Raw genomic sequence first — 57412 nt, forward strand, 5'->3', positions numbered from 1 at the left:
CTGCGCGGACTGGATCGCCGACTGGGTGATCAGCAGGCACATGGTGGCCAGTTGGCGGGGATCCCCGGCCCGGACGCGGTTGCCCCCCAAGCCGGCCTCTTGTGCGAGCTTGAGCTCCCCGGCCAGCGCATCGATCAGAATCTGCTGGCTGGTACCCAGCCGCTCGGCGATGTAGACCATCGCCACCTCGGGTGCGGAGTGCAGCACCGCCATGATCACCTCGTCGCGACGCAGCCGTGCGGCCACAGTGACGATGCGGTCGACCAGCGCTGCACGGCCCGGACCGCCGATCGCGGTCGTATCGAGAACACCCACGATCCGCGCGGTGAGCAGCGCGGCCAGGATCGACTGGGTGTCGGGGAAGCGCCGATACACGGTCGGGCGGCTGACCCCGGCCCGGCGGGCGATCTCCGCCAGAGTCACCCGGTCCACGCCGAAGGCCAGCACGCAGCTGGCGGCCGCATCCAAGATCTGGTCGCTCAGCGATCTCTCGTTACTGATTGACATCATGTGTAATACTGTAATGCATGACTCAGCCGGCCGAGCAGTTTCTGCCTCCGATGAAGTGGAATGCCTGGGGCGACCCGCAGGCAGCCAAACCGCTCTCCGACGGAATCCGGGCCCTCCTGCAGCAGGCGCTGGGCATCGATGCCGCGCCGCCGCCAGTGCCGACGCCCGAGCAGGTGCAGTTGCGGCCGTCGACACTGCCCGACGGTGATCGGAAGGCACTCGCCGCCATCGTCGGCGCGCCGCACTGCGGTACCGACACCATGTCCCGGCTGCTGCGCGCCGGTGGCAAGTCCACGTTGGACCTGTTGCGCCGCAACGATTCCGCCGTGCAGGATGCGCCTGATGCGGTGCTGCTCCCGGGTACCGAGAACGAAATAGCCGAGGTGCTCCGATACTGCACCGAACACCGGATCGCGGTCGTCCCGTTCGGCGGCGGGACCAGCGTGGTGGGCGGCCTCGATCCGCTGCGCGGTGATTTCACCGCGGTCGTCGCGCTCGACCTGCGCCGGTTCGACGCGCTACACAGCCTCGACGAGGTGACCGGTGAGGCCGAGCTCGGCGCGGGCGTCACCGGCCCACAGGCCGAGGCATTACTTGGCGCACACGGCTTCTCGCTGGGCCACTTTCCGCAGAGCTTCCAGTTCGCCACGATCGGCGGGTTCGCCGCCACCCGGTCCTCGGGGCAGGATTCGGCCGGGTACGGCCGCTTCGACGACATGGTCCGCGGCCTGCGCACGGTAACCCCGGCGGGGACGCTGGACCTCGGCCGGGCCCCGGCCTCGGCAGCCGGACCGGACCTGCGGCAACTGCTCCTCGGCTCGGAAGGGGTGTTCGGCGTCATCACCCGGGTCCGGGTTCGCGTGCATCCGGTGCCCGAGACCACCCGCTACGAGGCCTGGTCCTTCCCGGATTTCGCCACTGGCGCCGAGGCGCTGCGGGCCGTCACCCAGACCGGCACCGGCCCGACGGTGATCCGACTGTCCGACGAGGTCGAGACGGGGGTGAACCTGGCCACCACGGAAAGCATTGGCGAGCAGAGCATCACCGGCGGCTGCCTGGCCATCACGTTGTTCGAGGGCACCGCGGCGCACACCGAGAGTCGCCATGACGAGACCCGTGCCGTCCTGCAAGCCAACGGCGGTACCTCGCTGGGTGAGGCACCGGCCCTGGCCTGGGAACACGGCCGATTCAATGCGCCGTATCTGCGCGATTCTCTGCTGGCCGCCGGCGCATTGTGCGAGACGCTGGAGACCGCCACCACGTGGTCCAACCTGACCACTCTGAAGGCAGCGGTCACCGAAGCGCTGACCACCGCGCTCGCCGAATCCGGGACGCCGGCCCTGGTGATGTGCCACATTTCGCATGTGTACCCCACCGGTGCGTCGTTGTACTTCACGGTCGTCGCCGCCCAGCGCGGCAACCCGATCGAGCAATGGCAGGCCGCCAAGTCGGCGGCCTCAGACGCGATGGTGCGGGGCGGCGGCACCATCACCCACCACCACGCCGTCGGCGCGGACCACCGCCCGTGGATGCGTGAGGAGATCGGCGATCTCGGCGCCGAGGTACTGCGCGCCGTCAAGGCCACGCTGGATCCGGCCGGAATCCTCAACCCGGGCAAGCTGATTCCGTGAATCAGGTCACGGTCCTGACCAATCCCATGTCGGGACATGGCAATGCGCCGCATGCGGCCGAGCGGGCCGTCGCGCAGCTCCAACGACGCGGTATCGACGTGTGCGCGATCGTCGGGACCGACGCCGCGCACGCCCGCCGACTGGTCGGCGAGGCGCTGGACCGCGGCACCGACGCCCTTGTCGTGGTCGGTGGCGACGGGGTGATCTCACTGGCCCTGCAGGCACTGGCCCAGGGTGATGTTCCGCTGGGTATCGTCCCTGCCGGGACGGGAAACGACCATGCCCGCGAATACCGTTTGCCGACAGGCGATCCCGAGGCCGCAGCCGATGTCATCGCCGACGGCCACACCGAGACTGTCGACCTCGGCCGCATCGAGGATGTCTCCGGCGCGGTCAAGTGGTTCGGCACCGTGATGGCCGCGGGTTTCGATTCCCTGGTGAGTGACCGGACCAACCGGATGCGCTGGCCTCACGGCCGGATGCGCTACAACGTCGCGATGGTCGCCGAGATCTCTAAGCTACGACTGCTGCCGTTCCGTCTCACGTTCGATGACGGCCCGGAGATCCGCACCGACCTCACTCTGGCGGCATTCGGCAACACCCGCAGCTACGGCGGCGGCATGTTGATCTGCCCAGGTGCCGACCACTCGGACGGATTGCTCGACGTCACGATGATCACCTCGGCGTCCCGCACCAGACTGGTCCGCCTGTTCCCCACGGTGTTCAAGGGCACCCACGTCGACCTCGACGAGGTGACGACCAAGCGCGCCAAGACAATCCATGTCGAATGTCCCGGCATCAACGCCTATGCCGACGGGGATTTCGCCCTCCCGTTGCCGGTCACGGTGTCCGCGGTGCCGGGCGCACTGCGCTTATTGGTGCCCAAGCAGTCGTCAACTACCCGGCCATGAATGGCCAGGCTTGCAGCTGTTGTTCGTGACTGGCTGTCTCGCTTCACGCCGCGCTGGGGGCCGTTGACTGGGCCCAGGTGGTTGGTGCTCGGTGCGCGATGTTGTCGGCTCCGAGGATGTCTGCGTGTTCTGCAATGTATCCGCAGTCTCGACACACGAACCGGGCCTGGCTGGTCCGGTTGCGTCTGTCGGTATGGCCACACGCGGTGCAGCGCTGGCTGGTGTAGGCCGGGTCCACTTGGATGATCGGCACACCCGCGCGGGCTGCTTTGTAGGTGAGGAACGCCCCGAGTTGAGCGAAGGCCCAGCTGGAGTGGGTGGCGCGTTGGGGCTTGCGCAGCCGTACCCGTTCGCGGATCCCGGTCAGTTCTTCGACCGCGATTCCGCGTCCGGTGCGTTCAGCCTCGGCCACGATCCTCTTCGAAATCTGGTGATTCACATCCGCGGCGAAACGGGCTTCTTTTCGGGCGCGTTGGCGTAGCAGTCGTTTCGCCGACTTGGTGTTCTTCTTCTGCAGTTTGTGGCGCAGTTCGCGGTTGCGGGTGCGGCGGTCTTTCACGCTGCCCCGCCCGGCCGCACCGTCAGACGCTTGCGCGCGGTAGGTTTTCATCAGCTCCTGCGCTAAGGGCCGGTCACTGGTGACCGCGATGTTCTCGATCCCTAGGTCCACCCCGATCCAGCCGACTGCGGCGTTGAGATGTTCACCGTCGCGTACCGGCAGTTCGGGCAGATCAACGGTGGCGATCAGATACCCCACCAGTGGACCGCTACCGCGCCGTCGGCGGCGGCGGCGGCGGATCACCAGATCAGTTTCCCCGCTGCGATGCGCGCGTAGCAGGGCGATCTGCGCCGGTTCACCGACAAATCGCAGGTTCTTCAGCCTGCCGTCCACGGTCCAGATCGACACCGTCCCACCGGTGTCGGTGTCGGCGTCATGGTTCCAGGACAGACACCGGTCGTCGAACGGTTGGGCAGCCAACGCGCGGAACCGGATCGCAGTGGTTTGCACCTTCTTTCGCCGGGCACTGCCCGGCGGGCCGTACCGACCAGCCCGAAGATTGGTCCGCAGGGCGGTGTAGGAGTCGGCGACCTTGCGGATGCACGATTGGGCGACCTGGGCGCCCAACCCGGCGTGCTCGCGGGCTTGGGCGTAGGTGATCGCCCGCAGATCCCGCCCGCGAAACACCCGCTCACGATGCGCGATGCTCGACACCAAATTCGCCGTCTGGTTGCACACGTTCAGGGTGCGGATCAGCACATCCAACTGGCCGGCATCGGCCTCCAGTCGAACCTGCACCACCTGCTTCATACCCGCACCCTAACCGTGGCCACCGACACCGCTGGTTCGCCACAATCCAACGATGGTCTGTGTCACCACGGTGAGAACCAGATCCCGATGTTCGCAGGGGCAGATCGGTGGTCTACCACCTTCACGCCCATTTGGTCTTCACACCCACGTATCGTCGCGGTCCGTTCACCGGCGAGATCTTGGGCCGCTGCGAACAGATCATGGCCGAGGTCTGCGCCGACTTCGGCGCCGAGCTTCGCGAGTTCAACGCAGAAACCGACCATGTGCACCTGCTCGTGCAGTACCCACCCAAGGTCGCGCTCTCACGACGGGTCAACAGCCTCAAAGGTGTCTCTGCTCGACATCTATGCCAAGAGTTCCCAGGCCATATTCGCAAATACTTGTGGGGCCAACACTTCTGGTCGCCGTCATAATTCGCCGGATCCTGCGGCGGCGCACCACTGTCAGTGGTCAAGGACTACATCGAAAAACAAAAACGACCCAATTAGTCCGTGGTGCCAACGCTACGCGCCGACACCACGATCAGGATGCGATTCCTCCCAGCCGTAACGACCGGCGTTCCTCGCAAGATCACCGCTGAATGAACTCGACCATGCAGTCGCGGGCCTCACGGCTCTCCGGCAGAACGGCAGAAACGCCGGGAACGCGTGCGGCTCAGGTGACGGCGAGCGTTCGCAGTTCAGCCACTTTCGGGGATTCGGCGTGTTTGCCCGACACCGTGAACCGCACACGGTACGTTTCGTTCGGGCCGGGGTTTGAGTGGAGTGGACTGGTACGGAGCGTCATGGAATCGACCAAATACATCGGCCGCGTCGGCGCACTCGCCGTTGCTCTCGGCATCGGCACAGCCTTGACTTCCGGGAGCGGAATCGCCTGGGCCGAAGGCGGGTCCGGCGATCCTGGCAAATCAGCGGCGGGAAGCGCCGACAGCTCCACCTCGAGCTCGGCGTCCAAGAAAAACCTGGGCAAACCGTCGAACACCAAGAAGCCGGTCACCACTCCGTCCGGCACGCTGTCGAAGATCGGCGAGCGGATGCGCAAGGACGTCGAGTCCGGACTGAATGACGTCGGCGACGCGATCAAGCGGACACAGAACCGGCTGGATTCCGCACGTGCCCCGCTGCCGAACCGGACAACCAAGGCCCGGAGCAAGATTCGGGGCACATTGACCAATACCCCCGATACCGGCAGCAAGGCCGACGTCGGACAGAAGACCGATACCGCCCGGATCGTCCCGGAAGCCGCGACCACTGCGCCGGATCTGCGGCGCGCGCAGCGGCCCAACACCGTGGTCGTCCGGATGCGGGATACCGCCGAGGACATCGACCAGCGCGGTCGCGACGTCGTCTCCACGCTGCGCACCGGGTCCACCACGTTCGACATCCCCGACGTCGTACCGGAGAAGTCCGTCGTCCCGGCGACGCCGATCACCGGACCGAAGGTGGTCACCGCAGCGCCGGTCGTCTCGGCATTGTTGAGCGTCGCGGGGTTGTCACCGTTCGGCGCGGGTACCAGCCCGGGCGCACCCGGCCAGTCCCCCGCATTGTGGGCCATGATGGCGTGGACGCGAAGGGAAGTCGAGCGGACGATCAATCCGGTCGGGTCGCGCGTGATGTCGGCCAACGCTGCCGCTTCGGTGGTGGCCGAGGGTGAGATCCAGCCGATGGCGGCCACCCCCAACGCGGCGGTGCAGACCGATGACCTGACGCCCAAACCCCAGGTCCCATCATCCTTGGCGAATTTCACCGACAAGCTCGGGTGGGTCACCGGCCCCGGCGTCACCGACCACTGGTTCGTCGCGGGCACAGACCTGGGCATCATGTGGAACAGCGGTTACACCGACCCCGTGACCGGAAAACCGATCATCTACGCCTTGTTCGGCGATACCTACAGTGAGCCGGGGATGGCCGGCGACTGGCGCAACAACGTGTTGTTCCGCACCGCCGACACCGATCTGTCCAACGGCCTGCAGTTCAGCGATGCCGTGATCAATGCCGGGGCGCAGTTTCCCGGCGACCCCAACGGGGTTCATCAGTGGTATGGCACCGGGGGGTCGGCCGCCGGCGCTTCGCAGATCATCTACGATCCGGGCGGCCTCAACGGACTGTTCGGCCAGACCTACACGATGATCCCGACGTCGGCGATCGCGATCGAAAACCCTGACGCCGACGGCGGCTACCGGCAGTACGCCACGGTGATGTCGATCCGCACCTGGGACAACCCGGGCAGCTGGACCACGAACTACTCGGGGATCGCCTACTCCGATGACGGCGGCAAGACCTGGACCGTCGACAGTGACACCGTGCGGTCCTCCGGCTGGTTCCGCGCGGGCCCAGCCTATGTCCCCGGTGACGAGCATTTCCAGCAGAACGCGCTGGTGATGTCGGACGACCCGACCGACCCGTACGTCTATGTGTACGGAACACCTTCGGGCCGGCAGGGTTCGGCCTACGTGGCCCGGGTGCAAAAGGATCAGATCACCAACCTGGATGCCTACGAGTACTGGTCGGGTGAGGATTCCAGCGGTGCCGGGAAGTGGGTGACCGGTGACCCGTCGGCCGCCGCTCCCGTGTTCGGCTCCAGCAGTACCGATTTCCTGCCGACCGTGTACCGGGTCGCGGACTTCTTCACCTTCGGGTTGTTCACCAAGATCGCGAACGGCATCTGGGTCGGCGGTCTGCCCACGGGCGGCAATGTCAGCGAGATGTCGGTGCAGTACAACGAGTATCTGGGCAAGTACATCGTGCTCTACACCGACGGCGGTAACAACGTGGTGATGCGGGTGTCGGATTCGCCGCAAGGTCAATGGTCGGATACCACGGCCCTGGTGAACAACAACCTGTCGACCAACACCGGCATGTACGCACCCATGGTCCATCCGATGTCGGGCACCGACTACTTCAACACCGTCGATGCCAACGGCAATGTGGTGCAGGACAACTCGCAATACCTGTATTACAACTTGTCCTACTGGGACGACTACAACGTCCGGCTGATGCGCACCGACCTGTCATCGATGAAGACGGTGTCGGTGTAGGCCATGTACCGGGTGTTCGCGTCGATTGCGGCGGCCCTCATCGCGGCTGCCGCGCTCAGCACCACTGCGTGCGCGCACGCCGATCCGGAGCCGGCACCACCCGGTCCCGCCGACACCACGGCACCGCAACCGGACGCGTCGTGCACCGAAAGCCTCGCCGGCGCACTGACTCCGGCCGACCCAGGACAACTCGGCAACAACCGGCGCCTGCTGATGTGCGATGGCGTGATCTGGCAGGCATTCGGTGGTCCCTATCCGTCGTCGGACCGCTGGCTGACCACCGGGCCCCAATTGATCCTGCACGGACAGGGCCGGCGGAATCCGGAAGCAGCGGCGGGTACCTGGTTGGCGATCCCAGAGACCGCCGAGGCACGGTGCAGCGTCGAGGTTGTCGACGTCCTGGGTGCCGGCAAGACGTCGGAGCCCGAGACGTTCAGCGCCGGACCGGGCCAATCGCTGACCTTCGAGGTCAGCGACCACATGTTCACAGCGAAGCTCAGCGGCTACTGCCTCTGGACGCGTAGCTGACGAGCTACCCCACGCCCCGATTCAGCCACGACACCTCGGCGCCGTCACCGCCGTTGCGGTAGGGCTCTAGGGACTCGTCCCACGCGGTACCCAGCACGGTGTCGAGTTCGGCGGCCAACATGTCGGCACCGCCGGCCATCAGGGACCGCAGCCGCATCTCGCCGACCATCACGTCGCCGTTGGCACTCATCGCGCCGCTCCACAGACCGAGGTGGGGGGTGTGGCACCAGCGGTGTCCGTCCACTCCGGCGCTGGGATCCTCGGTCACCTCGAAGCGCAGCACTGACCAGGAACGCAGGGCATTGGCCAACTGCGCCCCGGTGCCGACGGGCCCAACCCAGTTGGTCACCGCGCGCAACTGGCCGGGCATGGCCGCTTGCGGGGTCCACTTCAGGTTGGCCCGCGCCGACAGGGTCGACGACAACGCCCACTCAACATGTGGGCAAACCGCCGCGGGTGAGGCATGGACATACACCACGCCTGTCGCCGCGTCGGCGAACTGGTTCGACGCACGCATCTGCTACTCCTTCGGATACGAGGGACGTCTTCCCCAACGGCCTGGTATTCCGATCGAGCATGCAGTTGTGTGTGCCGCGCGTGTCTATTGTGCCCTGTGTGGCCAGTGTTGCGCTAGTCTGTCCCGCTTTCTCTCAGGACACCATCAGATATTGCCGGCCATAGCGGGTAGGTCCAGTCCCCGAAGTCGCGGTCGGTGAGCACCACCAAGGCCAGGTCAGCGGCCGGATCGACCCACAGAAACGTCCCCGACTGACCGAAATGCCCGAACGTGCGCGCAGAGTTAGCCGAGCCCGTCCAGTGCGGAGATTTGCCGTCCCGGAGCTCGAACCCCAGTCCCCAGTCATTGGGGCGTTGCACCCCGAACCCCGGCAACACCCCGTCGAGCCCGGGAAACTGCACCGTCACCGCGTCGTCGTGCAGTTCCTGTGACACCAGCGCCGGCCGAAGCAACTCGGCGGCGAACACCGCGAGGTCGGCGACGGTCGACACACCGCCGAACCCGGCCGCCTGCGTTCCGCCCAACAGCGTGGACGCCGACATCTGCAACGGCTCGAACACCGCCTCGGTCAGATAGCTGCCGAACTCGATGCCGGCGGCCTCCTCGACGGCGCGGGCCAACAGTTCGAATCCGTAGTTCGAGTAGATCCGACGCTGTCCGGGACGCGCCAGCACCTCGGCCGAACGCATGGACACCCCCGACGCGTGCGCCAACAGGTGGCGGATCGTCGAACCCGGCGGGCCGGCTTGGGTGTCGAGTTCGACCGCGCCCTCTTCGATCGCGATGTGTACGGCCCTCGCCACGAGCGGTTTGGTCACCGAGGCCAACGTGAAGGGCTTGCTCGTGTCGCCGTGATCGGCCAACACCCCGGACGGGCCGACCACCGCAGCCGCCGCCGAGTCGACGGGCCAGGTATCGATTACACGGAGGACTTCGGCGACACTCATCGTCGCCAAATCTATCGGGCGGTCCCCAGGCTCCGCGAAAGCAATTCCTCGACCATGCCGGCCGCCACCGCATCCACCTCGGCGACCAGGCGCCGCAGCCCGACCACCCGCCGAACCAACTCCCCCGGATCGCCGTCGGTGACTGCCGAGAGCCGATGCACATCCAAGACCGCGCGGTAGGCCGACTCAGTGGATTCCGGTTCCGTGGCTTCACACCACCGCTGCATCGACTGTGTCCAGGACGACACCCGATCACCGGCGCCCCGGCGGTGCACCAGGTTCAACGCGCGGCGGTACACGTCTGCTGCCCATTCCACTGGCAGCGGTTCGTCGAGCACCGGAAGCAGCACCTGATCGAGGACGCGGTACCCGGCAGGGTCGCCGGCGGCGACCGCAGCCGTGCCGGCCAGCGTCTGCGCCAGTGTGACCAGGGCCGCGTCATTCAAGTTCTCCGCGATGGCGGCCAACTGCCGTGTCACGGTATCGAATTGCGTGTGATCGCCGGCGTCGGCGGCCGTGACGGCGAGCAGGTATGCCAGGTAGCCGTGCGCGGTGGTCTCCGGGACGCCGTCGAGCAGTACCTGCGCTCGTTGCCCCCAATTAGCGGCCGGCGCCACGTGCCCACGGGCCAACCAGGCCAGGCCGAGTTCGGCGGCCTTCATCGCCGCCTGCACCGGGTCGGTGCGCAGCAGGCGCGTGTGCACCTGTTCGTTGATCCGCACGGATTCGCGGCCGTGCCCCTGACGCCAGGCCGCGGCGGCGTATACGGCAAGATCGTCGGTGTCGAGGGCCTGCACCCCGTCGACACGGCTGAAGGATTCGTAGCTGGCACGCCAGTCATTTCGCCGATATGCCGAGCGTGCGACCACCAGCAGTTGGGTTCGATCGTCGACCACAACCCACCGTAACGCGCAGCTGCACCGCCGGGCCGAGATTCAGCGGACGACGGGATCCCGCCAGTAATTGGACACCTGTCCGGTTTGCATTAAGTTATAGGCATGCCTCAGACAGTGCGTGGTGTGATTTCTCGGAGTAAGAAGCAGCCGGTCGAATTGGTCGACATCGTCATCCCCGATCCGGGTCCCGGCGAGGTGGTGGTCGACATCATCGCCTGCGGGGTATGCCACACCGACCTGACCTACCGTGAGGGCGGCATCAACGACGAATACCCGTTCCTGTTGGGGCATGAGGCCGCGGGCACGGTCGAGTCGGTCGGCGAGGGTATCACCCACGTCGAACCCGGCGACTTCGTGATCCTGAACTGGCGCGCAGTGTGCGGTGAATGCCGCGCCTGCAAGCGCGGTCGCCCCCATTTGTGCTTCGACACCCACAACGCCGCCCAGAAGATGACGCTGACCGACGGCACCGAACTGACCCCAGCTCTGGGCATCGGCGCCTTTGCCGACAAGACCCTGGTCCACGAAGGTCAGTGCACCAAGGTCGATTCGGCGGCCGACCCGGCGGTGGCCGGCCTGCTGGGCTGCGGGGTGATGGCCGGCCTCGGCGCGGCGATCAACACCGGCGCTGTGACCCGTGACGACACGGTCGCCGTGATCGGCTGCGGCGGTGTGGGTGATGCCGCGATCGCCGGTGCCGCCCTCGTCGGGGCGAAGAAGATCATCGCCGTCGACACCGACAACAAGAAGCTGGACTGGGCCCGCGATTTCGGGGCCACCCACACGATCAACGCCCGTGAGCTCGACGCGGTCACGACCATCCAGGATCTCACCGACGGCTTCGGCGCCGACGTCGTGATCGACGCGGTCGGAAGGCCGGAAACCTGGAAGCAGGCGTTCTACGCGCGCGACCTGGCCGGCACCGTGGTGCTGGTCGGTGTCCCCACCCCCGACATGACCCTTGAGATGCCGTTGGTCGACTTCTTCTCCCGCGGTGGATCTTTGAAATCGTCCTGGTACGGCGACTGCCTGCCCGAGCGCGACTTCCCCACCCTGATCTCGCTCTACCTGCAGGGTCGGCTGCCGTTGGAGAAGTTCGTCTCCGAGCGCATCGGACTGGACGCCATCGAGGATGCGTTCCACAAGATGCACTCCGGTGAGGTGCTGCGGTCCGTGGTGGTGCTGAAGTGACCGGACCGGGAGAGATCCAGCGGGTGGTGACCAGCGGCAAGTTCGAACTCGACGGCGGCAGCTGGGATGTCGACAACAACATCTGGCTGGTCGGTGACGACAAAGATGTCGTGGTGTTCGACGCGGCCCACACCGCCGCCCCGATCATCGAGGCCGTGGGCGGGCGCAACGTCGTCGCGGTCATCTGCACCCACGGCCACAACGACCACATCACCGTCGCGCCCGAACTAGGCAAGGCGCTCGACGCCCCGGTGTTCCTGCACCCGGCCGATGAGATGTTGTGGCGAGCCGTCCACCCCGACGCTGAATTTCACAGTGTTCCGGACGATTTCGTCCTGCGCGCCGGCGGCATCGAACTGCATGCCCTGCACACCCCGGGGCACTCCCCCGGGTCGGTCTGCTGGTCGATCCCCGAGCTGAACGCCGTGGTCTCCGGCGACACCCTGTTCCAGGGCGGGCCGGGCGCCACCGGACGGTCCTACTCCGACTTCCCGACAATCCTCGACTCGATCTCGAAGCGACTGGGCCTGCTGCCCGGAGAGACCGTCGTCTACACCGGCCACGGCGACACCACCACCATCGGCGACGAGATCGTCCACTACGACGAATGGGTCGCCCGCGGGCACTGACACCAGGTTGCGATCACGCTGAGCCAGTTCCTTACCGGCAGTCCGCGGCGCGCCCATAGTGGCACCCATGACGAGTTCGGATGGGCGCACCGCGGCAGTGATCGGCGCCGGACAGACCGGTGTGACCGCAGCTCTCGGGCTGTTGGACAACGGCTTTGAGGTCACCCTGTACAGCGACCGGGACCAGCGCAGCCTGCGCGACGATGTTGCGGCCACCGGCACTGCCCTGATCTTCGGGGAGGCGCAGCGGGCCGAGGAGTCGCTGGGGCTCAACACCTATCTGGCCACCGCCCCGACGTCGACCGGTGAAAGTGTTCGCGTGGTCGACGGCTCCGGCCCGGACCGGTCGGAAGCGATTGCCTTCGATGTCGACTTCGACGGGTTCGTCGGGGTGGCAGTGGACACCCGACTGAAGGCCCACGATCGGCTCACGCTGTTCCAGCAGCGAGGTGGGCGGTTCGTGGTCGAAGCCGTCGATCCGGTGCGACTGGACGGGATCGCCGCGGGTGTCGACCTGACGTTGATTGCCACCGGGCGCGGCGGGTTGTCCGCTCTGTTTCCTGTCGATGCCGAGCGCTCCGCCTATGACCGGCCCCAACGCAGCTTGTTGACCGTGACGCTGGCCGGGTTACCTTACGGGCCTGAGGTTTTCGCCCATCGCAGCAGCGCCGGTGGACGCCACAGCGCCTTGACGGTGGTTTCCGATCAGGGCGAGGCGTGGTGGGGTGGGTACCTGCACAAGGATGCCGGGCCGACCTGGGCGTTTCTGGGCTGGGCCCGACCTGGCAGCGAGTGGGAGCGCCGCTTCGCCGGCGCCGAGGACGCGCAATCCGCGCTCGACATCGTCACCGCGTTGCACCGTGACTACATCGATTGGGACCTGCCAGAGGTCGGTGAGCTCAAGACCCTCGAGGCCGATCCGCACTCATGGCTCAAGGGTGCGGTCACTCAGGTGGTACGGGCCGGGGTTGGCCGTACCGCGAACGGCCATCCGGTGGCCGCCCTGGGCGATACCGCAGTCACCTACGATCCGATCGCCGGCCAGGGCGCCCAGGGTGGGCTGCTGCAGGCCGCGGCCCTGGTACGCAGGGCAGTCGCACACAATGGACCGTTCGACGAGGCCTGGCTGCGCAACGCATTCGAGGATTTCTATGTCGACCGGGCACGGGCCGCACAACTGGTGACCCGCTTGTTCCTGTCCGATCCGGCGCTGTCCGAGTACGGCAACCTGTTCTTCGCGGCGGCGCAGGGAAGCCCCCGATTCGCCTCGAAACTCTATGGCCTGCTTGATGATCCGAGGCCCATCGAATCGCTCCGCTCCGTGGCGGCTGCCAAGCAGCTGATCACCGAGTTCTCCGGCGAACCTGCCGACGCCTTACTGGAGCGGTTCGTCCCGGCCGGAACTTTCCAACGGTCCGGCTTGGCAACGCACGCCGCGTAGCGGCGTCAGCTTCCCAGGATCCGGCGCTTCTCCGCTTCGAACTCCGACTCCGTCAACGCACCGGTATCACGCAGGGCAGCAATAGTTTTGAGCTGCTCTAACCTGACCGCCTGGTCGTTGGGAACCTGAGACCCGGAATACGTCGGGATGTATGTCGGCGTGTCGGTCGGTGTGTACGTCGGCGTGTATGTCGGATACGTCCTCTTGCCAGAACGCTGCGCCCACACGATCGACAGGCCGAGCGCGACAGCGGCCAGGACCGCCATCCCGATGAACGGCCACATCACCCAGTAGTAGGGACTGCTGTGCCCGAAGACCAGCTGGGGATTCTGAGACGCGAAGACTGACGCCTTGGCGTCGATGCGGTAGGTACCGGCCTGCTTGATGTGGACCGTGAAGACCCGCACTGTGACTTCCCGGTTGGTCTTCGATGAACTGCTCATCGAATCGGTGATGAGGGGTTTGGCCACGCCGGACGGCGGAATGATGTCCAGCTGGATCGGCGGGACCATCACCCCCTTGCCGCCCACGGTCAGAGTGGTGGCGCGGTAGGCGATGTCCACGTCGCCGGCGGGCAGTTCCAGACTGGCCGAGCCCGGGATCGGCACCTCGCCGTAGGCGTCGTCATCCGCGATGACGAACGCGTTCACCATCACTGACCCGATGATGCCGAGAACGCCGATGGCCAAGGCGATGACGGACACGATGATCGCCGTCCGCGGGGCGCCCCCTCCGTTACTCATGGCCGAAGTGTGTCATAGCCGGCCGGAAGCGAGTTACCGTCGGGTATGCCTCGCGACGAGACGGAGACCGCCGAGACCACCGGACCGGCACGCCGGCCGGCGCTGCGTTACTGGGCGGCCCTGATCTTGGTCGCCCTGGCTGCGATCTTCGTCGCGCAGAACCGTGATCGGGTGGGTGTACACGTGCTGTGGGTGACCGTCGAGTCGCCGATGTGGTTCATCTTGGTCATCATTTTCGTCATGGGCCTACTCATCGGACTGCTGCTGCGCCGACGGCGGCGACCCTAGCCATGGCAAGGCCGCGCCGGGCCACACCCCGCCCGCATGCCGCCGGAATGAGTTCGGCGATCAAGCTTCTTGAACTGGCGGCGCAGACAGTGCCGATCCCGACACCGCCACAGCCCATCGTCATCGCTGATTACGGGGCCGGCACCGCGCACAACTCGATGCAACCGATCAGCGCCGCAATCGCGACCGTGCGCAGCCGCACCCGCCCCGAGCACTCCATTCTGGTGACGCACACCGATGTCGCCGACAATGACTTCTCCACGATGTTCCGGACCCTGGAGGAGGATCCACAGTCCTACCGGCACCGGGATCCGGCCACCTTCAGTTCGGCGATCGGCCGGTCGTTCTACAGCCAGATCCTGCCGTCCAACAGCGTGCACCTGGGATGGTCGGCCTGGGCGGTAGCGAGACTGAGCAAGGTGCCGATGCCGGTAGCCGATCACGTCGTCGCGGCCTACACCAACGACGAGCGGGTGCGCGCGGCCTATGCCAGGCAGGCCGCGCACGATTGGCACGAGTTCATCGCTTTCCGCGGCCGCGAGCTCCATCCGGGCGGCCGCCTGGTGGTGTTGACGACCGCACTGGACGATGCCGGCGACTTGGGCTATCGCCCGTTGTTCCGCGCTGTCGTCGGCGCATTGACCGAGCTGATCACCAGCGGTGTGGTGAGCGCCGAGGAGGTGACGCGGATGTCGCTGCCGATCGCCGGACGGCGCGCCGTGGATTTCACCGCACCGTTCGCCCCGTCGGGCCGGTTCGAGCGGCTGGAGATCCAGCACGTGGAGGTGGTCGACGCGGAGGATCGGATCTTCAACGCCTACCGTAGTGACAGGGACGCAAGCGCTTTCGGCACCCGCTGGGCCGATTTCCTCTGGTTCACCGCGTTTGCCGATCTGGGCGCAGCGCTCGAGGGTGCCCCGGACCGGTTGCCGGGCTTCTACGACCGGCTGCATGCGGGCATTGCGGAGCGGCTGTCCGCCGAGCCCGAGGAGATGCGCATTCCGATCGCAGCAGTGGTATTGGAGAAGCGCCGCCCGAGCCAGTGATCGACGCATCCGGTCATGCGGGCGACCAGGTCGGCAATGCGGCGTCGATCAGGTGTGGCCCCGGCTCGGCCAGGGCCGCCCGGAACTGATCGGCAAGCTCTTCCGCGGTGGTGGCCCGGGTGGCCGGAACACCGAATCCCTGTGCTATCAAAGAGAAGTCGATGTCGGGCCGGCTCAAGTCGAGCAGTGAGCGCGACCGCTCCCCATTGGCTTCCGTGCCCACCCGCAACAACTCAAGCTGCAGGATGGCGTAGGCGTGGTTGTTCAGGATCACCACGGTGACGTCGAGTTGCTCGCGGGCCATCGTCCACAGCGCCGAAATGGTGTATGCGGCACTGCCGTCGGATTGCAGGGCGATGACCGGGCGGTCCGGCGCGGCGATCGCGGCTCCCACCGCCACCGGCAGGCCCTGCCCGATCGCCCCACCGGTCAGGGTGAGGACATCGTGACGCGGGGCAGACGCGGTGGCGGCCGGCAGGAACACGCCGCTGGTGTTGGCCTCATCGGAGACGATCGCGTTCTCGGGCAGCAGTGCTGCGATCACCTGTGCCAGGTTCTGCGGGTTGAGCTCACCCGTGGGCAACTCGACCGGGCTGGGTTGCGATGGGCCGGGTAGTGCGCCACCCAATTCGTCTGCCAATGCGGCCAATTCATCCGCGGCCAGTGCACAGACGTCGGCGCCTTCGGGCACCAGGACACTCGGTTTGCCCGGGTAAGCGAAGAACGACACCGGCGACTTGGTTCCGACCAGCACCAGATGCGTTGCCCCGGAGAGCTGTTGGGTGGCCTGCTCGGCCAGGTAGCCGAGGCGTTCGATGGCGGGCACGCCCTGCCCACGGGCCAGCCGGGCCGGAAACGTCTCGACCAGCACGCGCGCCCCGGTGGCCGCGCCGATCCGCGCTGCCGCCCGCAGACCGTCGGCGTGCGTGGCGGCACCGCCGAGCAACACCACTGCACGCTCCCCCTCGGTGCGCAACAGTTCGGCCGCTTCCGCGACGTCCAGTTTCACGGCGGGATCGTCGCCGGTGTCCGAATGCCCAATACCTGGGTCCGGCAAAGGGTTCTGCGGTGCGCTGCCCCAGGAATAGTCGGCGGGCAAGATCACGGTGGCGACCCGCCCGGGCGTACCGGTCGCACTCTGCACGGCGCTGTGGACGGCGACGTCCAGGTCGGCGGCCGATTCGGGCCGGTGCACCGAACCGTGCGTCCAGCGCCCGAGCGCGTCGATGTCGGATTCCAGCGGCGCGTCGAGCGGTTGATGGTAGGTCGCATGATCGCCGACGACGTTGACCACCGGGGTGAACGCGCGCCGGGCATTGTGCAGATTGGCCAGACCGTTCGCCATTCCGGGGCCGAGGTGCAGCAGGGTCGCCGCGGGGGTGCCGGCGATGCGGGCGTACCCGTCTGCGGCTCCGGTGGCGACTCCTTCGAACAGGCACAGCACCGGACGCATGGCCGGAGTGGCATCCAGCGCGGCGACGAAGTGCATCTCCGAGGTGCCCGGGTTGGCGAAGCACACGTCGACACCTTCGGCGAGCAGGCGGTTCACCACCACTTCGGCGCCGGTGCTCATGAGACGCCTCCGGCGCCATTTTCACTTATCTGCCAGCCGTTGTGCACCCGTCCATATTGATCGGCCACCGGGCCGGATGCCAGTACCCGGCCTTGACTGATTATCAGTCAGTCTGTCACGGTGGGGTCTACATCCCAATGGGCTGAGCGGAGCCAGACATGCGACACCGTGGAATCGACCTCTCCGGCAAGAAGGCGCTGATCACCGGCGCATCCAGCGGGATCGGGCGCGAGCTGGCCCTAATCCTGGCGCAGCGAGGAGCGACGCTGGCGCTCGCAGCACGCCGCAAGGATCTGCTCGACGGCCTGGCCGACGAGATCGCCGGCCAGCGGGCACACCGACCGGTCGTGCTCCCCGTCGATCTGGCCGTGCCCGGTTCGGCGGCCGATCTCGGGCGCCGGGCCCTGGTCGCGCTCGGCGGGGTGGACATCGCGATCAACAATGCCGGCGCCAACCTGACCGGATCACAATCGCTCGTGGCCGACTCCACGGCTGCCCGCGCGGTCTTCGAGGTCAATGTCTGGTCCCCGGTGGCGCTCACCTCAGCATTGTTGCCGGCCATGCGGGCGGCCGGTTCCGGCGTGATCGTCAATGTCACCTCCACGGTTCAGGCGGTACCTCTCCCCCTGCTCGGCTACTACGCCGCCTCGAAAGCCGCGCTGGCCCAGGCCACGAAATCGCTTCGACTGGAGCTGGCCGGAACCGGCATCCGGGTGTTGGAGGTGGTGCCAGGTGCGACCGATACTGCGCTGCGCGACATCGATGAGCTGCCGTGGAAGACCACGCCGCCACCGACGTTTCCCCCGGTGACCCCCGCATCCACCGCGGCGGCCATCGTCCGCGGGCTGGAGCGTGGCGCAACGCGCGTCGTTCACCCGCGCTATTCACTTCTCCCCCTGGAGGTTCCGGTGCTCGGACGAACGATCGCCGCGGTCGGCGGCCGACGGGTCGATACCCTCGGCGCACTGGCCGAACCGGGCCGATGAGCACTCGCATCAGGCCGACCGATCGGCGTCAGCTCATCGTCGATGCGGCCCGAAAGCAGTTCGCGACGCGGCCATACGATCAGGTCACCACCGCACAGGTCGCCAAGGACGCCGGTGTGGCCTACGGCTTGATCGCCCACCACTTCGTCAACAAGCGTGGCCTGTATCTGGCCGTGATGAAGGAGATCGCGGAAGAGATCGCCGCGGCGCAGACGGCCGCCGCGCCGCCGGGTTCGAGCCTGGCAGATCGGCTACGCCATGCCCTGCGCAGCCATATCGCCCACATCGATTCGTACTCGGAAAGTTTCGTTGCGCTACTACGTGGTGCGCTGGGCGCCGATCCCGAACACCAGTCGGCCGTCGAACAGCTCCGCTGGTTGGGTGCTCAACGAATTCTGTTGGCGCTGGGCATCGTTGATCCCATCGCTCCTATCCTGCGCACCGCCATGCACGGCTGGATCGGTTTCCTCGACGAGATGATGATCGACCGCATCACCCACCGCGATGTGGACATCGATACCCTGGCCGACCTCGCCGCCGCCACATTGGCCGTTACGTTGCGCACCACTGCCACCCTCGACCCCTCGATCACCTACACCTCCGAGGCAGCGGCAGCCATCGACGCCATCACGTCCGGGTTCTGACCCAGCCATCCGCAGGTCAAGGTCTTGCCGGATGCAATTGACAAGATTCCTCAACAAACGTGCACCCTACGGGTTGCGCGTACTACGATGCGCTTACTTACGATTCCGTCAATTCAAGATCACAAGGGGGTTCACATGTTTCGTGCCTTCGTCGTCGCGGCAGCTCTGGTTGCCGGCGCCATCGGTGTGGCCCCCATGGCACAGGCCGACCCGCCCTATCGGTACTGCAAAGACGCGTACGCCGACGGCAGGTCCAACATGACCAAAGACGATCCCGGTTATGCCGACCACCTCGACAGAGACGGCGACGGCATCGCCTGCGAGAACAAGTCCTGACCAACCGTGACATCGACGATCGCGATCCGCGTTGTCGGTGTCGTGGTGTTTCTGATCGCCTTCATCACCCCTCCGGCGGTCGGGGCCGACCCCACCGCTACGACGGCAGAAGTACTGCGAGTGGTCGACGGCGACACCATCGACATCCGTGACGATGCCCGGGGCCGACTCCGCGTGCGAATCTTAGGAATCGACACGCCTGAGACGAAGAAGCCCGGTTACACCATCGGCTGCTGGGGTCCGCAGGCTACGGAGTTCGCGAGGTCGAACATGGCCGGACAACGGGTAGCCCTCCAGACCGATCCGACTCAAGATCGGACCGATCGCTATGGGCGCACCCTGGCGTACCTGGTCCGGGCCGACGGCTGGGATTACGCAGTGGAAGCAGCGAGGGCCGGGATGGCCCACGCATATGTCTACCGTGGCCACCCCGTCGCCCGTTACGACGCCATCGCGGCTGCCGAAAACGAAGCGAGACAAGCTCATCGCGGGCTGTGGGGTCCGCCGTGCGACGGCAACACCGAGTCCGTTCCGCGCTGAACGTCAACCCCCGGTATGACCGCCACCGGGCGCCGGCACCCACGGCAGGCCGGGGATCGTCGGATACGGGGCGGTGGGACTCCATGGCGCCTGCGTGGTGGTGGGCACCTGCGTGGTGGTGGTGGGCACCTGGGTGGTGGTCGGCGCCGGTGTGGTCGTGGGCGGCGCTTCCGTCGTCGTCGGCGGCGGCGGCGTCTCGGCCGGCGGCGGGTCCTCCGTCACCGGCGGAGCCTCTGGAGCGGGCTGCTCCACCGTCTGCGTCACGGTGTGCGGGGCCGGCGCCTCGTGCGTAACGGTCTGCGGCGCCTGGTCGGTGGCGGGTTCGTCGACCGGCACGGCAGGCGCCTGCTCGTCCGGAGCCGCGGTGGTCGACGTGACCGCCTTGGAGGTCGACGCCGGACGGGTGGGCTCGTCGCTCCCCATGACGGCCACCAATGCCGCCAGGACGGCAACCAGCACAACGGCGGCGCCGGCACCCAGAATCACGGGCGGCCGGAGATACCAGGGCCTAGCTGCGATCTCGTCGCGCTCGGTCAGCTCACGCTCACCGAACTCGAGTTGAGGTCGCGCCGTGGTCCGTCCACCCGCGGGGTCCAATCCGGTATCGAAGTCGGCCCCGTAATCGTCGCCGTAATTCTCGGCCCGGTAGTCCTCGACCGGCGCGACGTCGGGCACGTTCTCGGCATCGGACCAGGCCAGCGCCTGCGACGCGGCCGGAGGCTCGGGCGCCACCAATGCCGCGGCTTGCGTCGGCGGGGCTGCTGCCATGGAGGCCGGGGCCATGGCCGTCCTGCCGTCCTCCACGGTGCCACGCACCGCGATCAAACCACCACCGATGGCCGGGGTCAGCTCTGGTTGGGGCGCGGTGATCACCGGCAGACCGAGATGTTCGGACAACGTCGTCGTGATCGCGGGGATCCGGGCGCCCCCGCCGGTGGAGGCCACCGCCACCAGCTCCCCGGGGCGCAACCCGGTGCGTTCTATCGCGCCCTGCAGGACAGACATGAACTCGCGCAGCGGTTCGGCGATCACGTCATCGAGTTCATTGCGGTTCAGCCGCACGTCGCTGCGATGCCCCGGAAGTTCGGCGACCAGCGCCGTGACGGATTCGGTGGACAGACGTTCCTTGGCGCGCCGGCATTCGGCGCGCAGACGACCGAGCGAGCCGATGGCCGAGGTGCTGGCCAGGTCGATCGTTCCGGCCGCGGACAGGTCGTTCACCACGTGGGTGAGCAGTCCCTGGTCGATCAGGTCACCCGACAAGTCGGGATGCCGGATCGTCGGTGCGATCGGCTGAAAGCCGCGGTCGGCGTCGGCCAAAGTGATGCTGGTGCCGCTGCCCCCGAAGTCGCACACGGCGATCACACCGCGCGTCGGCACCCCGGGGTTGTCCTGCAGTGCGACCAGCGCCGCCACCGCGTCGGGCACCAGCACCGGATCACCGAAGCCTCCGATGGCAGCCAGTTCGGTGCGCAGCGCCTCCACCTGGTTGGGCCGCCAATGCGCGGGATGGGTGACGGTGATCGGGTCGGCGGGCGGACGTCCCCCGGTCAGGGTGCGGAGCAGCGCCGCCAGGGCGTCGGCCAGCACGGCCTCGCCCCGGTGCGAAGAGCCGTCAGGGGCCAGCATCCCGACCGGGTCTCCCACCCGCTCCACGAAGTCGGTGAGGATCAGGCCGCGCTCGTTCAGGTTGGGGTTCTCGCTGGGTACCCCCACTTCGGGAGCTCGGTGCGGGAACAGCGTCAGCACCGGCGACCGCGTCACCGCGGTGCGGCCCACCACTACCGCTGTGAGGTCCGTCGATCCGATCGACAACCCGATACCCTCAGCCATGTCACCCCGTTTCGAGAAGAACCCTATCCGGTAGTCCATCTCGATTGACGCGGCCGGCGTTACCTAGCGAATGGTGCCAAACCCGGGAATCAGAGGTAGATCCAGGGGCGTCACCCAGCCAGGCAAATGTTCGTTGACCGCGGGCACGGCGTTGAGCGCGCGCAGCCCGGTGGCCAGGCAGCCCGCGGCGGCGGCATCGCGTCCGGAACCGTCGGTGAACCGGAACGCGGTCTCCTGAGCGATGCTCGGGGTGCCTTCGATGTCGACGCGGTAGACGTCGTTGTCGTTTCCGGACGGCCAGTCCGGTGCGGCGTCCAGGCCGATCCGGTTGACGTGCTCGAGCTGGATCCGTGTCTCGCCACGGTAGACACCGTTGATCGTGAATCGCACCGCGGCGACGTTGCCGGCCGGGATGATGCCCTTGGCCGACTTGCGTTCGTCGGGGGTGATCCACTTGTCCCACGTGGTGGTGATCTCGTCGAGCTCGATACCCGCGGCGTGCGCGATCATCGGAACCGTTGCGCCCCAGGCGAAGATGAGGATGTCCGGGGTTTCGAGCAGGGCGCGGTGCTCAGGCGGTTTGCCGATGCCCATCTCGAATTCGTAGTCGCCGGTGTAGTTGGTGTAGTCGAGCAGTTCCGATGCCTGCACCCGACGCACCTCCGAGCACAGGCCCATCAGGGTCATCGGGAACAGGTCGTTGGCGAAGCCGGGGTCGATTCCGGTGGTGAAACAGGACGCCCCGCCGACCTCGCACGCCTCGGTGATGGGCTCGATCCAGTTGGGCGGGTTGAGGTGCATCTTGGGCCACACCCACGGGGTCATCGCGGTGGAACAGACGTCGATGCCGGCGCGCAGGAACCGGGTGATGACGTCGATGTTGGCGTCTGCGTGGGCTGCTGTCGGTCCGTAGTGGACCAGCGCGTCGGGCTTCAACGCGATCAGTGCGTCGATGTCGTCGGTGGCGGTGATGCCGATCGGGGCGCCCAGTCCGCAGATCTCGCCGACGTCGCGGCCCACCTTCTCCGGATTGCTGACACCCACGCCCACCAGCTCGAACAGCGGATGCCGCATGATCTCGGCGATCACCATGCCGCCTACAAAACCGGTGCCCCAGACCACAACTCGTTTCGTCACGGCGTTCACATTAGGTGTACTACCTACCTCCCCGTGGCGGTTCCGGCCAGCCCGCCGGCAGATGTTCGCGTAGTGATACCGGTCACAACCGGCATCAATATCGTGCGGCCGCATGTCCTTAGTAATCGATCGGTTCGCACAGCTTCGAACTCAGCATGAGAAGGACTCCGATGAGCACAAACACACTGACCGGACGACGCGCACTGGTGACCGGCGGATCCCGCGGAATCGGCGCCGGAATCGTGCGACGGCTCGCCGCCGACGGCGCCGCGGTGGCGTTCACCTACGGGGCCTCTGCCGCCGAGGCCGACAAGCTGGTCGCCGAGTTGAGTGCGGACGGCGCGAAGGTCGTCGCAATCCAGGCTGACAGCGCCGATCCAGCGCAGGTAGCGAACGCCGTCGAAGAGGCGGTGGGCGCGCTCGGCGGATTGAACGTATTGGTCAACAACGCCGGAACCGCCTACATGGCACCGATCGATGAGTTCCCGCAGGAGCAGTTCGACCGACTGGTCGCCATCAACATCGGCGGGGTGTACTCGGCCATCCGCAGTGCGGTCGGCCATCTCGGGGAGGGATCCCGCATCATCAACATCGGCAGCATCAACGCCGACCGCGTCCCGACTGGCGGAACCGCCGTATACGCGATGACCAAGGGAGCGGTGTCCTCCCTGACGCGCGCGCTGGCCCGCGACCTTGGACCCCGGGGTATCACCGTCAACAATGTGCAACCCGGTCCGATCGCGACCGATCTGAACCCCGACGAAGGTGAATTCGCCGATGTCGTAAGGCAAACCACCGCGCTGGGCCGCTACGGGCACACCAGCGACATCGCCGCCGTGGTGAGCTTCCTGGCCGGCCCGGAGTCGGGCTACGTCACCGGGGCGAACTGGAACGTCGACGGTGGCTTCACCGCCTGATCGCTCACAGGTTGATCGGGTCGGGCCGTTGCGGTTTCCTGGATGTGTCCTTCAGCGTGGACTTGAATTGCATTGCGCGGTATGGCCATCCGGTGTCGGTGCGCCACTGCGAGACCACCAGCCCGACACCGCCGGTGACGCCGAAGCGCGAACCCGGCAGCAGATAGCCGCCGTATAGCTGGGCGACCTTGCTGTCCGCCTGGTCCTCGGCGTCCCACGGCGATCCGGTGATCGGTGTCTGAATCGGGGTGGTGTACATGTTGGCCACTGGCGAGGACACCACCCGGTAGCCCAACGCATATGAGGACGCGAGGAATCCGCCGAGGACCCATCGGCCGGGGGCGGTGCGGCGGAAGGTCAGCTCGCCCCAGTGCTCGTCGGGTGGGGTGATCGGGGTGGCCTGGGTTCCCCACTGCCAGCGCCCGTTGACGAAGCCCCAGCTGGAATACTGCGACCGTCGGCCGATCTGATCGGGCCGGACCCGCATCAGGATGATGCCCTTGTCGCGCTGAAACCCGGTCGCCACCACGTACACCCAGCCGTCGTGGGGGTCGTAGTCCCACGACCAGCATTGGGCATGGCCGTCGTGCAGGTCCGCCGGAAACTTCGCCTGCTCGCCCAGGTGGGTCCAGGACACCCCGCTATCGTCGGAGCGCCAGATCTCGGTCCAGATGACCGTGCCGAAGCCGTGATTGACGATCGCGTGCAGGTACAGCGAGTCACCGACGCGCAGCAGATCCGACGGGATCACGGTGCTGATGCCGCCGCGCCGCCATCCGGATGCCTCGTCGTCGTGGAGGTAATCCCACAGTTGCCGCGCGTAGGCGGGGTCGGGCCCACCGGCGTATTCGTAGACGATCTCGTGGTTGGCGTCGCCGGTGCCGATCAGTACCACCGGTGAACGCCAGTCGCCCTGCCCGACGCGGCTGCCGGAGAACGTGTCACCGAACACCGACACCAACTTGCCGTTGGGGGCGATGATCGACGCGCCGAGATCGGTGGCGGTGACCCCGAACCGGTCGGTGCGTCCCGGCCCGGTGATGTCGACGACCTTGCCGTCGATCAACGGGACGGCACCGCTCACATGCACAAGCGCAGGCCCCAGGTCTGACAGTTCAGCGGATAGGTGTCAACCGGAATCTGCAGCGGCCGATCGTATTTCAAGGTGAACGGAAAGGTGTGGATCGCCGGCGCCAACGTGCCGCCACACGCCTCGTTGTTCGCGACGCTGCGGGTGCCGGTGAGTGCGATGTCGTCGAACTTGTAGGTCTCGTTGGTCGGCGCCCAACTGCCATCCGAGCACTGGATGCCCTCGAGCACCGCAGTTGAATAGACCCACTGTCCGCCGGTCAGCCGGGCATCGCCGCCCTTGGTGCCGCGGGTGGTTTCCACGTGCAGTCGGCACGCCACCGCCAACTCCAGAGGCTCGCGCAGATCTCCGACGGTCGGGACACAGGACGGCCAGACCGACCAGGACTCGTGCGCGAGGCCCTCCTGCGAGTAGTTGTAGATGCCCTGCATGAGCGGCTCGGCCTGTGCAGGAGCTGCAACCCCCAGGCTGAGTCCGATTCCCAGGGCCGACATCAGGGCGGTCGCGGCCGCCGTGCGCTTGAAGGTCACAATGGGTGAGTATCGCAGTCTTCATCAGCGTCGTCACCGGTATGGGCCCATACGCATCAATCCGGACCTGCCTGACGGCCCCAGCGGGTGAGCGCACTGGCGGATCGCCCGCGGTGATCCTGGAGAAATCGTGACCACACGACCAGCGGTGAAAACGTTGGCAGCAGTCCTGGTGTTCGTGCTGGCTGCCTGTACGACGGCCTGCTCCACCGGCAACGGGGTGAACCTCGGCGACGAATCGTCGGGCAACCTCATCGCCGCCATCGCCGGCGAACCCGATCAACTCGACCCGCACCGGACGAGTGCCTACTTCTCGTTCGAAGTCTTGGAGAACGTGTTCGACACGCTCGTCGAACCGGACGAGAACCTGCAGATGCGCCCCGCGCTGGCCCGGTCGTGGGAGGTCAGCGACGACCAACTGGCCTGGACCTTTCACCTGCGCGACGGTGTGCGCTGGCATGACGGCAGCCCGTTCACCGCCGACGACGTGGTGTATTCGTACCGGCGCATCATCGATGAGCAGCTGACCAATGTCGACAAGTTCAGTGCTGTCATCGGTGTCTCGGCGCTCGATCCCTCTACCGTCCGGATCACGGTCTGCCAGCCCACCCCGAACCTGCTGACCAATCTCGGCGGCTTCAAAGGCATGGCGATCGTGCAGCGGGCCAATGTCGAGAGCGGGCAGATCGCAGCCCATCCCATCGGCACGGGCCCGTTCTCGTTCGCCGCACGGCGTAGCGGCGACTCGATCACGCTCAAGGCCAATCCGCACTACTGGGGAGGCCCTCCCCCGATTTCCGGGGTGACGTTCCGCTTCATCTCCGAGCCGTCGACGGCGTTGTCGGCGCTGCAGGCCGGCGAGGTCGACTGGACGGATTCGGTGCCGCCGCAGCGCGTGGCCCAGTTGCGCGACGACGACTCCCTCACACTCGCGGTGACGCCGGGCAACGACTACTGGTACCTGGCACTCAACGAGGCCCGGCCGCCGTGGAACGACCCACGGGTACGCCAGGCCATCGCGTATGGCATCGACCGCGACGCGATCGCGGCGGCCACCAGCTACCGCACCGCCGCGACCAACCAGCTGGCGATCCCGCAGGGCAGCCCCTGGTTCACCGACTACCACCGCTACCGCTACGACCTCGATGAGGCAAAAAAGCTGCTGAGCCAGGCCGGTGCCGCACCACACGACCTGGACATGCTGGTGACCAGCGAGTACCCCGAGACGGTGACGGCGGCCCAGATCATCGCCGACAACCTTGCGCCCCTTGGCATCACGGTGAACATTCGCACCGTGGACTTCGCCACGTGGCTCGACGAACAGAACACCGGCCACTTCGACATGCTGATGATGGGCTGGCTCGGGAACATCGACCCGGATGACTTCTACTACGCTCAGCACCACACGAACGGCACCAGCAATGCCCAGAAGTTCTCCGACCCCGAGGTTGACCGTTTACTGGACGCGGGCCGCACCGAAACCGATGTCGCCAAGCGAAAAGACCTCTACGCCAAGGCCGCAACCCGGATCGCGGATGAGGTCAGCTACATCTACCTGTACAACCCGTCGGTGATCCAGGCGTGGGCCAACAACCTGTCGGGGTATCAGGTGCGCCGCGACGGCGCCGTCCGATTCCGCACCGCCGACCTGGATCGAGGTGAAATCAGGTGAACCTGGCCACTTTGAACAAGGTCCGTGCGAGCCATCCGATCGTCGAGTTCCTGGCCCGACGGCTGCTGTACTCGGCGGTGGTGCTCATCGGGGTCCTCATCGTGGTATTTGCCTTGGTGCACCTGGTGCCGGGCGACCCGGTCCGGATCGCGTTGGGCACCCGCTACACCCCGCAGGCCTACGACGCGCTGCGCGCGGCCAGCGGCATGGACCGGCCCATCGTCGAGCAGTTCTTCTCGTACCTCGGCTCGGCGCTCACCGGCGACCTCGGGGTCAGTTTCCGCAACGGCGACCCGGTCACGCTGACCCTGCTCGACCGACTGCCGGCGACGTTGTCCCTCGGGGTGGTCGGCATCCTCATCGCCCTGGTGATCGCACTGCCCGCCGGCATCTTCTCGGCGCTGCGGGAAGGCCGGGTCAGCGACGCGATCGTGCGGGTCGCCAGCCAGTTCGGCGTATCGGTCCCGGATTTCTGGTTGGGGATCCTGCTGATCGGGCTGTTCGCCTCGACGCTGGGCTGGTTGCCGACCTCGGGATACCGCCCCCTGCTTGCGGATCCGGGCGGCTGGTTGCGCCACATCATCCTGCCCGGGCTGACAGTGGGCCTGGTGGCCGGCGCGATCATGACCCGCTACGTGCGCTCGGCGGTGCTGGAGGTCGCCGCCATGGGCTATGTCCGCACCGCACGGTCGAAGGGCCTGACCCCACCGGTGGTCACCTTCCGCCACATCGTGCGCAATGCTCTGCTTCCCGTGTTGACCATCACCGGAATCCAGTTGGCCACGATCCTGGGCGGCGTGATCGTGGTCGAAGTCGTGTTCGCCTGGCCAGGTTTGGGCCGGCTGGTGTTCAATTCCGTTGCCGCCCGAGATTATCCGGTGATCCAGGGCGCGGTGCTGTTGATCGCGGTGCTGTTCCTGTTGATCAACCTGCTGGTGGATGTGCTGTATGCGATCGTCGACCCGAGGATCCGGCTGTCATGACCACTTCTGAGAATTACCGCGTCGCGTCATGGCGGCTGTTGTTGTCCAATCCGGTGACGGCGATCAGCGCCGCGGTGCTGCTGGCCGTGCTGGTCGTCGCGGTTGCCGCCACCTGGATCACGCCGTACGGCATCAACGACATCGACGTGCCCAGCGCGCTGCAGGGCCCCGGCACCGCCCACTGGTTCGGCACCGATGAGCTCGGCCGCGACGTGTTCTCGCGGGTGCTGGTGGCGATCGCGGCATCGCTGCGGGTCGCGGTGGTCTCGGTGGCGCTGGCCGCGGTGATCGGCGTGATGGTCGGTGTGCTCGCCGGTTACCGGGGCGGCTGGATCGACACCGTGGTGATGCGCGTCGTCGATGTGATGTTCGCCTTCCCGGTGTTGCTGCTCGCACTCGCGATCGTCGCGGTCCTCGGCCCCGGCATCACCACCACCATGCTGGCCATCGGGATCGTGTACATCCCGATCTTCGCGCGGGTGGCCCGGGCATCGGCCTTGGGCGTACGGGTGGAACCGTTCGTCGCGGTGTCGCGGAGCATGGGCACCGGCGACGGCTACATCCTGATGCGGCACATCCTGCCGAATATTGCCGGGCCGTTGATCGTTCAGCTGTCCCTGTCACTGGCGTTCGCGATCCTGGCCGAAGCCGCGCTGTCGTTTCTGGGGTTGGGCATCCAGCCGCCGCAGCCGTCGCTGGGCCGGATGATCTTCGACGCCCAGGGGTTCGTCACGCTGGCCTGGTGGATGGCAGTGTTTCCGGGCGCGGCGATCTTCGTGATGGTGTTGGCGTTCAACCTGTTCGGCGACGGGATGCGCGATGTGCTCGATCCCAAGCAACGCACCTCGATCGAGGCCAGAAGGGCGGGGCGACGATGACGGCACCGGTACTGAAAGTCAACGACCTGAAGGTGGCCATCGGCCGCCGCGAGATCGTGCAAGGTGTGTCGTTCGAGGTGCACCGCGAGCAGACGATCGGCATCGTCGGCGAGTCCGGATCGGGCAAGTCGATGACGGTGCTGGCCGCCACCGGTCTGTTGGACGCGCCGGGTGCGGTGACCTCCGGTGCGAGCACGCTGGCCGGTGGCACCCAACTCATCGGGGCGTCGGCGCGGGCACTGCGGGCCGTGCACGGTAGCCGGATCGGATTCGTCTTCCAGGATCCGGGGACATCGCTGAATCCACTGCTGACGCTGGAACGTCAGATCACCGAAACCCTTGAGACACATCGCAAGATGACCCGACGTCAAGCGCGCACCCGGGCCGGCGAGCTGCTCGACGCTGTCGGACTCCCCCAGGGGCGGCTCGATGCCTACCCGCATCAACTGTCCGGTGGGCAACGCCAGCGGGTGATGATCGCGATCGCCCTGGCCTGCGATCCGGAACTGCTCATCGCCGACGAGCCGACCACCGCGCTCGATGTCACCACCCAGGCCCAGATCATCGATCTGGTCGGCGATCTGCAACGGGATTTCGGCACCGCGGTGGTGTGGATCAGCCACGACCTCGGGGTCATCGGCCAGGTGGCCGACGAGGTCACGGTGCTGCGCGACGGAGAGGTCGTCGAGCAGGCTCCGATCCTCGATGTGTTCGACCATCCGCAGCGCGCTTACACGCGGGAGTTGCTCGAGGCCCGTCCATTGGTAGACGGGCCCGGGCCTGACTCCGCCCCCGATGACGCACCAGTTCTGTTGCAGGCCAACGGACTTGAGGTGCGCTACGGCGCGGTGCAGGCGGTCAAGGACGTGTCGTTCGAGATCCGACGGGCGACGACGTTGGGGATCGTCGGTGAATCCGGCTCGGGCAAGTCGACGGTGGCCGCCGCTCTGACCGGGCTGGCCGCACCGTCGGCAGGTACCGCAACGCTGGCCGGAGACGACGTATTCGCCGGCGGACGTGAGCTACGCCGGCGAATCAGCCTGGTGTTCCAGGACCCGTTCGCCTCACTCAATCCGCGAGCCCGGGTCAACTCCGCGATCGGTGAGCCGCTGCGCGTACACCGCTTGGCCACAGGGCGGCGCGGCCGCGCCGAACGGGTGGCTCAGCTGCTCGAGCTCGTCGGCCTGCCAACAGATTTCGCATCCCGCTATCCGCACGAACTGTCCGGAGGGCAACGTCAGCGCGTCAGCATCGCCCGGGCTCTGGCCACCGAACCCGACGTGTTGATCCTCGACGAGTCCACGGCATCGCTGGACGTGTCCGTGCAGTCGCGGGTGCTTGACCTGCTGTCCGAGCTACAGCGTGAGCTGGGCCTGACCTATCTCTTCATCGCACACGACCTGGCGGTGGTGCACCGCATGTGCCACGACGTGCTGGTGATGCGCGCCGGCGAGGTGGTCGAATACGGCCCCGCCGCCGAGTTGTTCGCCACCCCCCGGCACGAGTACACCCGCACACTGCTGGCCGCGGTTCCGCCGGCCAGGCCGCGTGAGAAGGTGTGAGCCATGACTGCTCTGGATGGAAAGGTCGCGCTGGTCACCGGTGCCTCATCGGGACTCGGCGCGGCGGTGGCCCAATTGTTCGCCACACGTGGCGCGAAGGTGTTCGGTGTGGCCCGAGACGCCGAGCGGATGGCGACGGTGTTCGAGGATGTGCCCGGCGGCGCGTATGCGTCCGTGGACATCTCCTCCTCGGAGGCGTGCCGCGACGCGGTGGCGCAGTGCGTCGAGAAGTTCGGCCGACTCGACGCGCTGATCAACGTCGCGGGCTTTCACCAGATGCGCCACACCGTCTCGGTGACCGACGAGGACTGGGACAAGGATCTCGCCGTCAACCTCAACGGCCCGTTCTTCCTGTGCCGGGCGGCGCTGCCGCATCTGTTGGAGGCCGGCGGCAACATCGTCAATGTCGCGTCGATCGCCGGCATCGAGGGCGAGGTGTACTCGGCGGGCTACTGCGCAGCCAAGCACGGACTCGTCGGGCTGACCCGCGCCCTGGCCATCGAGTTCACCTCGGAACGCCTCCGCGTCAACGCGGTGTGTCCGGGCGGCATGCTGACCCCGCAGACCACCGAGTTCGCCGCCCCGGAGGACGCGGACTGGAATCTGATCATGAGGATCGCCGCGCCCCGCGGAATGATGGACGTGGCCGATGTCGCCAAGACCATCGCGTTCCTCGCCAGTGACGACGCCTCCGCCGTGCACGGTGCGGTCTACATCGTCGACGCGGGTAAGACAGCGGGATGAGCACCGCCGTGCTCTCGCGCGCGACGCGTCGCAGCGGGACCTAGCCGCCCGGCACCACCAGGACCGGCCGGTACGTGCGCTGCAATGTCGCCGCCGCCACGCTGCCCAGCAGCACCTTCTTCAGCGCGGACCGCCCGCGCGAGCCCACCACCACAACACCGGCCCGTTGATCGTCGGCGAAAGCCACCAGCGCGTCGGCCGTCGCACCGGCACCCGATCCGCGGAACCGGGGTACGAGATGCGCAGCCTGGGCGGCGGCGACGTCGACCGCACCACCGTCGTCCACGCCGACCGAGACCACCTCACGGTCGGGGAATAGGGCGCCGGCCGCGGCCAGCGCCCGATCGGAACCCTTTGAACCGTCGACACCGACCACGACCGGCCCGTCGGCCACCGCGTCGTATTCAGCCGAGATCATGTTCTGGGACACCACGAGCACGGCGCGGGGTGCATGGTGCACCACCAGATCCGAGACGCTGCCCAGCTTCGAGTCACTCGCGCCCGCGCCGCGCGCACCGACGATCAGCACGTCGGGTTCGAGGTGTTCGGCCACCTGTGCCAGCCCGAGGCCTTCCCCCGCCCAGGTGCGCTTGACCAGCGCCTCGGGATTCCAGCCGGCGGCCCGGGCCAGGATCATGCCGGTGTCGACCAGCCGCGCGGCCTCACCCTCGCTCTCACTGTCGACGAGATCGATCAACTCGTCGACGTTGCGCGCCGAGTGCCGCAACCGGGCCCGCAGCCCCTTACTGCCGAACGGTGGCGTGCACAGATAGACGATTACCGCATCGGCCGCCGGGAACAGTGCAGCACCGTTGTTGATCGCCGCGTTGGCCGCCAGCGACCCGTCATAACCGAGCACTACCTTCATCTGCGTCCCCTGGTTCCGTTCGTGCGGCCGGAGTTCGTGTATCCGATTCCAGACTAAAGGGCCGATGGCAGTGTCCATAGGCTCCGGATCGACTTGGGACACCGACCGGAACACAGGTAGCCGACTACCCTATCGGCCGTTCGGGTTACGCGCGCAAGCTCAGCTCATGGACGCCACCGTCACCGGCTTGTCCCGCTACGCCGGAGCCGAACTGCGTGATCAGACCTTCAAGCGCTGGGTGCGCAGTGCGGCCGTGGTCAGCGCCGGTGGCGGCGGGATAGTCGGCGCCTTCCTGGCCTTCGCGGCCCCCATCGTGTTGAGCCCGGCCGACACTCAGCGCCTGTTGATGCGCGGCGGCACCGTACTCATCGTGTTCCTGGCTGTCGCGGTCCCGGTGATGATGCGGGTACGGCGTCACCGGTTCGCCGCCGGCACCGCCTGGCTCAGTGAGAACCGTCCACCCACTCCACGGGAACAGCGGATGACGCTGGGCGCCTCCGGGGAGGCGGTGCGGTTGTCGGCCGCGGTGTGGGGTGTCGGTGCGGTGGTCTTCGGGTCTCTGGCGCTGAGTCAGCAGGTGTCCACCGCGGTGTACATCTTCAGCGTGGTGGCGCTTGGCGGCATCTCGACGAGCGCGGTCTGGTATCTGATCGTCGAGCGGGTCATGCGGCCGGTGTCGGCTCGTGCCCTCGACGGCATCGCCTCGGACCGGCGATTCGGGCCGACGGTCGGGCGCAGGCTCGTGATGGCCTGGCTGCTGGCCACCGGGGTTCCGCTGTTCGGCGTCGCCGTATTGGCGGTCGGCTACCTCGCCGACGTCGGCTTCCGGGCTCAACGCACCTTCGCGGCCATCCTGATTCTGGTGGCGGTGGCAATCGTGGTGGGACTGTTCGCGATCCTGATCGCCATCCGGTCGGTCACCGAACGGGTCACCGCGCTGCGCCGCGCCCTGGCCCAGGTTCAGGCCGGTGACTTCCGTGCACGGGTCGAGGTCGACGACGCCAGCGAGATCGGGCGGCTGCAAGCCGGTTTCAACACGATGACGGCAGGCCTGGCCGAACGGGAGCGCATCCGCGACGCCTTCGGAACCTATGTGGATCGCGATGTGGCCGAACACATTCTGTGTGCCGCCGGGTCGGTGGAGGCTCAGGAGGTAGACGTCACCCTGATGTTCGTCGACGTCCGGGGATTCACCACGCTCGCCGAGCGGTTGCGGCCCACCGAGGTGGTCACCACGCTGAACCGGCTGTTCGAGCGGATCGTGCCGATCGTGCACGACCACGGCGGCCATGTCGACAAGTACGCGGGCGACGGCCTGATGGCCGTGTTCGGCGCGCCCCGGCACCAGGACCGTCACGCTGACGACGCGCTGGGCGCCGCATTGCAGATCGCCGCCGCCGTGCACGACGAGTTCAGCGGCACGCTATCGGTGGGCGTCGGACTGAACTCCGGGCCGGTCGTGGCCGGAAATGTCGGTGGCGCAGGCCGTTTGGAGTTCTCCGTGATCGGCGACGCGGTGAACATCGCCGCCCGGGTGGAAACCGCGACCCGCCAGACCGGCGACACGGTGCTGCTCACGGCTGCCACATTGAGTCAACTCACCAGGGACCAAGGCGATTTCGAGGCGCGCCCGGGGCTGGCCCTCAAGGGCAAGACCAATCCGGTGGCCGTGTACGCCCCGGCGTTTCAGCGCGCGCCGTACTCCAGGGGCGGTTCCGACGAATCGACTTTGCCGTAACTGCTGATGGTGAGTCCGTCGGGCCCAACCTCATAGCGTGCACCGTCGGCGGGGTTGGTGGCCACGAAGCCGTTGCCGGACCGTTCGGCGGTGGGGATCTGGAGATTGGCGCCGTCGCTGAGGCGCTCACCGCGGTAGGAGAAGGAGTCAGGGCCGCTCTGGCAGATCACCGCCAGTGAGGACGCGGTCCGGATCACCGCGGCGGGGGTGGTTCCCTCGAGGCAGCGCGCGGTGTGGTCGACGAAGCCCTGCTCGTCGGTGCCGCTGACGTCGGCCGTCGCCGAACCGGCCTTGGTGGTGCTCGTCGGCGCTTCGGATGTCGAGCTCGGCGGGGACGGTACGGCCAGCGTCTCGCGGGTGGAGGCACCATCGCCGCCACTCGCCAGAACTGCGGCCAGCACGGCGGCGATCCCGAACAGCCCCACCGACACCACGATCAGGATGAGCTGGGCCCGGCTGAACCGCGGCTTGCGGGCCGGGGCCTGCGGTACCTGAGGTGGGGGCGGCGCCGGCGGATACGGGGTGAATCCGGTGTGCTCCGGGTTCGGGTAGATCGAGGAGAACTCGCGGGTGCCCGGCGGGTGCGGATGTGGTGCTGTGGCTTATACACATTTGAAGGTGCCGACGAAGAGGATAGTGTAGTTCACGGTGGGCGTAGTGTATGTGATGTCTCGCTGTATGTTGATGACGGACTGTAGTGTACTAGACTACGTGTATGTGTGTGTGTTAGTTATGTGTATAAGGGACAGGGGGCGGGCGGCACCACCCGCCGCGCGGGCAGCCTTGGCCAGTTCACCAGCACTGGAATAGCGGTCCACGGCGTCCTTGGCCATCCCCTTGGCGACGACCTCGTCGAATGCGCGCGGTATGCCGCGGCGCATGATGCTGGGCCGCGGCGCCGGAGTGAACATGTGCGCACTCATCAGTTGGCGCAGATCACCGGTCTCGAACGGTGGCCGGCCGATCATCATCTCGTAGAGCAGGCAGGTCAGCGCATAGACGTCGGCGGCCGGTCCGACCGGGCCACCGGAGAACCGCTCGGGTGCCATGTAGGCGCTCGACCCGATCAGCACGCCCGTCATCGTGACGCTGGCCTCACCCCCGACGTGAGCGATACCGAAATCCACCAGGTAGGCGAAGTCGTCCGGGGTGAGCAGCACGTTCTCCGGTTTGATGTCGCGGTGCACCAGGCCGTCGGCGTGCGCGGCGTCCAGCGCCGCGGCCACCTGCGTGACGATGGCGGTGGCACGTCCCGGAGTGAGCGGGCCGTTGGTCCGCAGCAGTTCCTTGACGCTGGCGCCGTCGACCAGGCGCATGTCGATGTACAGGACGCCGTCGATCTCGCCGAAATCGTGCACCGGGATGACGTGGGGTTCCTGCAGCCGCGCCGCGACCCGGGATTCACGCCGGAACCGCGCCTGAAAGCTCGCGTCGGCGGCGATCTCGGTGCGCAGCAGCTTGACCGCCACCATGCGTTCCTTGACCGTGTCGTAGGCGCGGTACACCTCACCCATTCCACCGACACCGATGAGCGATTTCAGCTCATACGGCCCGAACCGGGTGCCGAGGCGCGAGGCACCGGGAGGCGGCGTCATTGCACGATCCTTTCAGCCCTCCCCGACTGTCGACGGTCCGCCGACCGTGCCGCACCGGCGCGGCGCATCGGGGTCCGGTGACGAGGATATACGTGCGCCGTCAGCCGAACGACGAGTGCGGGGCCCCCATGCCCGGGTCGATCTTCGTCGGCCCCGAGACCGACGGCGCGATCGGGAAATCGAAGATCGCCGTCGGGATGTACACCGTCGCACAGGCATTCGGGATATCGACCACGCCGGACAGGCGCCCCTCGATGGGTGCCGCACCCAACAGCAGGTACGCCTGCTCGGGGCTGTAGCCGAATTTCGTCAGATACTCGATCGCGTGCAGGCAGGCCCGCTGGTAGGACAGGTGCGAGTCCAGGTAGCGCTGCTCACCGTCGAGGGTGACAGAGGTGCCGGAGAAGGCGATCCATTCGGAGTACTGCGGATCGGTATTGCCGGGCATGAATATCGCGTTCTCGCTCACCCCGTAGGTCTCCATGCCGCCGGGGATGACGTCGACGCGCAGGTCGATGAAGCCGCCCATCTCGATGGCACCGCAGAAAGTGATCTCACCGTCGCCCTGCGAGAAATGCAGGTCGCCGACCGAGAGGTTCGCCCCGTCGACGTACACCGGATAGAACACCCGACTGCCCTTGGTGAGGTTCTTGATGTCCTGGTTGCCGCCGTTCTCCCGCGGCGGCGCGGTGCGGGCGGCCTCGGCCGCGGCCAAGGTGGCGGCGTCCCCGGTCAGCCCGCCGAGGATCGCGTCGCGCGGCTCCGGCGGCAGGGCCAACGGCGGCACCCGGTCGGGGTCGGTGGCGATCAGTGCCGCCTCACGGGTGTTCCACTTCGCCAGCAGGCCGGTCGAGGGTGCGGTGCCCATCAGCCCGGGGTGCACGATGCCGGTGAACTCCACGTGCGGGACATGGCGTGAGGTGGCCTTCTGACCGGAGAAGTCCCAGATCGCCTTGTAGGCGTCGGGGAACTGATCGGTGAGGAACCCGCCGCCGTTGAGCTTGGGAAAGATGCCCGTGTAGCCCCAGCCCTGGCCGGCCAGCGGCCCGGAGTCCTCTTGCGGGATGGGGCCGACGTCGAGGATGTCGACGATGAGTAGATCGCCCGGTTTGGCGCCCTCGACGGCGATCGGGCCGGAGAGCACGTGCACCGTCGTCAGCGGTGCGTTGAGGATGTCGTCGGCCGAATCGTCGTTGACGATGGCACCGTCGAACCACTCACGACAGTGCACCCGGAACGAGTCACCCTGCTTGACCGTCACCGCCGCCGGGATGTCGGGGTGCCACCGGTTGTGGCCCAGCTTCTCCTGATCGGTGAACTTCTTGGTCGAGTCGAGGGGAAATACGAGTTCAGGCATTGATCCTCCTTCACAGAATTCAGGGACGGGGCAACTTCTGATGGAGCGGGTTGGTGGTGACTTTCTGCCCCCGGCCACCGGATGGCGGTGCGGCCACCACTGCGGGACGGTCGGCCGACGTGCGTGTCGCGTCCTGAAGCGCCATGGCGGTCGAGGCGCCGCGGCCCAGGTTCGGCGAGGAGATCATTCGGCGGGCGGCCGCGCCGCAACTGGGGCAGTCGATGACGTCCGGACGCCCGCTCATCGAATACATCTTTTTCGTCACGCCGCAACCGGACGCACAACGAAATTCGTAGAGAACCAACAGATTTCCTCACGGGTCCGAAGGCGGAAACGACATATGCGACGTTACCCATACGTGCCGATCTTGGCGCGCCGATTCGGGGACATTCGGCACCGGACGCAGGAACGCCGGCCGACCCTTCCCTGCCGCATCCGACTGGGGCAGCGCGTCCTGCGGTAGCTTCACGCAGACGTGCCCGAAAACCAGTCGGCAGATCCTGAGGATGTCTCGTGAATGACGTCAAACCGTTCTCACCCTCGATCGACTGGAGTTCGGAGCTACTGCACTCGCTGTGGTGGCTGGCGCAGGCCTGGACCATCACCGCGGTCTGCACGCTGGCCGTGCTGGTCTTGCTCGCCCGTTTCACCACGTGGGGTCGGCAGTTCTGGGCCGTCACCGGTGCCTACTTCACCGGGCGCCACAGTCTCAAGCCGTGGCTGATCTTGTCCGCGATGTTGCTGTCGGTGATCATCGGCGTCCGGTTGTCGGTGTTGTTCAGCTACCAGACCAACGACCTGTTCACCTCCGCGCAGATCGCGGTCCAGGGTTTGGCCACCGGCAACGACGAGGTGAGAGACTCTGGCATCAGGGGGTTCTGGATCGCGCTGCTCACCTTCTCGGTGCTGGCCGCGATCCTCGTCACCCGAGTGATGGTCGACCTGTTCATGACGCAGCGCTTCATGCTGGCCTGGCGCACCTGGCTGACCGACCGGCTCACCGGTGACTGGCTCGACGGCCGCGCCTACTACCGGTCCCGGTTCATCGACCAGACCATCGACAACCCGGATCAGCGCATCCAGTCCGACGTCGACGTGTTCACCGCACTGTCGGGCCCACAGCCCAATACCCCGCACCAGACGAGCAACGGCACGCTGCCCTTCGGCGCGATCTCGGCGATCGTCTCGGTCGTGTCGTTCACCTCGATCCTGTGGAACCTCTCGGGTGACCTCAATGTCTTCGGCGTCGACGTACCGCGGGCGATGTTCTGGTCGGTGTTCGTCTACGTCGCATTCGCCACCGTGATCGCGTTCGCGCTCGGCCGACCACTGATCCGGCTGTCGTTCAACAACGAAAAGTTCAACGCTGCATTCCGTTACGCATTGGTACGCCTGCGCGACGCCGCCGAGTCCGTCGCGCTCTACCGCGGCGAGAAGGTCGAGCGGTCACAGCTGCGGGAACGCTTTGCCGCCGTCGTCACCAACTACAAGCACTTCGTCAACCGGACCATGGCCTTCACCGGCTGGAATCTGTCGATGAACAACATCATCATTCCGCTGCCGTGGATGCTGCAGGCCCCGCGGTTGTTCACCGGTCAGATCCAGCTCGGAACCGTCAGCCAGTCGGTGTCCGCCTTCGGTGCCATCCAGGACGCGTTGTCGTTCTTCCGCAACTCGTACGACACCTTCGCGGGCTACCGGGCGTCGATCATCCGTCTGCATGGGCTGGTTGCCGCCGACGAGCAGAGCCGGGAACTGCCCAAGCTGGATGTCGCGGATCTCGCCACGGACACCGACAGCCTCGTCGAGCTCGGCGACGTCGAGGTACGCAACCCGGCCGGCGAGCAGTTGATCGACGATCTCAGCCTGTCCCTGGCCGCCGGCGAGGCGATGATCATCACCGGCAAGTCGGGCACCGGCAAGACCACGCTGCTGCGCAGCATCGCCCAGTTGTGGCCGTACGCCTCAGGTTCGGTGCGTTGCCCGCAGGGCGACAACGAGACGCTGTATCTGTCGCAGGTTCCCTACATTCCGTTGGGTGATCTACGGACCGTGGTGTCCTACCCGCACCAGCCCGGGGAGTTGCCCGACACGGCGCTACAGGATGCGCTGCTCGCGGTCGCGCTGCCGCGCTATGTCGACCGGCTCGACGAGGACGCCGATTGGGCCAAGGTGCTCTCCCCCGGCGAGCAGCAACGCGTCGCGTTCGCCCGGGTACTGCTGACCAAACCCAAGGTGACGTTTCTCGACGAGGCGACCTCGGCGCTCGACGAACCGCTGGAGTTCATGATCTACAGCCTGATCCGCCGCGAACTGCCCGACACCGTGCTGGTCAGCGTCACCCACCGCTCCACGGTCCATCGCCACCACAACACCCACCTGGAACTGCTCGGTGACGGCCAGTGGCGCCTGGGCCGCGTCGACGACATCGAACCAGTCGGCGTGTAGCGCCTGTTGGCGGCGGCTGGCGGCCTATCGCCATACCTCCGTCTGGTAAGACGGGTGGGAACGACACCACGTAGTAAGGTAAGCCTTCGCACAATGCCCGACCGCTGCATCGTGCTCACCCCACCGACCACCAAGGGTTCCTGATGGCCGATTCCAGAGCCCCCCACACCGGGGTTGCTCGATGGATCCGTCGACTCGCCATTCCGGTGATTGTCGGCTGGATCGCCCTCCTCGCGTTTCTGAGCGTGACCGTTCCCCCGCTCGAGGTGGTCGGCCAGATGCGCTCGGTGTCGATGAGCCCCGACGAGGCACCGTCGGTGATCGCGATGAAGCGCGTCGGCAAGGTGTTCGACGAGTTCCACTCCGACAGCTCGGCGATGATCGTGCTGGAGGCCCAAGGGGACGGGGCCAAGCTCGACGCTGATGCCCACCGGTTCTACAACGACATGGTCGACCGGCTCGAGGCCGACAAGAAGCACGTCGAGCATGTCCAGGATTTCTGGGGCGACCCGCTGACCGAGGCCGGCGCCCAGAGCAATGACGGCAAAGCCGCTTACGTGCAGGTGTATCTCGCCGGCAACATGGGCGAGTTGCTGGCCAATGAATCGGTGGAAGCCGTCCAGAAGCTGATCGCGGAGCTGTCGCCGCCGCCGGGCCTCAAGGTGTACGTCACCGGACCCACCGCCCTGGCGGCCGATCAGCAGATCTCCGGCGACCGCAGCGTCAAGATCATCGAAGGCGTCACGTTCCTCGTCATCATCACGATGCTGCTGCTGGTGTACCGGTCGATCATCACGGTGCTCCTGGTGCTGGCGATGGTCGTGATCGAGCTGTCGGTGGCCCGCGGGTTCGTCGCATTCCTGGGCTATCACAACCTGATCGGCCTCTCGACCTTCGCGACACAGCTTCTGGTCACGCTCGCGATCGCCGCGGCCACCGACTACGCAATCTTCTTGATAGGCCGATATCAGGAAGCCCGCAGTGTGGGCGAGGACCGCGAACAGGCCTATTACACGATGTTCCATGGCACCGCCCACGTGGTGCTCGGCTCCGGTATGACAATCGCCGGGGCGACATTGTGTCTGCATTTCACCCGGTTGCCCTATTTCCAGACCCTCGGTATCCCGATGGCCGTCGGTATGACCGTCACGGTGCTGGCGGCGTTGACGCTGGGACCCGCGGTCATCACGGTGGCCAGCCGGTTCGGCAAGGTGCTCGAGCCCAAACGTGCCATGCGCATCCGTTTCTGGCGTCGGCTGGGAGCCTTCGTGGTCCGCTGGCCGGGTCCGGTGCTGCTGGGCACCATCCTGCTGTCCTTGGTCGGTCTGCTGACCCTGCCGGGCTACCGGACCAATTACAACGACCGCAACTATCTGCCGACCGATCTGCCTGCGCAGGAGGGTTACGCCGCGGCCGACCGGCACTTCTCGGCGGCGAAGATGAACCCCGAGCTGTTGCTCATCGAAACCGATCACGACGTCCGCAATTCCGCGGACTTCCTGGTGATCGACAGGATCGCCAAGAAGATCTTCGAGGTGCCCGGGGTCGGGAGCGTGCAGGCCATCACCCGCCCGCAGGGTGAACCGCTGGAGTTCAGCACCATTCCCGCTCAGATGAGCATGGGTGGGGTCATGCAGACCATGAACCGCAAGTACCTCACCGACCGCGCCGACGACATGTTGCTGCAGGCCGACGAGATGCAGAAGACCATCAACACGATGGATCAGATGATCACGCTGATGGTGGAGATGAGCTCCATCACGCACAACATGGTCGGCAAGATGGACACGATGGTCGTCGACGTCAAGGAACTCCGGGACCACATCTCCGATTTCGACGACTTCCTGCGCCCGCTGCGCAATTACCTGTACTGGGAACCGCACTGCTACGACATCCCGGTCTGCTGGTCGATGCGCTCGGTGTTCGACGGCCTCGACGGTGTCGACGCCCTGACCGACAGCATCCAGGAACTGATGCCGGACATGCACCGGCTCGACGCCCTGATGCCGCAGATGGCCACGATGATGCAGCCGCAGATCGAGACGATGCGGACGATGAAGACGATGATGCTGACCATGTACCAGACCCAGAAGGGTCTGCAGGATCAAATGGCAGCGATGCAGGACAACCAGACCGCCATGGGCACGGCGTTCAACGACTCCAAGAACGACGACACTTTCTATCTGCCGCCGGAGATCTTCAACAACGCCGACTTCAAACGCGGTATGAAGAGCTTCATCTCCCCCGACGGAAAAGCGGTGCGCTTCATCATCTCTCACGAGGGTGACCCGCTGACGCCCGAAGGCATCGGACTCATCGACGGGATCAAGCTGGCCGCCAAGGAGGCCATGAAGAACACGCCGTTCGAGGGTTCCAAGATCTACATGGGCGGTACCGCGTCGGCCTTCAAGGACATGCAGGAGGGCAACAACTACGACCTGATCATCGCCGGGATCTCGGCGATGTGCCTGATCTTCATCATCATGCTGATCATCACGCGCAGCCTGGTAGCCGCCGCGGTGATCGTCGGTACCGTACTGGTGTCGCTGGGAACCTCGTTCGGATTGTCGGTTCTGGTGTGGCAGCACCTGTTGGGTATCGAACTGCACTTCATGGTGATGGCGATGGCGGTGATCGTGCTGTTGGCCGTCGGCGCGGATTACAACCTGCTGCTGGTGGCGCGACTCAAAGAGGAATTGCCCGCGGGTATCAACACCGGCATCATCCGGGCCATGGGCGGCAGCGGATCGGTGGTGACCGCGGCGGGACTGGTGTTCGCGTTCACCATGATGTCGATGGTCGTCAGCGAGATGATCGTGGTCGCCCAGGTGGGCTCGACGATCGGGCTCGGCCTGCTGTTCGACACCCTGGTGATCCGGTCGTTCATGACACCGTCGATCGCGGCCCTGATGGGCCGCTGGTTCTGGTGGCCGCAACTGGTGCGTCAGCGCCCGGCGCGCGGTGTGGTGGCGCGAGCGATGGAGCGCACCGGCCGCTGATGGTTCTGGCGGCCCTCCGCGCCGCGTAGTGTCTACGACATCGGGACCACACCAAGGTGGCTCAGGCTCACTCCATCGAGGTGTCACGCATGACCAGAAGTACTGAGGCAAAACAGCTTTCGTTAGGCGTGCTGGCGCACTCCCGGAAGCCCAACGAGCGCAGGCTGCCCATTCACCCGGCTCATTTCAGCCGGATCGATCCACCGATGCGGCAACGGATCTTCCTTGAGCGCGGCTATGGCGAGGAGTTCGGCGCCACCGATGACGTACTGGCCGAGTTGGTCGGCGGCATCAGGACCCGCGAGGAGATCATCGCGGACTGCGACATCATCCTGCTGCCCAAGGTGCAGGCGGAGGATCTGGCGGAGCTGAGGGTGGGACAAGTCGTCTGGGGGTGGCCGCACTGTGTGCAGGATGCCGCCCTCACGCAGATCGCGATCGACCGGCGGCTGACGCTGATCGCCTTCGAGGCGATGAACCACTGGCAGGCCGACGGTGGATTCGGTCTGCACGTCTTCCACAAGAACAACGAGCTCGCGGGTTACTGCTCCGTGCTGCACGCGATGCAACTGGCCGGAATCACCGGCAGCTACGGTCGTCGGCTCCGCGCCGCCGTCATCGGATTCGGTGCCACGGCCCGCGGCGCGGTCACCGCTCTCAATGCCCACGGCGTCGATGATGTCCATGTCCTGACGAACCGTGAGGTGGCGGCCGTCGGATCACCCATCCACTCGACGCAGATCGTGCAGATGGGACGCGACAAGGAAACTCCTGAGCGGACGTGGGCCGACACCCCAGCGGACGGCGTGGTGCCGGTGGCTCGTTTCCTTGCCGAGAACGACATCGTCGTCAACTGTGTCTTGCAAGATCCCAACGCTCCGCTCATCTTCGTCACCGAAGACGATCTGCCCATGTTCAGCCCAGGCAGCTTGCTCGTCGACGTCTCCTGCGATGCCGGCATGGGCTTCAGCTGGGCGCGCCCGAGCTCGTTCACCGACCCGGTCTGCATGGTGGCCAACGACGTCTACTACTACGCCGTGGACCACAGCCCGTCCTACCTATGGAACTCCGCGACATGGGAGATCAGCGAGGCGCTGATGCCGCACATCGAGACTGTGCTCGACGGCCCGGCAGCGTGGGATGCGGACAACACGATCTCGCGGGCCATCGAGATCCGCGAAGGCACCGTACGGAACCCCGACATCCTGAAATTTCAGCACCGTCAGGACGCCTACCCGCATCACGTCTTCCGGTAGATCCTCAGCTGACGGGTTCGGTGACAGCCGCGGTGATCAACAGGTCCGCGGCCGCGTCGACCCGCGCCCGGTCGGTGGTCACCAACCCGTCCTGGCACAGGCCACGCAAACCGGAGACCACCAGTGTCGCGCGCGCACGCGCGTCATCGGGGCCGTAACCGATCGCTGACAACGCCTCGGAGATGGGGGCGATCATGACCTCGACGGCCGTCCGGGCGGCCTCGCCATAGGTCTCGGGGTCGGTGATCGCCAGGCTGAGGACCTGAAGCAGCAACCGCACATTGCGACGGTCACCGCCGCGGGTCAGCGCCCGCCACAACTTCTGTGCGGAATCGACGAACTCGCCCGGGTTGGTGACACCGCTGAACATCTCCCCCAGCTGCGGGCGGCTCGCGTCCAGCGCCTGAACCAGTAACTGGGCACGATCACCGAAGTAGTACAGCAACATGCGCTTGCTGGTGCCCAGGGCCAGCGCCATCGGCGCCAGCGACATCTCGCCGATGCCGTGTTGTTCGAGGTAGCCCACAACGCCCTTCAGCAACTCTTCACGTTTGGCGGGGTCTGCGGTTCGGGGCACCCCTTGACTGTACCGATCGGTACATTTATAGTCAATAGCGTACCGGTCGGTACATTTTAGTGATTGAGGAGAAACTCATGACTGGGCTCCGAGTTGCCATTGTGGGCGCCGGCATCGGCGGTCTGACCGCTGCGATCGCCATGCGCGCCAACGGAATCGATGCGACCGTGTACGAGCAGGCGCACGAACTCAAGGCGCTCGGCGCGGGCGTCTCCATCGCGACGAACGGGTCGCGCATCCTCACCCGCCTCGGGGTGGGCGACGCGTTGGCAGCGATCGCCGGGCCGGTCACGCACTACCAGTTCCGTACCTGGCAGGCCGAACCGATCGCAGGCGAGCCCTCGACTCTCGGCTTCGGGGACCCCGCGAGCACCTGGTGCCTGCACCGCGGCGAGTTCCAGAGGGCGCTTGCCGACGCACTGCCCGCGGGGGCCCTGCGGTTGGGTCGCTCCTGCGTCGGGGCCACCGAGCATCGCGACGGGGTCCGTGTCGAATTCTCGGACGGCACAACGGTCGACGCGGACCTGCTCGTCGGCGCCGACGGTATCCACTCCCGCCTTCAGGGCAAAGTCACGCCCGCGGCCGCACCCGTGAGCGAGGGAATCATGGCCTACCGCGGGCTCATTCCCGCCGACCGGCTGCGCGGCGTCGCAGATATGACTGCCAGCTCCATGTGGCTGGGCCCCCGCCAGAGCTTCCTGGCCTACCCGGTATCCGCCGGCGAACTCCTCAACATCGTGGCGTTCGTCCCCACCAATCTCACCATCGCCGAATCCTGGACTGCCCCTGGTGAAGTCGCCGAGCTCGCCACTGCATATCACGGCTGGGATCCCCGGGTGCCGGCGATCATCGACGCGATGGATTCCACCTTCCGGTGGGGAATCTACGACCGCGAACCGTTGGATCGGTGGGCCACCGAACGGATCACCCTGCTGGGCGACAGTGCCCATGCGGTCACTCCGCACCTCGGACAAGGAGCCAATCAAGCCATCGAAGACGCAATGACGTTGGCCGTGCTCCTGCGTGGCGCGAAGCCCGGCGAGATCAGCGCGCGTCTGCGGCGGTACGAGGACCTACGGATGGACCGCACCGGCCATGTGCGCCGGCAGGCGCGGCACGCCGGGCGCATCTACCGCTCCACCGATCTCACCCCGCGGGCACAGGCTGACCAACTGCACGCGATCCTGGACAGCGTCGCCATCAACACCTACGACGCCGAGCGGGTCGCCGAGAACGCGGGGCTGGCCGCCTGAGGGGTCAAGTCCGCCGTTCGGCCTCGATGTAGGCCGCGAGGACGTCGGCCAGGGTCTCCAGCTCTCTCGACGAATCGATCGGTGTCGGCCAGACCATCTGGGCCACGACCAGACCGCGCAGTGTCGCCCAGATCAGGTTTCCGATCCCGGCGCCCTGCGGCGCGGACAGCCCTTCGGCCAGGTAGGAGCCCAGCCGGTTCAGGTGCTCCATCAGCTCGGCCAGGTGGGTGTTGGCCGAACTGTCCCGCATCCCCCGCGTCGAGATCAGGATCTCCAGGGCCGCCATCGACACCGGGCTGGAGAACGCCCGCCAGACGATATCGACGATTACCGCGGTGCGGGCCCGGGTCGTCATGTCCTCGTCGAAGGCGGGTAGGTCGGCCAGCGTTTCGGCCAAATCACCGAATCCGTTGTCCACCACGGCCATCAGCAGTCCATCGAGGTCGCCGAAGTGGTACTGAACGACACCCCATGTCACCCCGGCCCGGCCGGTGATGTGCCGGACACTGGGCGGGGTGAACCCTTCGTCCAGGATGCAGCGCACCGTTTCGGCGATGACTGCCTCACGGGTGCGTTCGGCACGAGCCTGGCTTCCGGTGGCAGGCCGACGACGTGCGGTCATGGTCGCGATATCACCACATCACCCCGCGGAGGTGATCCAGCGGGCGCAGGTCATGGGCGGCCAGGATGCCGCTGGGCGCGGAGCACGCCACGTCGATCGCGTTGATGGCGCGCGCGGCCGTGGCGATCACGCCGCCCTCGTTGTGGTCGACGCCTGACCCACCGACGTGGGTGTTGATCTCGACGCCGGGGCTCCCCTCGACGACAACGCGGTGCACACCGGGGTGGCCGTCTGGCGGGTACGGCCATTCCGGGGCGGCCACCTCGGTCAATCTGTTGACATGTTCCATCGTGATGACCGCCGCGCCGTCGCGTATCCCCTCGACACCAAACCGGACCGCCGCCACCTGCCCGGGGTCGACGTTCATCATGGTGCACTCGATGGGTACGGCGGTGACCCAGGGCTCCCAACGCTCACGCACCTCGTCGAGTGTCACTCCCAGGTCGTCAGCCAGGCTGCGAACTTGCGCACCCCACATCGAGGCCAGCACACCGGGCAGGGACATCACCGGCCGGTGATCGGCGGGCGTGCCGAAACCGAAACTGGCACCGGTGAATTCGGCGTCGTCATAGGACCCGTAGTCAAAGACCTCCTGCACCGTGATCGCGGTGGCGCGCGCTGCCAGGCTCAGCGCGGCGTAGACCAGCGTGTCCCCGGAGAAACCCGGGTCGATCCCGTTGATGTACAGCGTGGAATTCCCGGCGGCACAGGCGTGCCGCAGTGGTCCGCTCAACCACTCCTCGGCCTGATCGGGTGCGACCATCCACACGAAGGAGGTACCGACGACGTTGGTACCGGCCCGCAGAAAGCGGGTGATGTCGGACAGTGCCTCGGTTGGGCGGGTTTCGGCTTGCGATGTGTAGACGACGCAGTCGGCGTTCAGGCCGACCAGTTGATCGATGTCGTCCGTGGCAATCACCCCGGTCGCTCCGTCGATGCCGCACAATTCTGCCGCGTCGCGCCCGATCTTGCCGGGGCTGGACGCATGCACCCCGACGAGCTCGAGGTCGGGGCGCTCGATGAGGCTGCGTAGTGCGTGCCGGCCCACGTTGCCGGTGGAGAACTGGATGACACGACGGGACAAGGGATCTCCTCAGAGCAGGTCGGTGATGGTCTTGAGGCCCGCCTCGTAGAGGACGCCGGGCAGCATGCCACCGTCGATCTCAATGGTGGTTCCGTTGATGAAATCGGCTGCTCCGGAGGCGAGAAACACGCACGTGCGGCCGACCTCGGCCGGCTCTCCGCCCCGCTTCATGGGGACGGCGCCGAAGTACTTCGAGCCCGTCGGATCGTCCTTGGGCAGGACGAAGGACCGGAAGTTCTCGGTGATCGTCGGCCCGAGCGCGACACAGTTGACCCGCGCCTTGGGGCCCCACTCCTCGGCCAGCGAGCGGGTCAGTTGGTTGAGGCCAGATTTGGCCGCACCGTAGGACACCAAGGTCGGGGAACCGGCCGGGTGCCCCGCCCCGCTGGAGACATTGATGATGCACCCGGTGCCGTCCTGGGTCTTCATCTCACGAAACACGCGGACCGCGAACCACAGTGGACTGATCAGGTTCATCTGGACGGCGAACGCGTGGAACAGCGCGGTGCGCTCGAAGTCGTCGCCGGAGGACGGCGCACCCTGGATCCGCGACACCAGGGCTGGAATGTCTTCGGCGTGCGGGGCAGGAACGGTGCCACCGGCGTTGTTGATCAGAATGTCGATGCGGCCGTAGGTGTCGGCCACCTGCTGCACGAATGCATCGATCGCGCGGTAATCACCTTGGTCACAGACCAATTGGGCAGCGCGATCCCGCCAACCGTCCTCGATTCCCGGAATCTGCGGCAGCGCCGATCGCGAGCACCCGACGACGGTTGCCCCGGCGCGAAGCAGTTCATGCGCGATGCCCACGCCCACACCGCGGCTGGTTCCGGTGACGACGGCGACTTTGCCTTCGAGTGATGCCACGAACTAGAAAATTACACGTTTAATGTTTTGGCGGCAATGGTGCGCTATCTGCCGTTGACCAGCAGCGCCGCTTCCTGCGGGGTGAGCAAGCGTTCCTGCTTGGCGGGATACCGCCGGCTCTTGATGGGGCACCGGATCAGCGAGAGGGCGATCCGTGCGGGTCGCGCGTCAACGGTTCGGCTGATGTACATGACGGCTCCTTACACCCCGGGCAGCATCGGGTAGGCGCCGGTGGGTTGTTCAACGGTGCCGACCGGTTGTCGAACAGCGGCGCCCGGCCCGCCGAAGCTCGGCGAAGTACCGCCGCCACCGGTCAGTATCGACAACAGGGACGCGTAGTCGTCGATGGCATTGACCAACGCGCCGGGGTCGAACGGCACCGCGGGTGCCTGATCATCGGACGGCAGCGGTGCCCGGGGCGTGGCGGCCGCCAGACCGCTGCTCACCGTCACTGCCGCCAGCGCGCCGGCGATGCTCAGCGCCGTATACCCGAACAATCGGCCGAAGGTGGTGTGCGCTGTCATGGTGTTCTCCCCGATCTGACGTGGCGTGCATCAGTGCACTTGTGTCACTCGGGCAACACTGGTCCGCAATGGTCACATTCAGGCCACGGCACCATCACAAATCGCACGCTATGGCGTGGCTTTACCTTTGCCCGCAACCTGCTGTGAGAAGGTGCCGCGCTCCGCGAGGTCAGTTGTCGTTCAATCCCAAGGCGCGGGTCATCGTGAAGAACAGGTCGGTCTGATCCGTCAGCCCGACGACGTTGGCCGCACTCGGACCGTAGGCCGCGATGCGCAACTGGGATCCGGTGTGGCCCTGGTCCATGGCGTCGAGGTTGTCCGACGTGCCGTAGGAGATGGTCAGGTCCTGTCCGTCCTTGCTGTGGAGCACGCGGGTCAGACCCGGGTAGATGGCGTCGCGGGTGACCTCGAACGGCAGCTTGGCCTCGGCCGCGGCATCGCGGACGTCGTCAAGGTTGATGGTCTCGACGATCTGGCTGCTGTGGGCATGATCGGCGGTGACGATGACCAGGGTGTCCTTGTTCTCCTTGGCGAAGTCGAGAGCCACCTTGGCGGCCTCGTCGAGGTCGACGGTCTCGCCGATCTGCCCGCAGGGGTTGGCGGCATGGTCCTGCTTGTCGATCGAGGCTCCCTCGATTTGCAGGAAGAATCCGTTCTCATTGCCCTTCAGCAAGTCGATGGACTTCCCGGTCATGGCAGCCAGCGTCGGCACCGATGCGCCACGGTCCGCGTTGTCCTTGCACTCGACGGCCGGCTCCAGGTAGCCGCCCTTGCTCGCGACCGGGCCGGTCCAACGGGTCGGCATGTTGCCCTCGGCGAACAGACCGAGCAACGGAGCATCCTGGTCCGCCTTGTCGGCCTTCCCGAGTTCGTCGGCGTTGCGCACGATGGTGAAGCCACGCTCCTTGGCCTGGACCTCGAGCGTCTTTCCTTCGTAGTCACCGGCTTTGGCGACCTGCTGGAAGGTTTCGGCGCCGCCGCCCATCACGAGGTCGGCGCGCGTGGTGAGCAGCTGTTCGGTGATCGACCCGTTGCCGCCCTTCTCCAGAGCATTGGTCGTGCATTTCGCGGTCGTCTCATCCGGCCCGTAGCACTTGCGCCCGGTGACGTGCGCGAGTTGCACTGCCGGCGTGGCGTCCTGGATCTCGGAGGTGGAGATGTCACCCGTCGCCTTGCCCGCGTCCTTGGCGAGCTGCAGCAGCGTCTTCTGATCCTTGCCGTGGATGTCGACCGAGACGGCACCGTTGTAGGTCTTGGTGCCGGTGGCCCAGGCCGATCCACTGGCGGCCGAATCGGTCACGTAGGTGGGCTTGCCGTCCTTGTTCAGGGAGTAGTGGGTGTACTGGCCGGTCAGCGGGAAGGCGTCGAGACCCGGGAAGGCACCGCCCGCTCCATGGGCATAGTTGCGGGCAACCGTGATCTCGGAGTCACCCATCCCGTCGCCGATCAACAAGATGACGTTCTTGGCGCCGGTGTTCTTGATGGAGTCGGCGATCAGCGTGCTGCGGTCGTCACCGGCGCGGGTCGCGCCGCCGTGCTCGGACAGGGCGCCCTTGGCGGTGGGATCGAGTAGCGGAAAGGAGGAGTTGCCAGCCGTGCGGTCAGCGCCGCCGCCGCACGCGGCGGCCAAGCTCGCCGTACACGCCACCGCCACCGCCACCGCGAACCGCTTGCGCCTCATCCGAGTCTCCGTATCGTCGTCATCTCCACCAAGCCCACACATGGTTGAAGCCACAGGTGAACCGATGTTTGCCCGACAGTCGACACCCGGGTAACGGCAATCAAACAGATAGCCGGCCTATCGGCGTCGACGGCTGCGACAACGGGTACGACGCGTTGTTGCAATCGGAACTACCTGGCCATTTCTGACGTCAATATTGTCCAAACGCCTTTGCCCGCATTGGTACCGTGCGGCGAGACGAACGGGGATGCCCATGACCAAGCACATCACCACCTGCCTCATCGGAGCGATGGCGATCGGCCTGGCCGCCACGGCGTGCAGCCCGGTGACCGAGAAGGCCGAAGCCACGACCACCACGACTGCGCCGCCGGACACTAATGTCACGACGACCGCGGCTGCGGGCGCTGGATCGCTGACGTCACTGTTGCCGACACCGGCCGACGTGCAGCAGACCAACGGACCCGACGACATCGCCGACGGCGGAATCCACCTGCACTACCAGGTCAACGGGGCGCCGGATGCCGTGATGACCGCGTACAAGAACGCGCTGCAGGACAAGGGCTGGGCCCTTACCACGATCATCTCCTCCAGCGGTGGCGGAGGCGGCGGGGCCACCTATACCGGCACTCACGGTGACGCCTACGGCGTATTCGACGGCGGTGGGTATGCCAACACCACCTACATCGACGTGTGCAGCTGGCCCGCCAAGCCGGCGAATCCCAACTGCAGTCGCGGCGATCGTTAGCGACGCTTCGCCTGGCCAGTTGCGCACCCGCTCGCCAAAGCAGCGCGGGCAGCAGCCGTCACCCGCAGGCAACTCATCAGATTCGACATTACGGGCTTCTGAAATCACAACGTAGCCAACGTGTTGCGTGCGATCTATCTATCGCCGACCGCTAACCCCTTTACGCTTGAGGGCATGTCGGGCCCGCCACCGCGGTCGCGGTCTACGGTTGCCAAGTTGGCCATGCACTGTGTGCTGGCCGGATTACTCGCGGCGGTGTTGATGTTCCCCGTCGTCGGCGGCATCGGCATCATGACGGCGCGGCTATCCGACACGGTGGCACAAGATTCCGCGGAGGTGCTCAAAGGTGACGCACCGATCGTCACCACCATGGTCGACATCTCGGGCAAACCGATCGCCTGGCTGTACGAGCAGCGTCGATGGGTAGTCCCCCCAGATCGGATCGCCGACACCATGAAGCTGGCAATCGTCTCGGTCGAAGACAAGCGCTTCGTCGAACACAACGGTGTGGATGTCCAGGGAACTCTGAACGGACTCTTCGGTTATCTGCGGGGTATCGACGCGGTCCGCGGTGGGTCCACCATCGAGCAGCAGTACGTCAAGAACTACAACCTTCTGGTCAAGGCGAACACCAACGCCGAGCGCCTGGCCGCGGTCGAGGTCAGCCCCGCACGCAAGCTACGCGAGATCCGGATCGCGCTGGCGATGGACAAGACCCTCCCGAAAAGCGAGATCCTCGCCCGGTACCTGAACCTGGTGTCGTTCGGCAACGGGTCCTTCGGAGTCCAGGCCGCGGCACGCACCTACTTCGGCGTCGACGCCGCCGATCTCAACTGGTCGCAAGCCGCGTTGTTGGCCGGCGTGGTGCGGTCCACCAGCGCGCTGGACCCCTACACCAACCCCGACGGTGCCCTGGCTCGGCGCAACCTCGTGCTCGACACGTTGATCGACTATCTGCCGGACCGTGCCGAGGAGTTGCGCGCCGCCAAGGCGGCACCGCTGGGGATACTCCCCCAGGCCGATCCGCTTCCGCAGGGCTGCATCGCCGCCGGGAATCGCGCTTTCTTCTGCGAGTACGTCCTGCAATACCTGGCACGCGCCGGGCTCACCATGGAGGACGTCGCGCGCAACGGGTACCTGATCCGCACCACGCTGGACCCCAACGTGCAGGACAGCGTCCAGTCGGCGATCGAGAAGTACGCAGACCCCAACGCCGCCGGTGTGGCGAGCGTGATGAGCGTGATCACGCCCGGCAAGAACACTCATCGATTGATCGCGATGGGCGACAGCCGCACCTACGGACTCGATCTCGATGCCAACCAGACCGTGCAGCCGCAGCCCTTCTTGCTCGTCGGTGACGGCGCCGGGTCGATCTTCAAAATCTTCACCACGGCCGCCGCACTGGAGATGGGCATGGGCATCAACTCCCCGCTCGATGTCCCCGGAACGTTTCTGGGCAAGGGGCTGGGCAGCAGCGACACCCCTGGGTGTCCGAAGGAAACCTGGTGTGTGCGCAACGTGCACGGTTTCCGCAGCCCGCTGAGTGTCACCGACGCCCTGTCACAATCACCCAATACCGCTTTCGCCAAACTCATCTCACAGATCGGGGTACCGCGCGCGGTGGACATGGCCGTCCGCCTCGGCCTGAGGTCCTACGCCGACCCCGGCAGCGCCCGCGACTACAACCCCGATTCCGACGAGAGCATCGCCGATTACGTGAAGCGGCAGAACATCGGATCCTTCACGCTTGGCCCGTTCGAGCTCAACGCGCTGGAGTTGGCGAATGTCGGAGCCACCCTGGCCTCAGGCGGCACCTGGTGCCCACCCAGCCCGATCGACAAGATGTTCGATCGCAACGGGCATGAAGTGGGCGTGGAGACCGTTCCGTGCGATCAGGCGGTGCCCGAAGGCCTCGCCAACACGTTGGCCAACGCTCTGAGCAAGGATGCCCAGAGCGGAACCGCCGCCGGCGCTGCGAGTTCGGTCGGTTGGAAGCTGCCGATGTCGGGCAAGACGGGCACCACCGAGGCCCACCGGTCATCGGGATTTCTCGGCTTCACCAACCGGTACGCCGCCGCGAACTACGTCTTCGACGACTCCTCGTCACCGTCGGGACTGTGCTCGTACCCGCTGCGCAAATGCGGCGACGGCACCCTGTTCGGCGGCACGGAGCCGGCGCTGACCTGGTATGCCGCAATGAGTCCCATCGCCGACGACTTCGGCTCCGTCGCCCTGCCTCCGACCGACCCGCGCTACGTCGACGGGGGTCCCGGTGGTCAGGTGCCGAGCGTGACCGGTCTGAAAGTCGAAGACGCGCGTAAACGCCTGCTGGACTCCGGTTTCCGGGTTGAGGACAAACCCACCGCCGTCAACAGCAACGCGTCGAAGGGTTCGGTGGTCGGGACAACCCCGAGCGGCAGGACCATTCCCGGCTCGATCATCACGATCAACACCAGTACGGGATATGTGCCTCCGCCGGTCTACATCCCCCCGCCAGAGGCGCCGCCTCCTCCGCCCGGGGACCTCCCCCCGCGTGACGGCCGACGTGCCCGCACGTTTGAAAATCGACGGAACTGGCAATTATTAGGTCCGACAGACCCGCAAGGTTCCTTCGTCGAATGGATTGACCATGATCGTGCTCGGCATCATCCTTCTGTTGATCGGCTATTTTGCCGGAATCTCCATCTTGTACACGATCGGCGGAATCCTACTGGTGATCGGCATCATCCTGTGGATTCTCGGCGCCGTCGGCCGTCCGGTCGGCGGGCGAAAAGTCTGGTTCTAGTTACGCCCGAACCACTGGCCGCGATGGGCTTCTGCCCGTCGCGGCCGGTGGTATCTGAGCCGGCCCGATCGCTCCGATACGCTTGCGGCTATCCGGGTCTGACGGCTCAACGGTGGCGTTCGAAATACTTCTGGTAAGCCTCGGCGGAAGCGGCCAGATCCGGTCTGGCGGCCAGCACGGGCTGCATCTTCTGTCGGGCCGCTTCGCGCTTGTACGGGATGAACTCGGTCGGGAAATTTCCCTCGTGCGGCTCGTAGTCCCGCAGCACCCGGCGCGCCACCGTGGCTTTGTGGACCTCGTCGACGCCGTCGGCGATGCCCATGGTCGGGGCGCCGGCGTACATCGCCTGAATGGGCGTGAGATCGGTGGTGCCAAGCGATCCGAGAATGTGCAAGGCGTTGAACGACACCTCGCGAAGCACCTTCGCCATGGTGAACTTGACCGCTGCGATCTCAGTGCGCGCTTCCTGAGTCGAGGTGTTGTCGATCTTCCACGCCGTCTCGAGGACGAACAGCCGCAACATCTTGATCGTCGCGTAGGACTCGGCGATCTTCTCCTGCACCATCTGATGTTCAGAGATGATCTTGCCGTGGGATTGCCGGCTCAATGCCCGCTCGCACATCATGTCGAACGCCAGGTTGCACTGAGCGATCGTGCGCATGGCGTGGTGAATCCGTCCACCGCCAAGGCGCCGCTGCGCCAACACCTTTGCCCCGTCCTCCGGGCCGAGCAGGTGGTCGAGCGGCACCCGAACGTCGCGGTAGACGATGTGGTTGTGGTTTCGCGGCTCGGGCATGATCTCCACCCCCGGCGTGGTACGCGGCACCACGAACATGCCGTTGGTACACATCACGAACAAAATGTCGGCGACCCGGCCCGCCGAGGTGAACCATTTCTCACCGTTGATCACCCACTCACCACCGTTACGCACGGCGTGCGTCTTGAAGAGGCTGGGGTCGCTACCGCCCTGCGGTTCGGTCATCGAATACGCCGAGAACAGGTCTTGGTTGAGAAGAGGCCCCAGCCAGCGTTCTTTTTGTTCGTCGGTGCCGTAGGCGGCGAGCATCTCCATGTTCCCGGTGTCCGGAGCCGATGCTCCGAACATGTGCGGTGCCCCCGCGTAGCGTCCGATGATCTCGTTGAGCAAGCCGAGCTTGAGCTGTCCGAAGCCGGGACCACCTAGCTCCCGGTCCAGGAAGATGGCCCACAGGCCCTGGCCCTTGACCTCCTGTTGCAGCTCGCGGACATACGATTTCACCACCGGATCGGGTGAACGCACCGCGTACGGGAAGACGTGGTCCAGCGGCTCGACCTTGTCCTCACAGAACTGCTTGACCCAGTCGAGCTTTTCCTGGAACTCCGGTTCAGTGCTGAAATCCCATGCCATACAGGCCTCCTCGACTGATGCCCTGACCGTCAGGCATGGCGGTGACTACCCGCGCGGTGATGGTGGGTCCACCTTCGAGGCGATCTGACCCGCGATCGTGGCGGCCGAGTCCGCCGGGTTGGCACTGCAGGTGTTGACGTCGACGACGACGTTGACGTTGGCGGTCAATGCCCGCCCGCACGCCCATCCGCCTTCCTTTGCCTGCAATTGGGTGGTGATGACGCTCAGCATGCCTGCCTTGTTCGAGATGGGACCGACCTCCCACTGGGTGCCGGACTGTGTGTGGCGGTAGTGGTGGCACTGGGACCACTGTTGTGCCGATGCGTCGTAGAAGGCCTTGGCCTTCTCGGCGTCGGGGAACAACACCACCGCCTGATGGGCGTAATGGGTGAAGTTGTCACCGTTTCGGAGCGACACATCACGCACATCGGTAAAACCGCTGTCGGCGTACACCGGAGCCTGCGCGGCACCGTCGATGGCCAGGCATTCCCGCGGTTCCATGGTGGCGCTGTCGTCCGGCAACTCGGATTGGGTACTGGTCACGGTCATATCCGGCGCCCCCGACACCGCACCGATCTGCTCAGGGGTGAGCAACAGTTTCGGCAGCGCTTTGTTCAACACCGGCGCCGGGGCGAATGACGTGATCATCGGCCTGTTCGGAGTGCTGGCGGCGGTCGGTTCTGGTGTCTCGCCGCAGCCCGCGGCAAGGGCACAGGTGGCAGCGATGATGATCACGGTTGTCGCAAAGCGCATTCGTCATTCCCCCATTTCTGCGCTCATACATCTGGTCCGCGGCGACTTTGGCCATGGTGGACACATCCAGAGAAACAGCAAGGTCGTATTCAATACAGAACATCACTCGTAACGTGTGAAGACTTTTCGAAACCGTAACCGAATCACCATCTGGCTGGTCACCGAACGTGGCGAGGGGCGCGCTCGTCAAACTCATCGGCGAAGGCATGCCGACACGGCACCGCTGCCGGTTCGGGGTGTTGAGTGGGGCGGGCGGGGCTCGAACCCGCGACCAATGGATTATGAGTCCACGGCTCTAACCGACTGAGCTACCGCCCCCGGGCGCGTCTGCGCCGCAATATGGTCGCACACAGCGCGGACGCAGACGCCAATGAGGGGCCGCAGGCAGGCCCGTCGCGGTTACGCTCACCGCATGGTCCGTTTTCTGCTGCGCATTGCGATCTTCCTGGGCTCATCGGCCATTGGCTTGCTCGTCGCTGCGTGGCTGGTTCCCGGTGTCGCGGTGTCGGCGTGGGGCTTCGTCACTGCGGTGGTGATCTTCGCCGTCGCACAGGGGATCCTTTCGCCGTTCTTCCTCAAGATGGCCAACCGCTACGCGTCGGCGTTCCTCGGCGGGATCGGGCTGGTCTCGACCCTGGTCGCGCTGGTGCTGGCCTCGGTGCTCACCCATGGGCTCAGCATCCGCGGAGTCGGCTCCTGGATCGCCGCGACCGTGGTGGTCTGGCTGGTGACGGCCGTCGCCACGGTGGTGCTGCCGGCGTTGTTCATCAAGAAGAAGGTTGCCTCGAAGTAGCCATGGGCGGTGGGATCATGGCGGGCGTGCCTTCACACGCGTTCGCCTCCGACAACGCCGCGCCCGCTCATCCGCAGGTGATGGACGCGATCGTCGCGGCAAACACCGACGCCGTCGCGTCCTACGGGAACGACCCTGTGACGCCGCGCGCGGCCGAGGCCATCAAGGCCGTCTTCGACTCCCCTGACGCCGAGGTGCTGTTCGCCCTCACCGGCACGGCCGCCAACGTCATCGCGCTGGCCTCCGCGGTGCGGCCGTGGCAGGAGATCCTGTGCAGCGATATCGCGCATTCACTCGTCGACGAAGCCGGCGGGCCGGTGCGGCTCTCCGGCGCCCCATTGACCGTGCTGCCCAGCGATGACGGCCTGATCGACCCGGCCGCGCTCGACGCCGCGGTGGCCCGCCGCGGGCCGGTGCACCACTCGCAGCCGCGCATCGTCAGCATCACCCAATCCACCGAGAACGGCCGCGTCTGGACCCCGCAGGCGATCAAGGACTTCATCGACCACGCCCACGATCTCGACCTGCTCGTCCACATCGACGGCTCGCGTATCGCCAATGCGATTGCCGCCCGGGATATCTCTCCCGCGGAGGCCGTCGCCGACGCCGACATCGTCACCGTGGGCGGCACCAAGAACGGCATGCTGATGGGCGATGCGATCCTGGTGCGCCGTCCCGAGTTGTTCGACGGAATTCACTTCGTGCAGAAGCAGATCGGTCAGCTGGCGAGCAAGCAACGCTTCGTCGCGGCCCAGTTCGAGGCGATGCTGCACGACGGACTCTGGCTGCAGACCGCGGTCCACGCCAACCGGATGGCAGCTCTACTCAGCAGCGGCTTTCGCGCTCTCGGGTTGACGCTGGCCGCCCCCACCGAGGCCAACGAGGTGTTCGTCGACCTCGAACCCGTGGCCTTCGCCGCGGTCTCGGCCGGCTACGCCGTGCACCGTCCCGACGCGCTGCGGCCCACGGTGCGGTTGGTCTGTTCGTGGGCGACCACCGACGCAGAAGTCGACGACGTTCTGCGGCTCGTG

At 66.3% G+C, this 57412-nt stretch carries 51 protein-coding genes, 1 tRNA gene and 3 pseudogenes (2 of these 55 only partly in view); 30 read left to right on the forward strand and 25 right to left on the reverse strand.

Going from position 1 to position 57412, the window contains the following annotated elements; translation table 11 throughout:
* Positions 1-510: the 5' portion of a TetR/AcrR family transcriptional regulator gene (locus tag HBE63_RS14030; RefSeq protein WP_166905283.1), read on the reverse strand. Its footprint begins 78 nt before the window's first position; only the first 510 of its 588 coding nucleotides appear in the window; its start codon is at positions 508-510; its stop codon lies off the left edge, out of view.
* A 50-nt stretch (positions 511-560) separates the two neighbouring features.
* Between HBE63_RS14030 and HBE63_RS14035 the strand changes: the two genes are divergently transcribed.
* A complete protein-coding gene (locus HBE63_RS14035) occupies positions 561-2141 on the forward strand; it encodes an FAD-binding oxidoreductase (RefSeq protein ID WP_208301450.1) in 1581 nt (526 codons plus the stop codon).
* Positions 2142-2167: 26 nt separating this feature from the next.
* Positions 2168-3052: a diacylglycerol kinase gene (locus HBE63_RS14040; RefSeq protein WP_166909776.1), complete on the forward strand. Its 885-nt coding sequence runs from the start codon at positions 2168-2170 to the stop codon at positions 3050-3052.
* 43 nt (positions 3053-3095) lie between these two features.
* Here the strand turns inward: HBE63_RS14040 and HBE63_RS14045 are convergent, their stop codons facing one another.
* On the reverse strand, positions 3096-4361 hold the full coding sequence (locus HBE63_RS14045) for an RNA-guided endonuclease TnpB family protein (RefSeq protein ID WP_166905285.1): 1266 nt from the start codon (positions 4359-4361) through the stop codon (positions 3096-3098).
* A 107-nt stretch (positions 4362-4468) separates the two neighbouring features.
* On the opposite strand from HBE63_RS14045, the pseudogene tnpA reads away from it, so the two are divergent.
* The 3 genes and pseudogenes from tnpA (at position 4469) to HBE63_RS14060 (ending at position 7926) form a co-directional block, all read left to right on the forward strand.
* Positions 4469-4849 (forward strand): annotated as a pseudogene (tnpA, locus tag HBE63_RS14050) (IS200/IS605 family transposase).
* A 296-nt stretch (positions 4850-5145) separates the two neighbouring features.
* Positions 5146-7398 (forward strand): DUF4185 domain-containing protein, encoded by a 2253-nt coding sequence (locus HBE63_RS14055; protein ID WP_243858645.1) that lies wholly within the window; start codon positions 5146-5148, stop codon positions 7396-7398.
* 3 nt (positions 7399-7401) lie between these two features.
* Positions 7402-7926 (forward strand): hypothetical protein, encoded by a 525-nt coding sequence (locus HBE63_RS14060; RefSeq protein WP_166905286.1) that lies wholly within the window; start codon positions 7402-7404, stop codon positions 7924-7926.
* Between the two features lie 4 nt (positions 7927-7930).
* On the opposite strand, the gene HBE63_RS14065 is transcribed toward HBE63_RS14060, so the two are convergent.
* From HBE63_RS14065 to HBE63_RS14075, 3 genes are all read right to left on the reverse strand, one after another.
* Positions 7931-8443 (reverse strand): DUF3145 domain-containing protein, encoded by a 513-nt coding sequence (locus HBE63_RS14065; protein WP_166905287.1) that lies wholly within the window; start codon positions 8441-8443, stop codon positions 7931-7933.
* 113 nt (positions 8444-8556) lie between these two features.
* A complete protein-coding gene (locus HBE63_RS14070) occupies positions 8557-9390 on the reverse strand; it encodes a serine hydrolase (RefSeq protein ID WP_166905288.1) in 834 nt (277 codons plus the stop codon).
* 11 nt (positions 9391-9401) lie between these two features.
* The gene (locus HBE63_RS14075; protein WP_208301368.1) at positions 9402-10286 is read right to left on the reverse strand and encodes a chemotaxis protein CheY; all 885 of its coding nucleotides are present in this window, start codon (positions 10284-10286) and stop codon (positions 9402-9404) included.
* A 102-nt stretch (positions 10287-10388) separates the two neighbouring features.
* On the opposite strand from HBE63_RS14075, the gene HBE63_RS14080 reads away from it, so the two are divergent.
* The 3 genes from HBE63_RS14080 (at position 10389) to HBE63_RS14090 (ending at position 13547) form a co-directional block, all read left to right on the forward strand.
* On the forward strand, positions 10389-11477 hold the full coding sequence (locus HBE63_RS14080) for an S-(hydroxymethyl)mycothiol dehydrogenase (protein ID WP_166905289.1): 1089 nt from the start codon (positions 10389-10391) through the stop codon (positions 11475-11477).
* On the forward strand, positions 11474-12106 hold the full coding sequence (locus HBE63_RS14085) for an MBL fold metallo-hydrolase (protein ID WP_166905290.1): 633 nt from the start codon (positions 11474-11476) through the stop codon (positions 12104-12106). The genes HBE63_RS14080 and HBE63_RS14085 overlap by 4 nt, the downstream gene beginning before the upstream one ends.
* A 67-nt stretch (positions 12107-12173) precedes the next feature.
* Positions 12174-13547, forward strand: coding sequence for a styrene monooxygenase/indole monooxygenase family protein (locus HBE63_RS14090; protein WP_166905291.1), 1374 nt, complete (start codon positions 12174-12176; stop codon positions 13545-13547).
* A 5-nt stretch (positions 13548-13552) separates the two neighbouring features.
* Here HBE63_RS14090 and HBE63_RS14095 read toward each other — a convergent pair whose 3' ends face one another.
* The gene (locus tag HBE63_RS14095; protein WP_166905292.1) at positions 13553-14290 is read right to left on the reverse strand and encodes an SHOCT domain-containing protein; all 738 of its coding nucleotides are present in this window, start codon (positions 14288-14290) and stop codon (positions 13553-13555) included.
* A gap of 45 nt (positions 14291-14335) precedes the next feature.
* On the opposite strand from HBE63_RS14095, the gene HBE63_RS14100 reads away from it, so the two are divergent.
* A complete protein-coding gene (locus HBE63_RS14100; protein ID WP_166905293.1) occupies positions 14336-14578 on the forward strand; it encodes an LPXTG cell wall anchor domain-containing protein in 243 nt (80 codons plus the stop codon).
* Positions 14579-14580: 2 nt separating this feature from the next.
* Entirely contained in the window at positions 14581-15624 is a 1044-nt protein-coding gene (locus HBE63_RS14105; RefSeq protein WP_243858647.1) for a class I SAM-dependent methyltransferase, read from the forward strand.
* 13 nt (positions 15625-15637) lie between these two features.
* Here the strand turns inward: HBE63_RS14105 and HBE63_RS14110 are convergent, their stop codons facing one another.
* Positions 15638-17197, reverse strand: coding sequence for an acetolactate synthase large subunit (locus HBE63_RS14110; protein WP_166905294.1), 1560 nt, complete (start codon positions 17195-17197; stop codon positions 15638-15640).
* A 158-nt stretch (positions 17198-17355) separates the two neighbouring features.
* On the opposite strand from HBE63_RS14110, the gene HBE63_RS14115 reads away from it, so the two are divergent.
* From HBE63_RS14115 to HBE63_RS14130, 4 genes are all read left to right on the forward strand, one after another.
* A complete protein-coding gene (locus HBE63_RS14115) occupies positions 17356-18183 on the forward strand; it encodes an SDR family oxidoreductase (RefSeq protein ID WP_166905295.1) in 828 nt (275 codons plus the stop codon).
* Complete coding sequence (locus tag HBE63_RS14120; protein ID WP_166905296.1) at positions 18180-18827, forward strand: TetR/AcrR family transcriptional regulator; 648 nt, start codon at positions 18180-18182, stop codon at positions 18825-18827. The genes HBE63_RS14115 and HBE63_RS14120 overlap by 4 nt, the downstream gene beginning before the upstream one ends.
* Positions 18828-18962: 135 nt before the next feature.
* A complete protein-coding gene (locus HBE63_RS14125; RefSeq protein WP_166905297.1) occupies positions 18963-19163 on the forward strand; it encodes an excalibur calcium-binding domain-containing protein in 201 nt (66 codons plus the stop codon).
* A gap of 6 nt (positions 19164-19169) precedes the next feature.
* Positions 19170-19703: a thermonuclease family protein gene (locus HBE63_RS14130; RefSeq protein ID WP_243858649.1), complete on the forward strand. Its 534-nt coding sequence runs from the start codon at positions 19170-19172 to the stop codon at positions 19701-19703.
* 3 nt (positions 19704-19706) lie between these two features.
* Here HBE63_RS14130 and HBE63_RS14135 read toward each other — a convergent pair whose 3' ends face one another.
* Together HBE63_RS14135 and HBE63_RS14140 are read right to left on the reverse strand one after the other, a co-directional pair.
* Entirely contained in the window at positions 19707-21536 is a 1830-nt protein-coding gene (locus tag HBE63_RS14135; RefSeq protein WP_166905298.1) for an Hsp70 family protein, read from the reverse strand.
* Between the two features lie 63 nt (positions 21537-21599).
* On the reverse strand, positions 21600-22628 hold the full coding sequence (locus HBE63_RS14140) for a dihydrodipicolinate reductase (protein ID WP_243858726.1): 1029 nt from the start codon (positions 22626-22628) through the stop codon (positions 21600-21602).
* A gap of 215 nt (positions 22629-22843) precedes the next feature.
* Here HBE63_RS14140 and HBE63_RS14145 point away from each other — a divergent pair, with 215 nt between their 5' ends.
* Positions 22844-23590, forward strand: a complete 747-nt coding sequence (locus tag HBE63_RS14145; RefSeq protein WP_166905299.1) for an SDR family oxidoreductase — start codon at positions 22844-22846, stop codon at positions 23588-23590.
* Positions 23591-23594: 4 nt separating this feature from the next.
* Here the strand turns inward: HBE63_RS14145 and HBE63_RS14150 are convergent, their stop codons facing one another.
* The gene (locus HBE63_RS14150; RefSeq protein WP_166905300.1) at positions 23595-24674 is read right to left on the reverse strand and encodes a DUF4185 domain-containing protein; all 1080 of its coding nucleotides are present in this window, start codon (positions 24672-24674) and stop codon (positions 23595-23597) included.
* Entirely contained in the window at positions 24671-25210 is a 540-nt protein-coding gene (locus HBE63_RS14155; RefSeq protein WP_243858650.1) for a hypothetical protein, read from the reverse strand. The genes HBE63_RS14150 and HBE63_RS14155 overlap by 4 nt, the downstream gene beginning before the upstream one ends.
* 5 nt (positions 25211-25215) lie before the next feature.
* On the opposite strand from HBE63_RS14155, the gene HBE63_RS31715 reads away from it, so the two are divergent.
* From HBE63_RS31715 to HBE63_RS14180, 6 genes are read left to right on the forward strand one after another with little or no spacing between them, the layout of a single operon-like run.
* Positions 25216-25344 (forward strand): hypothetical protein, encoded by a 129-nt coding sequence (locus HBE63_RS31715; RefSeq protein ID WP_256367931.1) that lies wholly within the window; start codon positions 25216-25218, stop codon positions 25342-25344.
* A gap of 14 nt (positions 25345-25358) precedes the next feature.
* Complete coding sequence (locus tag HBE63_RS14160; protein WP_166909790.1) at positions 25359-26882, forward strand: ABC transporter substrate-binding protein; 1524 nt, start codon at positions 25359-25361, stop codon at positions 26880-26882.
* A complete protein-coding gene (locus tag HBE63_RS14165) occupies positions 26879-27865 on the forward strand; it encodes an ABC transporter permease (protein ID WP_371814992.1) in 987 nt (328 codons plus the stop codon). The genes HBE63_RS14160 and HBE63_RS14165 overlap by 4 nt, the downstream gene beginning before the upstream one ends.
* On the forward strand, positions 27862-28743 hold the full coding sequence (locus tag HBE63_RS14170) for an ABC transporter permease (RefSeq protein ID WP_166905301.1): 882 nt from the start codon (positions 27862-27864) through the stop codon (positions 28741-28743). Before HBE63_RS14165 ends, HBE63_RS14170 begins: the two co-directional genes overlap by 4 nt.
* Positions 28740-30305 (forward strand): ABC transporter ATP-binding protein, encoded by a 1566-nt coding sequence (locus tag HBE63_RS14175; RefSeq protein ID WP_166905302.1) that lies wholly within the window; start codon positions 28740-28742, stop codon positions 30303-30305. Before HBE63_RS14170 ends, HBE63_RS14175 begins: the two co-directional genes overlap by 4 nt.
* Before the next feature lie 3 nt (positions 30306-30308).
* Positions 30309-31049: an SDR family NAD(P)-dependent oxidoreductase gene (locus tag HBE63_RS14180; RefSeq protein WP_166905303.1), complete on the forward strand. Its 741-nt coding sequence runs from the start codon at positions 30309-30311 to the stop codon at positions 31047-31049.
* A gap of 40 nt (positions 31050-31089) precedes the next feature.
* On the opposite strand, the gene HBE63_RS14185 is transcribed toward HBE63_RS14180, so the two are convergent.
* On the reverse strand, positions 31090-31917 hold the full coding sequence (locus tag HBE63_RS14185; protein WP_166905304.1) for a universal stress protein: 828 nt from the start codon (positions 31915-31917) through the stop codon (positions 31090-31092).
* Positions 31918-32083: 166 nt separating this feature from the next.
* Between HBE63_RS14185 and HBE63_RS14190 the strand changes: the two genes are divergently transcribed.
* The gene (locus tag HBE63_RS14190) at positions 32084-33655 is read left to right on the forward strand and encodes an adenylate/guanylate cyclase domain-containing protein (protein ID WP_166905305.1); all 1572 of its coding nucleotides are present in this window, start codon (positions 32084-32086) and stop codon (positions 33653-33655) included.
* Here the strand turns inward: HBE63_RS14190 and HBE63_RS31930 are convergent.
* From HBE63_RS31930 to HBE63_RS14205, 3 genes and pseudogenes are all read right to left on the reverse strand, one after another.
* Positions 33604-35250, reverse strand: a pseudogene (locus HBE63_RS31930) (serine/threonine-protein kinase). The gene HBE63_RS14190 and the pseudogene HBE63_RS31930 sit on opposite strands and share 52 nt — an antisense overlap.
* Before the next feature lie 100 nt (positions 35251-35350).
* Positions 35351-36607 carry a formamidase gene (fmdA, locus tag HBE63_RS14200; protein ID WP_166905306.1) on the reverse strand — a complete coding sequence of 419 codons (1257 nt, stop codon included), beginning with the start codon at positions 36605-36607 and terminating at the stop codon, positions 35351-35353.
* A 19-nt stretch (positions 36608-36626) separates the two neighbouring features.
* On the reverse strand, positions 36627-36851 hold the full coding sequence (locus tag HBE63_RS14205) for a zinc ribbon domain-containing protein (protein ID WP_371814993.1): 225 nt from the start codon (positions 36849-36851) through the stop codon (positions 36627-36629).
* Positions 36852-37120: 269 nt separating this feature from the next.
* Between HBE63_RS14205 and HBE63_RS14210 the strand changes: the two genes are divergently transcribed.
* The 3 genes from HBE63_RS14210 (at position 37121) to HBE63_RS14220 (ending at position 43310) form a co-directional block, all read left to right on the forward strand.
* Positions 37121-39055, forward strand: a complete 1935-nt coding sequence (locus HBE63_RS14210; RefSeq protein WP_166905308.1) for an ABC transporter ATP-binding protein/permease — start codon at positions 37121-37123, stop codon at positions 39053-39055.
* A gap of 143 nt (positions 39056-39198) precedes the next feature.
* Entirely contained in the window at positions 39199-42054 is a 2856-nt protein-coding gene (locus tag HBE63_RS14215; protein WP_166905309.1) for an RND family transporter, read from the forward strand.
* 89 nt (positions 42055-42143) lie between these two features.
* Positions 42144-43310, forward strand: coding sequence for a N(5)-(carboxyethyl)ornithine synthase (locus HBE63_RS14220; RefSeq protein WP_166905310.1), 1167 nt, complete (start codon positions 42144-42146; stop codon positions 43308-43310).
* 4 nt (positions 43311-43314) lie between these two features.
* On the opposite strand, the gene HBE63_RS14225 is transcribed toward HBE63_RS14220, so the two are convergent.
* Positions 43315-43887 (reverse strand): TetR/AcrR family transcriptional regulator, encoded by a 573-nt coding sequence (locus HBE63_RS14225; RefSeq protein ID WP_166905311.1) that lies wholly within the window; start codon positions 43885-43887, stop codon positions 43315-43317.
* A 77-nt stretch (positions 43888-43964) separates the two neighbouring features.
* Here HBE63_RS14225 and HBE63_RS14230 point away from each other — a divergent pair, with 77 nt between their 5' ends.
* A complete protein-coding gene (locus HBE63_RS14230; RefSeq protein WP_166905312.1) occupies positions 43965-45140 on the forward strand; it encodes an FAD-dependent monooxygenase in 1176 nt (391 codons plus the stop codon).
* Positions 45141-45144: 4 nt separating this feature from the next.
* Here the strand turns inward: HBE63_RS14230 and HBE63_RS14235 are convergent, their stop codons facing one another.
* The 6 genes from HBE63_RS14235 to phoA all read right to left on the reverse strand — a co-directional run bounded on the left by HBE63_RS14235 (position 45145) and on the right by phoA (position 49918).
* The gene (locus HBE63_RS14235; RefSeq protein ID WP_208301369.1) at positions 45145-45762 is read right to left on the reverse strand and encodes a TetR/AcrR family transcriptional regulator; all 618 of its coding nucleotides are present in this window, start codon (positions 45760-45762) and stop codon (positions 45145-45147) included.
* 10 nt (positions 45763-45772) lie between these two features.
* Positions 45773-46846 (reverse strand): dihydrodipicolinate reductase, encoded by a 1074-nt coding sequence (locus HBE63_RS14240; protein WP_243858654.1) that lies wholly within the window; start codon positions 46844-46846, stop codon positions 45773-45775.
* A gap of 9 nt (positions 46847-46855) precedes the next feature.
* On the reverse strand, positions 46856-47713 hold the full coding sequence (locus HBE63_RS14245; protein ID WP_166905313.1) for an SDR family NAD(P)-dependent oxidoreductase: 858 nt from the start codon (positions 47711-47713) through the stop codon (positions 46856-46858).
* Between the two features lie 44 nt (positions 47714-47757).
* Positions 47758-47904 carry a hypothetical protein gene (locus tag HBE63_RS14250; protein ID WP_166905314.1) on the reverse strand — a complete coding sequence of 49 codons (147 nt, stop codon included), beginning with the start codon at positions 47902-47904 and terminating at the stop codon, positions 47758-47760.
* 9 nt (positions 47905-47913) lie between these two features.
* A complete protein-coding gene (locus tag HBE63_RS14255) occupies positions 47914-48237 on the reverse strand; it encodes a hypothetical protein (protein WP_166905315.1) in 324 nt (107 codons plus the stop codon).
* Between the two features lie 169 nt (positions 48238-48406).
* Entirely contained in the window at positions 48407-49918 is a 1512-nt protein-coding gene (gene phoA, locus HBE63_RS14260) for an alkaline phosphatase (RefSeq protein ID WP_166905316.1), read from the reverse strand.
* A 253-nt stretch (positions 49919-50171) separates the two neighbouring features.
* Between phoA and HBE63_RS14265 the strand changes: the two genes are divergently transcribed.
* Together HBE63_RS14265 and HBE63_RS14270 are read left to right on the forward strand one after the other, a co-directional pair.
* A complete protein-coding gene (locus tag HBE63_RS14265; RefSeq protein WP_166905317.1) occupies positions 50172-50663 on the forward strand; it encodes a hypothetical protein in 492 nt (163 codons plus the stop codon).
* A gap of 174 nt (positions 50664-50837) precedes the next feature.
* Positions 50838-53195: pseudogene (locus tag HBE63_RS14270) on the forward strand (penicillin-binding protein); the annotation flags it as partial.
* Positions 53196-53554: 359 nt separating this feature from the next.
* Here the strand turns inward: HBE63_RS14270 and HBE63_RS14275 are convergent.
* From HBE63_RS14275 to HBE63_RS14285, 3 genes are all read right to left on the reverse strand, one after another.
* Positions 53555-54835: an acyl-CoA dehydrogenase family protein gene (locus HBE63_RS14275; RefSeq protein WP_166905318.1), complete on the reverse strand. Its 1281-nt coding sequence runs from the start codon at positions 54833-54835 to the stop codon at positions 53555-53557.
* A 45-nt stretch (positions 54836-54880) separates the two neighbouring features.
* Positions 54881-55588 (reverse strand): sensor domain-containing protein, encoded by a 708-nt coding sequence (locus HBE63_RS14280; protein WP_166905319.1) that lies wholly within the window; start codon positions 55586-55588, stop codon positions 54881-54883.
* 244 nt (positions 55589-55832) lie between these two features.
* A tRNA-Ile gene (locus HBE63_RS14285) sits at positions 55833-55906 on the reverse strand.
* 94 nt (positions 55907-56000) lie between these two features.
* On the opposite strand from HBE63_RS14285, the gene HBE63_RS14290 reads away from it, so the two are divergent.
* Both HBE63_RS14290 and HBE63_RS14295 read left to right on the forward strand, forming a co-directional pair.
* On the forward strand, positions 56001-56381 hold the full coding sequence (locus HBE63_RS14290) for a phage holin family protein (protein WP_166905320.1): 381 nt from the start codon (positions 56001-56003) through the stop codon (positions 56379-56381).
* Positions 56382-56398: 17 nt separating this feature from the next.
* Positions 56399-57412, forward strand: partial view of a low specificity L-threonine aldolase gene (locus HBE63_RS14295; protein ID WP_208301370.1) — the 5' portion only. It continues 18 nt past the right edge of the window; 1014 of the gene's 1032 nt are visible here — the first part of the coding sequence; it begins with the start codon at positions 56399-56401; its stop codon lies off the right edge, out of view.

Source organism: Mycobacterium sp. DL440, assembly GCF_011745145.1.
GTDB lineage: Bacteria > Actinomycetota > Actinomycetes > Mycobacteriales > Mycobacteriaceae > Mycobacterium.

Bases quoted from the DNA above. Each gene is read 5' to 3' on its own strand.
- HBE63_RS14035 (WP_208301450.1), top strand. From the start codon at position 561: ATGAAGTGGAATGCCTGGGGCGACCCGCAGGCAGCCAAACCGCTCTCC.
- HBE63_RS14040 (WP_166909776.1), top strand. From the start codon at position 2,168: ATGTCGGGACATGGCAATGCGCCGCATGCGGCCGAGCGGGCCGTCGCG.
- HBE63_RS14045 (WP_166905285.1), bottom strand. From the start codon at position 4,361: ATGAAGCAGGTGGTGCAGGTTCGACTGGAGGCCGATGCCGGCCAGTTG.
- HBE63_RS14055 (WP_243858645.1), top strand. From the start codon at position 5,146: ATGGAATCGACCAAATACATCGGCCGCGTCGGCGCACTCGCCGTTGCT.
- HBE63_RS14060 (WP_166905286.1), top strand. From the start codon at position 7,402: ATGTACCGGGTGTTCGCGTCGATTGCGGCGGCCCTCATCGCGGCTGCC.
- HBE63_RS14065 (WP_166905287.1), bottom strand. From the start codon at position 8,443: ATGCGTGCGTCGAACCAGTTCGCCGACGCGGCGACAGGCGTGGTGTAT.
- HBE63_RS14070 (WP_166905288.1), bottom strand. From the start codon at position 9,390: ATGAGTGTCGCCGAAGTCCTCCGTGTAATCGATACCTGGCCCGTCGAC.
- HBE63_RS14080 (WP_166905289.1), top strand. From the start codon at position 10,389: ATGCCTCAGACAGTGCGTGGTGTGATTTCTCGGAGTAAGAAGCAGCCG.
- HBE63_RS14090 (WP_166905291.1), top strand. From the start codon at position 12,174: ATGACGAGTTCGGATGGGCGCACCGCGGCAGTGATCGGCGCCGGACAG.
- HBE63_RS14095 (WP_166905292.1), bottom strand. From the start codon at position 14,290: ATGAGTAACGGAGGGGGCGCCCCGCGGACGGCGATCATCGTGTCCGTC.
- HBE63_RS14100 (WP_166905293.1), top strand. From the start codon at position 14,336: ATGCCTCGCGACGAGACGGAGACCGCCGAGACCACCGGACCGGCACGC.
- HBE63_RS14105 (WP_243858647.1), top strand. From the start codon at position 14,581: ATGGCAAGGCCGCGCCGGGCCACACCCCGCCCGCATGCCGCCGGAATG.
- HBE63_RS14110 (WP_166905294.1), bottom strand. From the start codon at position 17,197: ATGAGCACCGGCGCCGAAGTGGTGGTGAACCGCCTGCTCGCCGAAGGT.
- HBE63_RS14115 (WP_166905295.1), top strand. From the start codon at position 17,356: ATGCGACACCGTGGAATCGACCTCTCCGGCAAGAAGGCGCTGATCACC.
- HBE63_RS14120 (WP_166905296.1), top strand. From the start codon at position 18,180: ATGAGCACTCGCATCAGGCCGACCGATCGGCGTCAGCTCATCGTCGAT.
- HBE63_RS14125 (WP_166905297.1), top strand. From the start codon at position 18,963: ATGTTTCGTGCCTTCGTCGTCGCGGCAGCTCTGGTTGCCGGCGCCATC.
- HBE63_RS14135 (WP_166905298.1), bottom strand. From the start codon at position 21,536: ATGGCTGAGGGTATCGGGTTGTCGATCGGATCGACGGACCTCACAGCG.
- HBE63_RS14140 (WP_243858726.1), bottom strand. From the start codon at position 22,628: ATGGTGATCGCCGAGATCATGCGGCATCCGCTGTTCGAGCTGGTGGGC.
- HBE63_RS14145 (WP_166905299.1), top strand. From the start codon at position 22,844: ATGAGCACAAACACACTGACCGGACGACGCGCACTGGTGACCGGCGGA.
- HBE63_RS14170 (WP_166905301.1), top strand. From the start codon at position 27,862: ATGACCACTTCTGAGAATTACCGCGTCGCGTCATGGCGGCTGTTGTTG.
- HBE63_RS14175 (WP_166905302.1), top strand. From the start codon at position 28,740: ATGACGGCACCGGTACTGAAAGTCAACGACCTGAAGGTGGCCATCGGC.
- HBE63_RS14180 (WP_166905303.1), top strand. From the start codon at position 30,309: ATGACTGCTCTGGATGGAAAGGTCGCGCTGGTCACCGGTGCCTCATCG.
- HBE63_RS14185 (WP_166905304.1), bottom strand. From the start codon at position 31,917: ATGAAGGTAGTGCTCGGTTATGACGGGTCGCTGGCGGCCAACGCGGCG.
- HBE63_RS14190 (WP_166905305.1), top strand. From the start codon at position 32,084: ATGGACGCCACCGTCACCGGCTTGTCCCGCTACGCCGGAGCCGAACTG.
- fmdA (WP_166905306.1), bottom strand. From the start codon at position 36,607: ATGCCTGAACTCGTATTTCCCCTCGACTCGACCAAGAAGTTCACCGAT.
- HBE63_RS14205 (WP_371814993.1), bottom strand. From the start codon at position 36,851: ATGAGCGGGCGTCCGGACGTCATCGACTGCCCCAGTTGCGGCGCGGCC.
- HBE63_RS14215 (WP_166905309.1), top strand. From the start codon at position 39,199: ATGGCCGATTCCAGAGCCCCCCACACCGGGGTTGCTCGATGGATCCGT.
- HBE63_RS14220 (WP_166905310.1), top strand. From the start codon at position 42,144: ATGACCAGAAGTACTGAGGCAAAACAGCTTTCGTTAGGCGTGCTGGCG.
- HBE63_RS14230 (WP_166905312.1), top strand. From the start codon at position 43,965: ATGACTGGGCTCCGAGTTGCCATTGTGGGCGCCGGCATCGGCGGTCTG.
- HBE63_RS14235 (WP_208301369.1), bottom strand. From the start codon at position 45,762: ATGACCGCACGTCGTCGGCCTGCCACCGGAAGCCAGGCTCGTGCCGAA.
- HBE63_RS14250 (WP_166905314.1), bottom strand. From the start codon at position 47,904: ATGTACATCAGCCGAACCGTTGACGCGCGACCCGCACGGATCGCCCTC.
- HBE63_RS14255 (WP_166905315.1), bottom strand. From the start codon at position 48,237: ATGACAGCGCACACCACCTTCGGCCGATTGTTCGGGTATACGGCGCTG.
- phoA (WP_166905316.1), bottom strand. From the start codon at position 49,918: ATGAGGCGCAAGCGGTTCGCGGTGGCGGTGGCGGTGGCGTGTACGGCG.
- HBE63_RS14265 (WP_166905317.1), top strand. From the start codon at position 50,172: ATGACCAAGCACATCACCACCTGCCTCATCGGAGCGATGGCGATCGGC.
- HBE63_RS14275 (WP_166905318.1), bottom strand. From the start codon at position 54,835: ATGGCATGGGATTTCAGCACTGAACCGGAGTTCCAGGAAAAGCTCGAC.
- HBE63_RS14280 (WP_166905319.1), bottom strand. From the start codon at position 55,588: ATGCGCTTTGCGACAACCGTGATCATCATCGCTGCCACCTGTGCCCTT.
- HBE63_RS14290 (WP_166905320.1), top strand. From the start codon at position 56,001: ATGGTCCGTTTTCTGCTGCGCATTGCGATCTTCCTGGGCTCATCGGCC.